Raw genomic sequence first — 57,671 nt, forward strand, 5'->3', positions numbered from 1 at the left:
TTCCCTTATCTGATGGGAAGAAACGGCGGGTTTCCATTCCTTGTCGCCTATCTGGCCTTTATTGTAATCCTGGGACTGCCGGTCATGATGACGGAGATGTCTCTGGGAAGAAAAACGCGCCATGATCCGGTGCAGGCCTATGCTGATATTGATCCCCATGCAAGAATTGTGGGAATATTCGGCACACTGGCGGCTTTTATCATCTTAAGCTATTATAGTGTCATCGGCGGCTGGATTATCAAATATATAATCAGCTACGGCACAACACTCGCGGCTCCGGCCGATTTTACCGCGTTTATCAGCACCGAAGAGCCTGTTATCTGGCACTTTGTCTTTATGGCGATTACGACGGCGATCTGTTTCTTCGGTATCAGCGGTATTGAAAAGGCCAGCAAATTTATGATGCCTCTTCTTTTTGTTCTTCTGCTCATCATTATCGTGAGAAGCGTGACGCTTCCGGGAGCCTCGGAAGGCCTTAAGTTTATTTTTTCTCCGGAGGGATCCGGATTTAGTTTAAGTTCGGTCAGCGCCGCCCTGGGACAGGTTTTCTATTCTCTCAGCCTCTGTATGGGTATTACCATTACATACGGCAGTTACCTGAGTGAGAAAGAGAATATACCGAGAAGCTGTCTTTCCGTTGCCGGCCTTGATACGGCGATTGCCATTCTGGCAGGCGTTGCCATCTTCCCGGCTGTATTTTCCTTCCATCTGGAGCCAACCCAGGGACCGGGACTGATCTTCGGCACGCTGCCGATGGTATTTGCCGAGATAAAGGGCGGTCCACTGTTTGCTTTCCTGTTCTTTGCCCTTGTGTTCTTTGCGGCGGTGACGAGCGCAATTGCCCTCCTGGAGGTGCCTGTATCCTTTGCAATCGACACACTGAAGTGGTCACGGCGCAAGGCAACCCTTGTGATAGGAAGCGCTATATTCCTTCTGGGAATTCCCAGCGCTCTCTCCTTTGGAATGCTTGGGGATGTCACAATTCTGAAATACAGTGTTTTTGATTTTATCGGTGTGATTACGGATAATATCCTGCTTCCGCTGGGCGGGCTGACGATGTGTTACTATGTGGGCTGGAAGTGGCATCCCGAGTATCTGATTGGTGAGATAGAGAGAGACGGCGTTCCATTCAAACTGAAAAAGCTCTGGATTATCGCAATTCGCTTCATTACTCCAATTTTGGTTGGTATTGTTACTTTAACAGGTTTTTGGCAGATTTATTTAGTCATATTTAAATAAAAACCAGGACCGAAGACACATAAAATGACAAAAAAATCCAGGACTTACAAGGCTTTTCCAGGACAAGCCTGTCGAATGCAGACCTCCCTGAGGTTGACAAAATGCGAAAATGGGCTTATAATTCCCTCAATCGACAACAACAGATTAAAGCATCAGAGCAGTTGGGTTTTATCAGAGTTGATTTGAGGAGGAAAAGCAGATGGCAGCAACAAAGAAAACTGAGACAAAGGCAGCAGTTGTAAAAGAAACTGCAAAACCTGTGGCTGAAGTGAAAGCAGCAGCGCCGGTAGTACCTGAGATGAAGGAAGAAGCTAAGAAAGAAGTTGAGATAGCCCCGGAAACGAAGGCAGAGGCACCGAAGAAAGAGGCTGCACCAAAGAAGGTAGCTGCACCGAAAAAGGAAGCCGCTCCAAAGAAAGAAGCTGCACCGAAAAAAGAAGCCACGGCTAAGAAGGCTCCGGCCAAGAAAGCCCCGGTAAAGAAGGAAGTAAAAACCGCTGTATACATACAGTACGCCGGAAAAGAGGCAGAAGCGGAGAAGCTCGTCGCAGCAGCTAAGAAAGCATACATAACCGCAGGACATAAAGAGGCAGATATCAAGACGGTTGAAATTTATGTAAAACCGGAAGAGAATGCAGCGTACTATGTAATCAACGGCGAAGGCTCCGACGAATACAAAATTGTTTACTAATATGATACCGATATAATACCGACATAGATGGACTTGAAAAATGATAAGCGCCGTTTTGCATGATGCAGACGGCGCTGTTATTTTTCCTAGAGAAAGGCGGTAGGTGTCCGGCAGACGTTTCCAATGCTCTGAGGGCGATGCTCTGTGCCCGGCAGCGGCGGGAGTTCTCAGTCCAGCAGTTCTACATAGGCTTTAAGGTAGTCAATGCGTTTTATCCCTACCGTTTCACTCAGGAGAAAATTGGCCAGAAGAATTCCAGTGTTATGTTTCTGCTGAAGGATTGCGAGCTTTTCGGAAATGTTATTTCTATAGTTTTCAGAGGCAATTTCCTCTATGAGGAAGACGGCAAAACGGCCGTCTTTTTCTTTTTGCCAAACCAGATCATCACCCTCCTCTGCGGCAGGGACAATAATTCCCCTGATATCATTCTTATCATGATCCGGGTCATGGGAATCCATGCAGCGTACATAGAGCGAGGGATTGCGGGTATACCGTATCAATTTATTGCGGTCACTGTACTCAAATCGGACAACCGTGTCAAAGGGTACGCTCTCATACGTGTAATCCACTGATTTTAAATCGTGTATACTTTTAATATGTTCACTTTTCAGGCAGGCGGATTCATACATCGCCGTATACATTCGGATCTTCTCCTCCAGGGTTTCCCTGACGGAGGAGAGGATCTTGTCATAATCTTCGAGGCCAAACTGATTAAACCGTCCCATCTGCCGTACCGGCATTCCGAGATTCCGGTAAAATGCGATCTCTGCGATATTCGTCAAATCCTTGACCGTGTACTGCCTGTAATTGTTGTCGGCTTTCTCAACGCTGAAAATCCCCTTGTCCTGCCAGAAGCGCAGGGTGGATTCAGGAATGTCCAGGAGACGCGAGACTTCGCCGATGGAGAGAAGTTTTTCCATAAAGGGGTCCTTTCTGTGGGTGGGTGAAAAATGAGGACGCCGCCGGGACGGCCGGGGTTCGGGATGGTGGGGGAGGTTGTGAGTCTTCAGTCCCGGTTTACAGGTTGTTGCGGGTGGGGAATCCGGGCAGAAAAAGTTCCTGCGGGAAACGCTTGCGCTCTTTGGAGGCTCTTCCGCAGCTATGGACAGCCGTGGTATAATGGTGGTAGAAAGAAGGGATCTTTTATGATGAAATATAAGGAACTGGAAAACTGCCCCCTAAAGTTTGACGAAAACCACTTTATCTATGAGTGGCACGACGATGGCTCCACCCTGCACCTCTACCTAAAATCCAGGTCCCACCCTTGTGCCTGCCCCGATTGCGGCGCCCTGTCGTCTACCCTAAATTCGGCTTATACCCGGACCCTTCAGGATACGCCCATCCGAGGCAAGCACACACTCCTTCATGTCAAATCTTATAAATATAAGTGTACTAATCCGGACTGTCAACGGAAGGTCTTTGTAGAACCCCTTCCCTTCGCAAGACATTCCCAAACCAGGACGGACGCCCTGAACGCAATGATCCTGGACGCCTTTCTTGCCGGAAATGCCGAAGGCAGCAGCCGCAGGCTGGCCCAAATCGGGGTAAAGGTCAGCGGGGATTCCATCTTGCGGCTTGGCAGCCGGTTTCAGCTGCCGGATGATCCGGAGGTGACTTCCATCGGAGTGGATGAGGTCGCGATCCGAAAAGGGCAGACCTATGCGACGGTTATTTATAACGCGCAGACCCATCTGCCGCTCGCTCTTTTTCCAGGGCGTGACGGAGCCTCTTTGAGGGAATGGCTTCTGGCCCATAAAAAAGTAAACAAGGTGGCCCGGGACCGGGCGAGCGCTTACTCGGAAGCAATCCGCCTGGCCCGCCCGAACTGTATCCAGATAGCCGACCGTTTTCATCTCTTGCAGAACCTGAGTACCGCTCTTTCGAAACTTGCTAAAGACGAAATACCGGACCATCTTTATCTAAAGGACGGAGAGATTCTGAAAAAACGGCCTGAAAAGATCTGGGTTGAACGGACCATCGATCCGGCTAAAATGGCCTCTCTGCACTATGATAACGCCTGCCCCTTAAAAACGGACGGGACGGAGCTTGTTTTCGACAGCCAATTCCATCGTCTGAGCGACGCGGTTCGGAAAAAACAGGATGAAGCCATTAAAAAAAAGCGAACGAATCCGTGCCGTACAGGAGAGGTGGGCCCAGATGGAAGAAAAGAAGATCCGCCCTCTGATGGACGAGTTCCACATGAAATATGAGACAGCAAACCGATATATCCATATGACAGAGGAAGAAATCATGCGCCTGGGCCGGAGAGAAATCCGGAAGGAAGGTTCGAAGGTAGCCGCCTATTCCAACCTGATTTACAAGATGATCCAAAACGGTGAAAGTGATCTCACGATTTATCAATACATCAGGTATCAAGGATACAGTGGGAGCCTGAACACGATATGGGATTACATTCACTGCCTAAAGGAAAATAACTTTCCCGGCTGGAAACAGAGCAACGCGATCTGTGCGTATCGCTCTTCTGAGGCAGAAGGGGTGATCCGTCTCAGCCGGGGACAGGTGGTAAGGTACTTGTTGACGGTCAATGCGAAAACCAAACGGGATAAAACAGTGCAGAAAAACAGTTCCGCCATCCAACAGGCCTATCCCATTACATCAGAAATCCATACCATGTACCAAGAATTCCATAAAATCCTGATGGGATCCAATGAGAAAGAATTAGCCCCGTTCATCCGGAAGTATGAGAAGAGCCGGATCCAGCCCTTTTGTGAAAGCATAAAAAAAGACATAGACTCAGTGAAAAATGCAATCAGGAATCCGGAAAGTTCCGGATTTGTGGAAGGGGGAAACAATCAATTCAAACTCACGAAACGGAATGAATATGGAAGAATGAAACTGGAAAGCCTGTTTAAAAAGTTTTGCCTGTCCTTTCTAGAAAAACGGCCCGGTTTCGATCTCAACCAGCTACTGCTGACTCGTTTTGGTTTTAAAGCTTAATGTCCATAGCTGCGGAAGAACCTCTTTGGAGTACATAGTGGTACTAACCTCGGAAAGACCTCGGTAAGTACCAATGAACTCCCAGGTTCCCTCCGGAATCTTTTTCTCCCTTCTTCCCCACAGGAAGGTTATGACCGGGACTGAAGACGCAAAGGTTTTCGCCCATCCCAAACCCCGGCCGTCCCGGCGGCTGACTGTCCTGATTTTTTGAGAAAGGGGTATTGTCTCAGCCGCCAAGTAGTGGCAGCGGCCCTACCGGTGTCCCTGAAAGGAATCAGGAAAGTATAGAGTCTGCGAACCGGGTTGGGGTGGGCAGTAAATTACGCGTCTTCAGTCCCGGACATAGTCTGCCTGTGGGGGAGGAGGGAGAAAACTTTCCGAAGGGGACATTGGAATCCGCCGGTGCTTGCTGAGGTATTTTCGAAGCTAGCATCCGTTGTGCATTCCACAAGCGGGCGGGTCCCCGGAGGAATTTTTTCTCCCGGATCCCCCACCTGACCAACAACCTCCGCCCGGGACTGAAGACTCATCAACCTTCCCTCCCACCCCAACCTCCCAGATTCGTCTGATTTTCCAATTATGCACCTATTGACATTCAAATGGCGGCTTTATAATTACAAATACAGAAATGTCGATTTTTGTAATTTTAGGAGGGATTAGTATGAGTGAAACAACAGAAAAGAAGAAGTGGTTTGAACGGGTGAAGATGCCCCACACGTATGTTATACTGATAACGATACTTGTGATTATGACAATTCTCACCCACATCATTCCGGCCGGGCAGTATCAGAGGGTGGAGGATCCGGTCAGCGGGAAGATGATTGTAGTGCCGGACAGTTTTGAGTTTGTGGATATCAAGGCTCCTGGATTCTTTGATATCTTCCTGTCCCTGCAGCGCGGTTATGTGGATGCTGCCAATATTATGTTCTTAATTATCTTTGCGTATGGCTTTGTATATATGCTGGTTAAGAACGGAACAATGGATGCGGCCCTGGGCACGCTGGTGCGTCTGGTGGGCAAGAAGGTCCAGCTTATGATTCCGATTACGATGATTGTGCTTGGCGCCTTAAGCTCGACGCTTGGTATCTTTGAGGAGGTATACGGACTGTTCCCGGTGTTTGTGGGAATCTCGGTGGCGCTGGGATATGATATTGTCGTCGGCGGTGCGATCGTGTGTCTGGGCGTTATCATCGGATATGCATCCGGTACGTTTAACCCATATACAATCGGTATTGCCCAGGATGTTGCCGGTGTGGAGATGTTCTCGGGACTGGGACTGCGTGTCGTAATCCTGGTTGTGTTTGAGCTGGCGGCGATTCTGTACATTATGAATTATGCCCGTAAGGTGAAAGCGGATCCGACCAAGTCTATCATGTACGGCGTGGAGAGTGAATTTGTCCAGAGAAAGAGCCTGGATGAACTGACAGGGGCAAAGATGAACACGAGGCAGAAAATCTGTCTGCTCATTTTCTTTGCGACACTAGGCAGCCTTCTTTACGGTACGACACAGCTCGGCTGGTACATCGATGAGATTGCGGCCATGTTCCTGATGATGATGATCTTTGCGGGAATTGCGAGTGGATATTCGGCAACCGATATCTGCAAAACATTTATCGAGTCCACGAAGGCTATGGTTTCTTCCATGCTGATCGTCGGATTTACCAGAGGTATCCTGCTTGTCATGAAGGACGGTATGATTTCCGATACAATCGTTTATTACCTGGTATCCTTACTTTCCGGCGCGAGCAAGTATGTATCCGCCTACGGTATGCTTTTCCTTCAGAATATCATCAAGTTCTTTATCACTGGTTCATCCAGCCAGGCTACTATCACGATGCCGATTATGGCTCCTACGGCCGAGCTGATTGGCCTGAGCAAACAGATTGCAGTTCTGGCTTACCAGTTTGGCAATGGTTTTGCCGATATGTTCTGGCCGACATCCTGTGCCCTTTACTGCGGTCTTATGGGTGTTCCGCTCAATAAATGGTATAAGTTCATCACACCGTTCTTTGGAATCGTGCTGATACTGGAAGTTATTTTTATGACGATTGCAGTTGCTATTGGTTATTGTTAATCACGGTGCAAGGCGCGCCGGAAGGTCTTATAGTGAAGAATACATGAATCAGAAAGTGCGGGGTACGATATGATTATTAAAAACGGACAGGTTCTCCTATTTGAAGAGGGCGGATTTGTGAAGAGAGATATCCTTATGAAAGAAGGAAAGATTGTTAAAATAGCGGAATCGATCGCGGAAGCGGAGGACGCGGAAGCCGGCGGGGAAGTGATTGAAGCCGGAGGTAAGTTCATCACCCCCGGAATGATTGATGCCCACAGCCATATCTGCATCAGCGAGGAGGGGATGGGAGCCATCGCCGATGACTGTAACGATTACAGTGATGCCGTAATGCCTTATCTGGAGACCATTGACGGTATTAACCCCTTTGATCTGGCGGTGGATACGGCGGTGAGGGCCGGTGTGACCTGCGCCTGTGTCTGCCCGGGAAGTGACAGCGTGGTGGGCGGCATATGCAGCGCCATTCAGCTAAAGGGAAATGTAGCGGAAGACATGGTACTGCAGCGAAAAGCTGCCGTCAAGTGCAGCTTCGGCGAAAATCCGAAGAGAGCCGGATACGGCTTTAAGACCAGGATGGGTAATGCCTACCTGCTGAGAAAATGCATTGAGGATGCCATTGACTATAAACACAGAAAAGAAGAGGCGGAAAAAGCCGGAAATTATTTCAGGACCGACATCGGAATGGAAAATATGCTTTTGCTTCTGGATAAAAAAATCCCCCTCCATGCCCATGTACACAGGGCCGATGATGTATGTACGGCAATCCGGATTGCAAAGGAATATGATTTAAAACTGGTTATCGTCCACTGCACGGACGGAATTTCCATCGTGGATTACCTGGCAAAACATGATTATCCGGTTATTCTCGGACCGACGATGTATCCGCGTTCCAAACTGGAGAGCATGAGCCGCAGCTTCGAGACGGCGGGAGTGTTAAACAAGGCAGGAATCAAAATCTGCATCACGGCGGATCATGACGTGACGCCGATTTATTACCTTTCCGTGTATGCCGCACAGTCGGTACGCGCAGGACTCGATGAACTGGAAGGATTAAAGGCCGTTACAAAAAATCCTGCACAGGTTCTGGGAATCGACGACAGAAAGGGAGAACTGGCCGTGGGGCGTGACGCCGATATTGTGATTTGGTCGAAACATCCGTTTGATTATGATACGAAAGTGGAGAAAGTCTACATGGAAGGCCAGAATATGACGAAGCAGTAAAGGGCTGTAATACGCCTGTGGCAGTCCGCACAGTGTCTGAGTGCAGGCTGGGACAATATTATATTGAATTTATTGTAACTATTCAGAATGCAGTATTCCGGGAATCGGTAACTGTGAGGGTGCTGGAGCGTTGCAATCGATTGACATAACCCGGGGATTTTTCCCCGGGATTTCTGGCATAAAGTAATGGGGGATGAAAAATGGGAAAAATAAAAAATAAAGTACAGAATATCAAGATGCCGCACACCTACGTAATTCTTACGGTTATTCTTCTGGCTGTGGTGGCTCTGACTTACATGGTCCCTGCGGGGGAGTATGACAGGATTCTCGATCCTGTGAGCAATAAAATGATTGTCATTCCGGAGTCCTTTCATTTTACCGAGGGGGTAAGGCCGGGATTTTTCGATGTATTCCTGGCTCTTCAAAGAGGATATGTCAGTGCCGCGAATATTCTTTTTCTGATTATCTTTGCCTACGGTTATGTTTATGTGCTGATTGACAACGGGACGCTTAACAGCCTGATTAACTGTATGCTTTCCTCCATGGGCAGAAGGACCTATCTGATTATCCCGGTGAGTATGTTTGCTTTCGGCGCGCTTGGATCCACCATGGGGATTTTTGAGGAACTGTACGGAATGGTTCCCGTTTTTGTCGGAATTGCGGTGGCTCTTGGATATGATGTGATCGTGGGTGGAGCCATCGTATTTGTCGGTGTGGCTACCGGGTTTGCGGCCGCGACAACGAATCCGTTTTCCATCGGCATCGCCCAGAGTATTGCAGGCGTGCCGATGTTCTCCGGGCTGGCCTACCACGCCGTTATATTTCTGGTTTTTCAGACGGTGGCAATTATCTATGTCATGTGGTACGCAAAGAGGGTAAAGGCAAATCCGGAAAAATCGGTGCTGTTTGGTGAAAAACTGGAAATGCTTCCGGTCCATAAGGTGACGGAGGAAAAGATGACCTTAAGGCAGAAACTCTGCCTTGGGCTTTTTGTGTTTACGATAGGATTTCTGCTCTATGGGACTATGAAGCTGGGATGGTATATTGATGAGATAGCGGCAATGTTTCTGATGATGATGATTATCACCGGCGTGGTGGGCGGGTACGGCGCGACAAAGATCTGTAAGACTTTTATTACATCTACGCAGAGTATGGTGTCATCCATGCTGGTCGTGGGCTTTACCCGCGGCATTCTTCTGACCATGCAGGACGCGATGATATCCGACACGGTGGTCTACTACCTGTCCCAGATGCTGAACGGCTGCAGCCAGTATATTTCCGCAGTCGGCATGCTGATCATTCAAAACGTAATCAATTTCTTTATTACAGGCTCTTCCAGCCAGGCTACCATTACGATGCCGATTATGGCTCCGGTTGCCGATATCGTGGGACTGAGCCGTCAGACAGCCGTGCTGGCCTACTGCTTCGGAGACGGATTCTCAGACATGTTCTGGCCTACGGCCTGTGCGCTGGAATGCGGGCTTATGGGTGTTCCGCTCAATAAATGGTATAAGTTTATGACGCCTCTGTTCTGCATCATGATGGCACTGCAGGTGATATTTATGCTGATATCCGTGGCGCTTTCCGCGTAGGCGGACAGTGTCACGGATATCCGGCACTATAAAAGTTTTTCCGCTTTCAGCGCCAGTGAGACGCGTTCTATAAATACATAAGGTTCTTCCAGAAGCCCGAGAATTGTCCGGGCTTTTGTTATGCGGAAACGCACCGTGTTTTCATGGGTGTTTAGCCGTTCGGCCGTCTTTTTGATGTGGCCGTTTGTCTCAAGAAATGTGGAGACGGTCTTTACGAGCTCAACGCCGTGCCTTGTTTCATAATCTCTGAGAGGCCCCAGGGTTTCATGGCAGAAAATGCGGAGGGAGTCGTGGTTTTTCATGGGCAGTAAAAGGTTATAAACGGAAACGTCGTCGTTCCAGGTGACCCGGTTTTCCGTGATTCGGCTGATTTCATGGGCGGAACATGCCTCTTTCAGCGCGCGGACAAAGCCTCCCGCGTTCTCAAAACGGCCGCTGATTCCGGCAAAGAAGCTGCCGCCGTATCGGGAAAAGAGCCTTAGGAGAGAGTCTGCGGAAGGTGCACTGCCGGCAGCGTCTTCCGTTTTCATGATTACAAAACCGCCTTTTTGATAGCGCAGGAAAGGAAGGCCGTATTGGGTGTCCAGGTCACTTTTCAGCAGACGGAACCGCATAGGGGCCAGCGAAGGAAAGGTGACGTAAAGGCACCGGTATCCGGGCGGCAGTTCCGGGACCAGATACTGGATTATTTCGCTGCATTCCGCGGCCGAGAGGTTGTCGTAAAGAAGGCGGTTGAGTTTGTTCTCAGAATGGAGGTCAAGCTGTTCGGTCAGGATCAGTTCGGAGATATCCTTAATCAGCCTGCCGTAGGGAATATCGTTTTCAATCATGATGATGGGATAGCGGTTTTGATTGGCGAGGCGGATTACCCGCTCCGGCAGCTCCCGGACGCGGTAACGCACGCCGATGCAGCAGGAACTTCCGGTCTGGATATAAAATCGGATGATATTATAAATCTGTTCTTCATAATTTCCATCCGCATAAAAGCTGTGGATATACAAATCCCCCTGGGATACGAGGCCGTAACCGGGGTCATCCGGATCCAGCGGGGAGTCGGTGAAATTGACGCGCATGACCTCCCGGTTAAGGCCCGCCGCGCCGCATACCAGTTCTGCACTCTTTAAAATCTCAAGTTTCAAGATATCATTTACCGTTATTCCCATAAAAGCTTCCTTTCGAATGTTATATCGGTGGTTGGATTCCTGTAAGCAGAAAAAATCAGATGTCCTGTAGTTATTATGGGACAGGGGGAAATCCATGTCAAGAAGGCGCTTGTAATTATTACAAAATAAGCTCTTGTTTTTTGTACTTTATCATGATGAACCATCAGAGCACAGACAGTACAATAGAACTATGAAAACAGTGCAGCGGCACATTAGAGTATCGGCAAAGAGACTGGAGAGGAGAAAGAAAATGAGAAAACTGGGGTTACAGGAACTGAAGGACATTATGACGGGATGCGCGATTATGGGAACGGGCGGAGGTGGCTCCATGGCGGAAGGCATAGGCGCGGTGGAGCGTGAATGGAACAGGGGACATGAGTTTAAACTGCTGGATTTCGGCGAGATTGAGGATGAATCCTATTATGCAAGTCCGTATTACTGCGGCTGTATGGTACCGGAGGAACAGGAGGCGGAGGAGGACCTGTTTGACGGAAGTGATATCGCCCTTTCCGTGGAAGCGCTCGAAAACTACATGGAAACGAGTTTCCACGGCCTTGTATCCATCGAATACGGTGCCGGAAATACGGGCGAGGTCATGGCGATGGCCGCGAAGACGGGCAAGTTCATTGTAGATGCCGATGCGGCGGGCAGAGCGGTGCCGGAGCTGCAGTTTTCGACCTACTATGTGACGGGACAGCCTATCACGCCTCTGGCGGTGGGGACAATTTACGGCGACGTAGCCATCATTCCCGTTGTGCGGGAGGATGCCAGGGCTGAAGCCCTCACCCGCTTTATGGCGGTGGCGACAAACGGGGCGGTCGGTATGACGGATCATCCGATAAAGGGAAGAGAGCTTCGAAAATCGGTAATCCCGGGAGCCTTGTCAAAAGCCTGCCGGGTTGGCCAGGCGAGGAGATTGGCAGAGGAGAGAGGGGAGAATCCGATAGAAGCCGTCCTGAAGGCAGCCGGCGGTAAACTCTTGTTTACTGGCCGCGCCTCCGCCCAGACGGACTGGGAGAACCGGGACGGTTTCACTTACGGTGATATCTGGCTTGACGGAACCGGGGACGATGCGGGAAGAAACGCCAGAGTCTGGTATAAGAATGAAAACATGATGATGTGGGTGGACGGGAAACTGCGCCTGACCTGCCCGGATCTCATCTGCGTGCTGGAGCAGAAGACGGGGATGCCCGTCACAAATCCCAACTGCAAGGAGGGAATGGATCTATGCGTCCTGGGATTTCCCTGCCATGAGCTCTGGAAAACGGAGAGAGCGCTGGAAATCCTGAATCCGAGGTTCTTTGGATTTGACGAGGACTGTGTATTCCTGGAGCGGTAAAATGTAAAAATGAAGGAGAAGAGTGATATAATGGGAGGAAGAAAGAATCGAGAAGACGAAGGGGAACGAGTTCTTGCCTGTTTCAGGGAGATAGCGGAAATTCCGCGGCCGTCCTATGAAGAAGAGAAGATTGCCGATTACCTGGAAGCGCAGGGGAAAAGGCTTGGTCTTGACGTATTCCGGGACGGACATAATAATGTGATACTGAGACAGGGGAAAAAAGAAACCGGCTGTCCTTCCGTCATTTTGCAGGCGCATACGGATATGGTATGGGAAACGGAAGAACCGCAGGAGGCGGGAGAAAAAAACCCGCACGGGATTCACGAGGAGGGCGGCTATATAAAGGCATCGGGAACGACGCTGGGAGCCGACAACGGAATCGGGGTGGCGCTGATCCTTGCACTGTTAAATAAGGGAGGGGATTATCCTGCCCTGGAAGCTGTTTTTACATCCAACGAGGAGGAGACGATGGGAGGCGCCGAGGCTCTGAACGGTGAGGTTCTGAGCGGAGAATGGCTGATTAACCTGGACAGTGAGAAGGAGGGCGTTTTTACAATCGGAGCGGCGGGAGGAATCTCCGTCCTGCTCGAATTTCCCGTAACGGAAGAAAAGGGGGGGAAAAGAGAATCTGTAACGGTCGCCGTCCGGGGCGGTAAGGGCGGCCATTCCGGCCTGGAAATTGGAAAGAGGAGGGAAAACGCCATCTGCCTGCTCGTCCGGTTTCTCCGATCCCTGGATGAAGCCGTATGGGAACTTTCCGCCCTGGAAGGCGGCAGCCGTTCCAATGCAATCCCTTCGGAGGCTTCAGCGGTGATTCTGGCTGAAAATGCAGCTTTCATAGAAAAGCAGGCGGCCCTTTTTGTGGAGCAGCGCCGTAATGAATGGAGCGATGAGGAAAAAGAACTCATTCTGACCGTGGAAAAGAATGGGGATGTGAAAGAGGGAAACGTATATGATCCTTTGTGCAGGGAACATCTTCTTTTTCTGATGGAAAATCTGCCCCATGGGGTGAAAAGCAGGACGGAGGAGTTCGTCTGTTCCTCCGTAAACCTGGCCTCCGTAAGGGAGAGCTGCGGACAAAAGAGGATGCTGACGGTAGAACTCAGCCTCCGCTCCTCCTATGAGTCCTGGTACAGGGACGAGGCAGAACGCATCTGCCGGCTGGGAAACCGCTTTGGTGCAGGGACCGTAATCAAAGACGAATATCCCGCCTGGTCTTATAAAAAGGAGTCAAAGCTTACGGAAATTCTCCGTGAGGCATACAGGGAAAATTTTGGCTGTGAACCGGTTCTGGAAAATGTCCATGCGGGTGTGGAGTGCGGTATAATCATGAAAAACTGCCCATCCGTGAAAGAAGCGGTTTCTATCGGCCCTACGATTATAGGGGCGCACACGGTAAACGAGGCGGTGGATACGGCTTCTGTGGGAAAGGTATTCAGACTTCTGGATACTGCCCTGACAAAAATAAAATCATGTGGAACCAGACAGGGGGGAAGACGAAAATGAACGGTAAATTCAGAAAATATCTGCTTATTATTACATTGGGACTGGCGGGCGGTTCTATCTATTTCCTGCCCTATATCAAATACGTTTTTTATGATGCCCATATAGCCTGCATGAACATTACCAACACGCAGTCGGGATATCTTATGACCATGTACACAATCGGAAACGTGATCCTGTATCTGCCAGGCGGAATACTGGCCGACCGGATTTCACCGAGAAAAGCGTTGTCCTGGTCCTGCCTCGGGACTTCGGCGTTCGTATTTCTGTACCTCTTCACGATGAAAAATTTTGTCATTTCCATGATCATCTGGATGGGACTTGCGTTCAGCACGGGTTTTGTCGTATGGGCGGCGCTTCTTAAGACAGTGAGAATCATCGGCACCGAGGAAGAGCAGGGATTTCTTTACGGCCTTTACTATGCATGCAACGGTATGGCTGCGGCCGCCGTGAATGCGGCAGCCGTCCTTGTTTACAAGACGGGAGCCGATATGGAGAGCGGTTTCTTCCGCGCCTGCGTATTCGGCGGAATTGTTCCCATTATTGTAGCGGTGCTTCTGCTGATCCTTCTCAGGGAAGAGGACGGAAAAGCGGGGGCTGACGACGGTGAACCGAAATTCCAGATGGCAGATGTGGGAAAACTGCTCAAAAATCCGGTGGTCTGGGTTATCTCAGCGATCATGTTTTGTGGCTACGGCTTCTATATGAGCACATCGTATTTCAATCCGTATCTGACGGAGGTGGTAGGGATTTCCATGGTGGATTCCGGTCTTCTCTCGGCGGTGAGAACCTACCTTCTTCTGCTTCTTGCCCCGGTCGGCGGCCTGATTGCGGATAAGTGTTTTAAGTCTACAAGTAAATGGCTTTGCACCGCATTTATGCTTACGGCAGTTTTGTTTGGAATCGTACTTGTTCTTCCAAAAGGGATGAGTGCGGGACTTGCCAGTTTTTATACGCTGATACCGGGAGCAGTTGTCATGATGACCTACGGCGTAATCTCCTCGGTCGTTGCAGAGGTGGGAATCCCGAAGACGATGACCGGCACGGTGATTGGCATTATATCGATTATCGGATATCTGCCCGACGCTGTATATTCGGTACTGTTCGGGGCCTGGCTGGATCGTTATCAGGGAGGAGGTTATCCGCTGATATTTGGTTTTCTCGCAGCAACAGGACTTCTTGCCGCGGCCATGGCTTTCTATGTATTCCGGCACGGAGTGAAGTGTAACACCCAAATTCCGTCAAAAGCGGGCAAAAGCGCGGCAGGCACTATTGGCCGGAAGATTGTAAATGATCTGGGCAAATAGCCCGGCGGAAGCTTTGGCAAACGCCCGGGAGGAAATATCGGTTCCCGGCTCTGCCGCGGCATATCGGATACTCTATTTGGAAAACAGCCGAAGATAGGCGCGGATCAGAAGACAGCAGGCCAGCACAAACCAGATTTCCATCGCCGTGTTGATAATTCCCGATAAAATCAGGGATGAGATACAGAATACGGCGGTGGAAATCAGAAGAAAAAGGCAGGGACGCCCTTTTTCCGGTTCCCGGAAGTAGAGCTTAAGCGCCAGAATCAGAAGGCAGAAAAAGAGTACAACCGTGGAACTAATTGCGGTAATTACATGGATAAAGGATAAAAAAGGAAACCGTGCGGGCAGGTACGGCGTGATGACAAAGAGAAGCATCATGCCGGCGGAGAGAAAGAGCAGCAGGGTTTCTTTTTTTGTTGAAAAATACTGTCCTGCCTTCAAAAGAATCAGCCGCAGCGAAAAAAAGAAGTAAGTTCCGGTTATAATACTCCACAGAAGAAATTCACCCTGTCTCGACAGTGCGGTGCGGATAGAAGAAAAATTGGTTGTAAAATAACCGGTCCCGCGGGCCAGGAAAAAAGTTAAAAAAGGGATAAGAATATAAGAAAAAACGGCTGAAACCATGATGCCACCTCCGACTGCAGATTACAATTGGAATAGTATCTCCATTGCAGTGCGGCATATGTATGGGGAAATCCAGAGAAAAAATTCCTGCGGGGGCTCACTTCATTTCTGGAATGCGCAGCGGCCGCCACGTTCCGCGGGCAGTTTCCCAGCATCTGTAGTGTGTAGTGACCGCGACAATACCATCCCCACTTGAACGAATAGAACAATTCAGCGGCCGCCGGCCGTGCCGGAATGGTATGCGTCAACCTCGGCGTCTTCAGTCCCGGCCATAACCTTCCAGTGGGGAAGAAGGGAGAAAAAGATTCCGGAGGGAACCTGGGAGTTCATCGGCACTTACCGAGGTTTTTTCGAGGTTAGTGTCCGTTATGTACTCCAAAGAGCGCGAGCGTTTCCCGAAGGAACTTTTTCTGCCCGGATTCCCCACCCGCGACAAAACTCAATCCGGGACTAGAACTCACAACCTTTCTCACCATTCCGCCCCCGGCCGTCCGGCGGCGTTCTCATTCCTCAACAAATCCCAACAAAAGTTGTAAGAACGAAAAGATTATGGTAGAATAATTCAATTGAAAAAATCAGTACAGGAATGGAATCAGGCGGGCTGCGCCTGCGAAATGACAAGTTACGGACCCGAAGGCCGGAACGTGATAACGATAACGAACAGAGCAGCCTCAGGCTGGAGATAAAGGAGAGAGATAGTATGGAGCTGCCGTCGGCATTTAAAGAGCGGATGAAAGATATGCTGAAAGATGAGTACAATGATTTTATAGAGAGCTATGACAGGGAGCGTTCCCAGGGGCTCAGGCTGAATCTGCTCAAAACGGGACGTGAGGAATTTATGGAAAAATCTCCGTATACCCTGGAGCCGGTTCCGTGGGCCAGGGACGGTTTTTACTATGAAAGCGCCGACCGGCCGGGCCGCCATCCGTTTCACGAGGCAGGGGTGTATTATATCCAGGAGCCCAGCGCGATGGCGGTGGTCACATTTTTAGATCCCAGGCCCGGGGACAGGGTGCTTGATCTCTGTGCCGCGCCGGGAGGGAAGACGACTCAGATAGCATCCGCGCTGAAGGGGCGGGGATTTCTGCTGACGAATGAGATTCATCCGGCCAGGGCAAAGATCCTCTCGCAGAACGTGGAGCGGATGGGTGTCAGGAATGCCGTTGTGACAAATGAGGAGTCTGGCCGGCTGGCCGGATATTTTTCGGAGTTTTTTGACCGGATTGTGGTTGACGCGCCCTGTTCCGGGGAGGGGATGTTCCGCAAGGACGAGGAAGCGGTCAGGGAGTGGAGTCCCGGGAACGTGGAACGCTGCGCTGTGCGCCAGCAGGAAATTCTGGACAATGCGGCCCGCATGCTGAAGCCAGGAGGAAGGCTTGTTTACTCCACCTGCACCTTTGCACCGATGGAAAACGAGATGACGATCGAAGCGTTTATAGAAAGCCATCCTGAATTCTCGGTAGAGAAAACAGAAGATTATGAAGGCCTTTCCAAAGGAGTGAAGGAGTGGGGAAACAAAAACGTCGAAGGGATTGAAAATACGGTCCGGATCTGGCCGCAGAGAACGAAAGGGGAAGGCCATTATATCGCCGTTCTCAGGAAAGACGGGACAGAGCGGGAGATTAAGAGAAAATGGCCCTCCTATATTAAGGACAGGAAGGCGCTCAAAGACTATTTTGATTTTTGCGGCAGCAGTTTAACGGAGCCGGATCAATGGAAGGACAAAAAGAATTTGATTCTCTTTGGGGAGCAGCTTTACCTGATACCGGAAGAAATGCCCGATTTTGACAAGCTGAAGGTGGTAAGGCCGGGACTTCATCTGGGAAGCTTTAAGAAAAACAGGTTTGAGCCGTCCCATGCTCTGGCTCTGGCACTTAAAAAAGAGGAAGTGAGCCTGTGCCGGGACTACTCTGCCGATTCGCCGGAAACGGCCGCCTACTTAAAGGGGGAGGCAATCGCCGATGAGCCTGGGCAGCCGGGGGATAAGGGCTGGACTTTAATGAATGTGGAAGGATATTCTCTCGGCTGGGCTAAACTTGCCGGCGGAATACTTAAAAACCACTATCCCAAAGGACTCAGAAAGTAAAAATCCTCGGGCAGGGGAGCAGAGAATTCCATAGACGCACCCGTGACGGGGTGAGTGAATGAGAGGCGGCAGGAGTGAAGCGACTGCCGCTTTATAAAACGGTAATCGGGATTGTAGAGAAAATCGCCCAGCAGCGGATGGCCGATATATTTCATATGGACCCGGATCTGGTGCGTCCGTCCCGTATCCAGGGTAAGGAGAAGCAGGGAACAGTCCTTTTCCTCATCATAGGCGAGGCGGCGGTAGTGGGTGCATGCGTACTCTCCCCGTTCCGGATCAACGCAGCGCTCAATCGTGGAACCATCCACCCTGGCGATAGGCCGGCAGACCGTTCCTTCTTCTTCGGTAAGGCCGGATACAACCGCCATATATTCACGGTGTATTGTTTTCTGGGAAACCATGGAGGAGAGGACGGCTCCGCTCAGCATATTCTTTGCGATCAGCAGCAGGCCCGTCGTGTCGCGATCCAGGCGGTTGACGGCGCGGAAAACAAAGGCCTCATTTTTTTCCCTGAAGTACCAGGCCAGGCCGTTGGCCAGGGTATTGTCGTAATGGCCCTGGGAGGGATGGACCGGAATCCCGGCCGCCTTATTAATCACCATCATATCTTCATCTTCATATACAATATCAATTTCCATGGGAACCGGTACGATATTTTCCGATGAAACGTCTTCTGAAAGCAGGATGGACAGCACATCGCCTGCACTTATAATTCTGGTCGTGTAGGCCAGGGAACCGTTCAGCGTAATACCCAGTTCCGTCTTTCTGAGGTGTATGATCACTTTACGTGAAAATCCATGTTCTTTTAAAAAGGTTTCAATTGATTTTCCACAGTCTTGTTCTGTAATTTGATAACAAATTTTCTTTTCCATGCAGGTAATTGTAGCAAAAAAGAGTGCCGTTTACAAGCGGAGAGAAAAGATAAAATTCATTGCAAATTATACTCATATTTGCTACAATTAAGAGTGAGAAATAACAGAAAGTGTTTGAATATGATAGTCAGAAAGGCAGATAATAAATGGATATAAAAGAGGTATATACGAAACTCGGGGAAGAAACGGAATTTGTAATTGCCAGATTTGGAGGAAACATATCTCTTCTGGAGCGTTTTGTCAAAAAGTTTGTGGAAGATCCGACCTATGGCCGCCTTATGAAGAGCCTGAAGGATAAGGATTATCATGAGATTGAGATTGGTGCCCATACTTTGAAAGGGGTGGCGGCGAATCTGGGGTTTAACAAACTCAGCGAAACAGCGGCTTCAGTTGTGCAGGCAGTCAGGGAAAAGAAAACTGATAGAATTCCGGAGCTCTCTGAAGCAATGTCTGCAGAATACAAGAACGTGATAGAATGTATAGCCGGACTGGACACCAGTAGATAAAGATACTTTGAAGTAAGTGGGGGAAACCGGATGGAGGATCTGCGGAAAGTCATCTTAATTGTAGATGACATCGAGCTGAACAGAGCCATTTTAAATGAACTGTTTTATCGGAGCTATCGTGTGCAAGAGGCCGCGAATGGAATTGAGGCTTTGAAAGCAATTGAAAAATTTGGAGATCAAATCGCTATTATCCTGCTTGATGTTGTAATGCCGGAACTGGACGGATTCGGTTTTCTGAAGGAACTGAAATCTCGTTATAAGAATAAGCAATATCCCGTTTTTTTTATCACGGCGGAAGATTCGGACGAGATTATTAACAGGGGTTATGACATGGGAGTTGACGACGTAATTAATAAGCCGTTTAATCCCAGCATTATCAGGCGCCGTGTTAAGAATACGATCGAGCTTTATGAGCGGCGTTTCCGGATGGAAAGCATCATAGAGGGGCAGACGAGAAAGATTAAGGAACAGGCAGAGAAACTCCGCGAGACCAGCCTTGCGATGGTCGATACGCTCAGCACGGTGATCGAGTTCCGTGACTGTGAATCGGGTGAACATGTAAAGAGGATCAGAACAACGTCCAAGGTGCTGATGGAGGCCCTGGGTGATGCGGATCCGGCCTACCGTTTTCCTGCGGCCACGGTTGAAGAGATATCGGTTGCATCGGCAATGCATGATGTGGGTAAGATAGCAATTCCGGATCATATCCTGAACAAGCCGGGCAAACTTACCGTGGAAGAGTTCGAAATCATGAAGGAGCATACGGTAAAAGGCTGTGAGATTCTTCAGAGTGTGGATATTCTCAGAAATTCAGATTCATTTGTATACTATTACGATATCTGCCGCTGGCACCATGAAAAATGGGATGGCAGAGGATATCCGGATGGTCTCAAGGGAGACGAAATTCCAATCTGGGCCCAGGTAGTGGCTCTGGCGGACTGTTATGACGCCCTTGTAAGCGAACGCGTTTACAAACCGGCCTACAGTCACGAGAAGGCGCTGGAGATGATACAGGGAGGCGAGTGCGGCCAGTTTAACCCGGCTCTTTTAAATGCATTTGCCAAGGTATCCGACATCCTGAAGCAGCAGGGCGGCGACAAGATCAGGTCGGAGACAGTTCAATAAAAGATATTATTTTAGAGAGAATGGAAGCAGGCTGTGGTCTGCTTCTTTTTTTGAGCAGCAATGAATAATTCGCGAAGCGTGCTTTTTGTTGTTGATAAAATGTTCTGAAAAAGACTTAATAAAAAAGAAAAGAAACGTAAAGAAAAATACGAAAATTGAAAGATTCTGACACTGGACAAAATTGCCAATATTTCTTATCATATAAGTAACAGTATTTTACAAAAATCGACAAACAGAGAGGGGTAAATGTATGGAGAAATTTGGTACACTCATTATTATTGCAGTGGTTGCGGTCCTCGTGCTCGGCATCTTTGCAGGCGGCTATGTGAAAGCTCCGCCGGACAAGGCGTTCCTGATTTCCGGCCTGAAGAAGGAGCCCAGAATCCTGATCGGAAAAGCAGGCATCCGGATTCCGTTCCTGGAGAGACTGGACAGACTGTATCTGGGGCAGATGACGGTGGACATTAAGACGGACACCTACATTCCGACCAATGACTTTATTAATGTTATGGTTGATGCCGTGGCTAAAATACGCATCTCTGAAGATCCGGTTAAGATGAAACTGGCTGCCAGAAACTTCTTAAACAAAAACCAGGATCAGATTGCGGCGGATTTGACGGATTCCCTGCAGGGTAATATGCGTGAAATCATAGGAACACTTTCGCTGCGTGCCATCAATACGGATCGGGATTCTTTCTCCGACCAGGTAATGGAAAAAGCATCAAAGGATATGGAGAAGCTGGGAATTGAAATTCTTTCCTGTAATATTCAGAACGTGGAAGACGAACATGGGCTGATTCAGGACATGGGTATGGATAATACCAGTAAAATCAGAAAAGAGGCTTCCATTGCGAAAGCCGAGGCGGAGCGCGATATCGCTATCGCCCAGGCGGCGGCCGACAAAGCGGCTAATGATGCGAGGGTACTGGCTGAGACCGAGATTGCAAAGAAAAATACGGAGCTTGATATTAAGAAAGCCGAACTGAAAACCAATGCCGATACAAAGAAGGCGGAGGCCGATGCCGCATACGAGATTCAGAGCCAGGAGCAGCAGAAGACCATCCAGATTGCCACTGTAAATGCTCAGATTGCCAAAGCGGAGAGAGAAGCGGAGCTGCGCCGCCAGGAAGTAGAAGTACAGCAGCAGGCCCTGGAAGCGGAGATTAACAAAACGGCGGATGCCGAGCGCTACCGAGTGGAGCAGGAGGCGGCAGCCCAACTGACGAAACGCCAGAGAGAGGCCGAAGCAAAGAAATACGAGCAGGAGAAAGAAGCCGAGGCGAAGAAAGCACTCGCAGATGCGGCAAGATACAGCGCAGAACAGGAGGCGGAGGGGATCCGCGCCAAAGGTGAAGCGGAGGCATCGGCCATTGAGGCCAAAGCCAAAGCGGAGGCGGAAGGTATGCAGAAGAAGGCAGAGGCATTCAAACTTTATAACAATGCCGCCATCATCCAGATGCTGGTTGAAATTCTGCCGGATATGGCAGCTCAGGTATCCAAATCCGTGGAGCAGATTGATAAGATTACGATCTTTGGAGGTGGTTCAGGGAGCGATGGCGTGCAGAGTATCTCCGACTATGTGCCGATAGGAATGGCTAAAACATTTGAGACAATCAAGGAGGCCACCGGCGTCGATCTGGCGGAGGTTATCCGCGGCGAGACATATGATGCCAAGGTCAACAGGAACATCAGCATCTCTGATATTCCGGAACTGAAGGCCACGCTGGAAGTGCAGAGGGAGACGGAGAAGAAAGAAACGTCGAAGAAAGAAACTGTTGAAGCGGAACCGGTAACCGTGCCTGAAGAGGGGATGGCCGGCGCAGAGACGTAAAATAGAAAGCTGTATAAAATAAAAATTGTATTATGTAAAAGATCGCGATAAGAGTAAGCGCCTGCTGGTACCGGCAGGCGCTGTTTAAACAGGAAAGACCTGCAGTCCGAAACAAAGATATGTTATATTAAAATGGCCGGAGGATAGTTTAAGTCATATAAGAAACTATCACCAGATCAAAATAAAAGTCCGTTTTTACAATATTCTGACAGAGGAAATTCTATAAGAAAATGGCTCTGCGTCTACGGTTCAGCCTGCTGTCGGGCAAAAATTCAGTATAATGAAAACAATTCATCATAATTTAAAACATAAATTCTGTATCGTAAAAGCAGAGGAAAAAGTCAGGAAACGATTGTCCGGAGTCAAAAAAATATAATCGCTCTGTATGGAATCCGTACTGTATGCGTTTGCGCTAAAATTTCTATTGACTTGCCCCCAAAAACCTAGTATTATTACTAATAAGTAATAGTGCTTTAATTAAATGTACTTATAAGTGTGGCTAATATATTTATTATCAAACAGTAATGAATTATTCTGCACATTCCGCAGAATAACTGCAAATGAAAATCCAGAAGATAAACAAGCAGAAAAGGAGAACAAACAATGGCTAAAGTAGGAATTGTAATGGGAAGTGACTCTGATATGCCTGTAATGGCTCAGGCGGCAGATTTCCTGGAGAAGATGGGAATTGACTTTGAGATGACGGTAATTTCAGCCCACAGGGAGCCGGATGTATTTTTTAAATATGCCAAGTCCGCTGAGGAGAGAGGCTATAAAGTAATCATTGCCGGCGCAGGTAAAGCAGCCCATCTGCCGGGAATGTGTGCCGCCCTGTTCCAGATGCCGGTTATCGGCATTCCGATGAAGACCTCTGATTTAGGAGGAGTTGATTCTCTTTATTCTATCGTACAGATGCCGTCCGGTATCCCAGTTGCAACGGTTGCTATTAACGGTGGAAAGAATGCGGGAATCCTGGCTGCCAAGATCCTGGCTACATCCGATCCGGAACTGCTTCAGAAGTTAAAAGATTACTCCGAAGAGATGAAGAATGAAGTTGTTGCGAAAGCGGAGAAGTTAGATCAGATTGGTTACAAAGAGTATGTAGCCCAGATGAAGAAATAACGTTACGGAGTGAAACGTAACGAAATAATCATACCTGTTTGGAAAACCATATAGAGCGATAGACAAAGAAATTGAAAATAGAACAGTGAATTCAAAGATACTGGAGGAAAATGATGGATTACAAGAACGCCGGAGTTGATATTGAAGCTGGATACAAATCAGTTGAGCTGATGAAAGAACATGTAAAAGGAACCATGAGACCGGAAGTAATGGGAGGCCTGGGAGGATTTTCAGGAGCTTTCTCCGCCGCTGCTTTTAAAGAGATGGATGAGCCGGTGCTGCTGTCGGGAACCGATGGTGTGGGAACAAAGTTAAAACTTGCTTTCCTGATGGATAAACATGATACGGTCGGCATCGACTGTGTTGCCATGTGCGTCAACGACGTGGCATGTGCAGGCGGCGAGCCCCTGTTTTTCCTGGATTACATTGCCTGCGGCAAGAATGTGCCTGAGAAAATCGCAACCATCGTAAGCGGCGTGGCGGAAGGCTGCAAGCAGTCGGGCGCTGCCCTTGTAGGCGGCGAGACAGCTGAAATGCCTGGATTTTATCCGGAGGATGAGTACGATCTGGCAGGTTTTGCGGTCGGCGCGGTAGATAAAAAGGATCTGATTACAGGTGAAAACCTGGCGGCCGGGGACATCCTGATCGGAATGGCCTCCTCAGGCGTGCACAGCAACGGTTTTTCCCTTGTCCGTAAGGTATTTGAGAATGAACTGACGGCAGAAGGGCTGAATACGTATTATGAGGAGCTGAACACCACACTGGGTGAGGCTCTGATTGCCCCGACCAAAATTTATGTAAAAGCGCTTAAATCGGTCAAAGAAGCCGGCGTTACAATAAAAGCGTGCAGCCATATTACAGGCGGTGGTTTCTATGAGAATATTCCGCGTATGTTAAAGGAAGGAACACGTGCCGTAGTCAAGAAAGACAGTTACGATGTTCCGGCCATTTTCGGGCTTCTGGCTAAGAAGGGCAATATTAAAGAAGAGATGATGTACAATACCTATAATATGGGCCTTGGAATGATTATGGCAGTCGCTCCCGCTGATGTGGACAAGACGATGGAAGCGGTAAAGGCAGCCGGAGAGACCCCTTATATTGTAGGTTCCATTGAAGCGGGCGAAAAGGGAGTAACCTTATGCTGAGAGTAGGCGTGCTGGTTTCCGGCGGGGGAACCAACTTACAGGCCATATTGGATGCTATCGACGGCGGAATCATTGTGGGCGCCGAGGTGGTTGCCGTAATCAGCAATAATGAGAATGCCTATGCCATAGAGAGGGCCAGGAAACACAATATTCCGGCTTTTATCGTGACACCGAAAGCATACGGCAGCAGGGAAGAGTTTAACAATGCCCTGCTTGAGACAATGAATGTCTGCAAAGTGGATCTGATTGTCCTGGCCGGTTTCCTTGTAAAGATACCGGAGGCGATGATTGCTGCATATAAAAACAGAATTATCAATATACATCCGTCTTTAATCCCGTCTTTCTGCGGTGTCGGTTTCTACGGACTGAAGGTTCATGAGGCGGCGCTTAAACGCGGGGTCAAGGTGACGGGCGCTACGGTCCATTATGTGGATGAGGGAACTGATACCGGCCCCATCCTTCTTCAGAAAGCAGTGGAGGTCAGGGCGGGAGATACGCCGGAGATACTCCAGAGACGCGTTATGGAGGAGGCGGAATGGGTAATTCTTCCTCAGGCAATCAACATGATAGCGAATAATATACAGGCCATATAAGGTAAGGAGACAGGAGATAAATGAAGATTCTAATCGTTGGAGGCGGCGGCCGTGAGCATGCCATCGCCTGGAAGGTAGCCCAGAGCAAGAGAGCAGATAAGATTTACTGTGCACCAGGCAATGCAGGAATTGCCGAATATGCAGAGTGCGTAGAGATCGGAGCCATGGAATTTGACAAGCTTGCGGCATTTGCTAAAGAAAATGCCATCGACCTGACTATTATCGGTATGGATGATCCTCTGGTCGGCGGTATCGTGGATGTATTTGAGGCAGAAGGCTTAAAAGTATTCGGCCCGAGAAAAAATGCGGCTATCCTGGAGGGTTCCAAAGCATTTTCCAAGGATTTGATGAAGAAATACAATATTCCGACAGCCGGTTACGAAACCTTTGACGATCCGGAGAAAGCGCTTTCATACCTGAAGACAGCCGAGATGCCTATTGTACTGAAGGCGGATGGCCTGGCTCTTGGGAAAGGCGTACTGATCTGCAACACCCACGAGGAGGCAGAGGCCGGGGTGAGAGAGATCATGATGGATAAGAAATTCGGTTCCGCAGGAAACCAGATGGTGATTGAGGAATTTATGACCGGCCGCGAAGTTTCCGTTCTCTCCTTTGTAGACGGGAATACAATCAGGATCATGACATCCGCCCAGGATCACAAACGTGCCCAGGACGGCGACCAGGGACTGAACACCGGCGGAATGGGAACCTTTTCCCCAAGCCCGTTCTACACGGAAGAAGTAGATGAATTCTGCCGTAAATATGTGTACCAGGCAACGGTGGATGCAATGAAGGCAGAGGGCAGAACCTTTAAGGGAATTATTTTCTTCGGCCTGATGCTGACTGAAAAGGGCCCGAAGGTACTGGAATACAATGCCCGTTTCGGTGATCCCGAAACCCAGGTGGTGCTTCCACGTATGAAGAACGATATCGTGGATGTATTTGAGGCCTGCGTAGACGGCACGCTGGATCAGATTGAACTGGAATTTGAAGATAATGCGGCGGTTTGTGTCGTGCTCGCTTCCGACGGATATCCGGTAAAATACGAAAAAGGATTTAAGATCAAAGGCCTTGATACGTTCAAGGAAAAAGAAGGATACTATGTGTTCCATGCCGGTTCCAAGTTTGATGCCGACGGTGATATCGTGACAAACGGAGGCCGTGTGCTGGGCGTAACGGCAACCGGAAAAGACTTGAAGGATGCCAGAGCCAACGCTTATAAGGCGACGGAATGGATTGAGTTTGATAATAAGTATATGAGACATGATATTGGTAAGGCGATTGATGAGGCGTAAAAAATGCGGTTAAAACCGAGATAGTAATTTGAGAAATTTTATTGCTAAGCTCAAGAAGAGCTCCCTGTTTTGGGAGCTCTTCTTGAGCTTAAGCATCTTCGCTATAAAAAAGATTAATTCATCACCATCTGGAATAACGGAATTCCGATCGCAATAATCAGGGCGGCAATCATTGCATATTTGGCTAATTTCCAGAATTTACTATTTCGGAAGGCCTTAATACAGGATAAACCGCAAAAACTCACTACGACCGCGACAGATGTTCCAACCAGGCCGTTTAATAGATCGCCGGTACGGTAAAAAGTAAGAGTGGCAAAAAAACCACAAATCCCAAAAGCCAGTATAGAAATCCCGAAAACGGTCCAGAAGAGACGCAGGGCTTTCGGGATCACGGTATTAGTCTTAGCCTTTTCTGCCTTACGCGGCATCTTCAGCTCAGAACGTTTTGCCACATTTTTAGGCTGTGGTGCAGCGTCTGTATCATGAAAAACAAATTCTTCGTAAACATATTTCTGATAAACAGCTCCCTGTTGTTCCGCCTCCTTCTGCGCCTTATCCTGCTGGACATCATCCGGAGCATCCTTATCGGCCACCTGAAGAACATATCCACATCCTTTACAGGCGCTGCCTAATTCATCGATTCGACCGCAATATGGGCATATTTTTTTCATGTTATTCCCCTTATATATGTAATATGATAATAGTATACCAGCAGTTTCATAAAAGGACAACAAATGATTTAAAACAGGACGAAATATTATACCGCTTTTATCGCCTAATGGATTTATTAAAGGTGAATGCTTGCTTTTTTATTCTAATGCAGATAAACTTGGCAATAAGAGTAGACATAACGGACGTATTTACAGATGTAGAAAGGAATTGTATTATGAGAGCCAGAGTATATGATAAAAGTGAAAATACCTTCTATGTTTCGGAAATTTATGGCATTGTCAATTCCGGAGGGGATAAATATATTGTGGGTAGACAGAAATCTGGAACGCGGCAATTCTGCCTGGTGGACTATTTGGATTTTTCATCGTCACAGGCGCCTCATCCCGTTCAGGTCGAGTGCATTGACCGCAACGATCTAAACGGCGGGTCGGAGTGGCTCTGCAAGACAAAAGAGGAGCTGGAAGAATTCAACCAGATCCTGGAGCAGCAGTTCTCACTGCCGCGGATATTGCGCTACAGCGGATATCGCTTTATATGGGAAGACAGGGAAACGCTGATTCAGCTCCTTCTCAATAAAACAGTCCGCGATGACACCGGCATGGCGGCCGGAATACAGACAAAACTCACGGGATGGAATTACATCGAGAGTGAGCCTGACATCGACATGCTGATGGAGGTGTTTGCCGGTTTTCACGATTCCGTCATCAAAGAGATTCATTATCTGAGCGGCGACTATGTGGACGGGGAAGGGATGCACCTGACCTTCTCCTGTGATAAAAAGATACAGTTCCTGTTTGACAGCGACTGGTCGGACAGTATAGAGGTGGTATTTGAAGCGGTCCGGCTGATGCAGCTTGTACCACCGGCAGAAAACTATCTGGCGGATTTGTATGACGCTTCTGTTTTTGTGAAAAATCACGAAGTATATTTTTATGACAGCAATCTGGCCGAAATTCCCGAAACTTACAGCGGGACCTGGGTAAAGGCGCTGGGAATGCGCTGGAGGTCTCTGAAATAGAATGACCATATCGTTAATGTGGCATTATAAGTAATATGGCCATATAAATGATAAGACCGTATAAATAATACAGCAGTACAAAATATGCCTGCATTAAAATATAACAGGAGAGGAAAACCGAAAAATGAAGGATTTAACAAATACAAGCAAGTATCTCAGCCTGATTCTGCGCCATAAACCGGAGGCTATCGGGATTAGGCTCGATGAGCATGGCTGGGCGGATGTGCAGAATCTAATTGAAGGAATCGGTAAGACACGTCCCTTTGACCGGGAAACGCTGGAGGAAATTGTGCGGACGGACAATAAGAAACGCTACTCCTTTAATGACGATAAAACCCTGATCCGGGCGAACCAGGGGCATTCCATTCCTGTGGATGTGGAGCTGCCGGTGGAAGAGCCGCCGGAGTATCTATGGCACGGAACGGGACAGAAGTTTGAAGTATCCATAGACAAGATGGGGCTGATTCCCAAAAGCAGGCTGTACGTTCATCTTTCCGCGGACAGGGAAACGGCCGTAAAGGTTGGAAGCCGCCATGGAGACCCGATTGTTTACCGGGTGGACACAGGAAGAATGGCAGGGGACGGATACATATTTTACCGCTCTGTCAATGGAGTCTGGCTGACAAAAGAGGTGCCTGCGGGATACCTTGAAAAAAATCATTGATTCTGCCGGTAAATTTCCCGGAACTTTTCCACCATGTGATTGTACTGCCCGGCCGTAAATACCCAGCTGACATCCTCGATCCAGAAGATATTGACGTCTTTCTGCATATAAGGAAGCGTGTAATTCCGCCTTCTCCGAAGCAATTCCTCCTGCCAGTTCTCACTGATCCAGTTGAAGAATTCCCGGCTGCCGAATTCTTCCCATGCGATATTGTCGCCATACATTTCCCAGTCTTCTTCCGAATAGGAATCTAAGTTGGCAATACCCGCTCTCTGTTCGAGATCAAAATCTTCATTTTCGTGGAGAAGCAGTCCGAGCTTGTCCCAGAAGATGAAATCCTCCGTTTTTCTTATTCTGGCAAGTATGACAATACAACTTAAATCACAGTCATCCTCACAGACCAGAAGGGGGGACATTCAATGTCTCAGGGCTGTCGATCATTTCCCAGATAAAGCGGTTTTCGGCAGCCCATTCAAGTTTTCCGGACCACGCGGGCAGGAGTCCGAGGAGGGAACCGAACCGCTCCAGTGCAGGACATTTCCCGTCATGGATGTATTTGTCCAGATATTGCACAATGGGTTTGCCGTCGATAAGCCAGTAAAACTCACTGTAGCCGTATACTGTGGCTACCGGCAAAACGTCAATCGTATTATTCATCGAATCCCTCCTTCCCGAGCGGCTCATCTTATATTCATATCATATCACCCGTAAACTTCCGGTACAATGATAATTTGTTCCGGGTTATTCAGTGTTACGGCCATCCGGCCCGTTACGGTTCACTCCGCATTACGCTGTGAACAGTAACTCCGCCCCTTTCAATGAACCTGATTTTCTTTACCAATCTTGTATTTCCGGAGAAAACTGTGTATAATGGTCAATAAATATTGACCATTCATTACGAATCAGTAAATGACGGAGGATGCAGGAGGGCGATCGCATGGAAAAAGATTCCTTTGAGGCGCGCAGACAGAGTTTCGCAGAGAAATTTGAACAGTGTCAGCCCGCGCTTTCCGCAGTGGGAGATGAGACGAGGCAGCTCATCATCAGAACGCTGATCGAGAACTGCGGGATTGGGGGAATCCGCGTCGGAGAGATACAGAAAAGCACGAACATTTCCAGAACCGCGGTTTCCCATCACCTGAAAATACTGAAAGAGGCAGGAATCATCACGGTACGCCAGTGCGGCACAAAGAACTTTTATTATCTGGATCCCGAAAGCAGCAGTATGAGGCGTATTGCAGAGTTCTGGAACGAGGCGGTGGAAATGATGGGGTTATGCCCTTATGTGAGAGAGGAGAAAAAGAATGAAACTTAATACAATGTATTTCAGCCCCACGGGCGGGACAAAAAAGGTGGCCGAGATTATCAGCCGCGGACTGGAAAGCAAAGAGGACGGTACGAAAGCGGTACATAAAGAGATTGATTTATCACTTCCTGAGGAGGATTATACACAGTACTGTTTTGGCGGGGAGGATGTCTGTATTGTTGCGGTGCCGTCATTCGGCGGCCGTGTGCCTTCCGTTGCGCTGGAACGCCTCAGGATGATGGAAGGGGGAGGCGCCAGAGCCGTGCTGGTGGCAGTATACGGGAACAGAGCGTTTGAGGATACGCTTCTGGAGCTTGAAGATACGCTCCTTGCGGCCGGATTTGCTCCGGCGGCAGCCATTGCAGCGGTCGCAGAACACTCCATTATGCATCAGTTTGCCGGAGGAAGGCCGGACGCGGAGGATGAGAGAGAGCTGACCGATTTTGCAGTAAGGATTGAAGATATGTTATCGGAAGAAGGAGACAGGATGGCAGGCAGCATGGAGCATGCCGGAATTGCCGGCCTTCCCGGCAACCGCCCTTACCGGGAATATAACGGCGTCCCATTTAAACCGGAAGGAGACAAATCATGTACTAAGTGCGGTTTGTGCGCGAAGAAATGTCCCGTCGGCGCAATCCCGGCCGACAATCCGTCCTCAGTTGACAAGGAAAAATGTATCTCCTGTATGCGCTGCGTCTCAGTCTGTCCGCAGCATGCGCGGGATTTAAACAAAGTTCTGCTTTTTGGCGTCTCACAGAAGATGAAAAAGGTATGTTCAGGCAGGAAAGAGAACGAATTATTTGTCTAAAGGAGACGGAGTATATGCTGAAGGCGGTCTTTATCGACTATACCGGAACGATCATTGAGGAAGGCGGGGTGGATGCCTCGCAAATGCTGATGCGCTGCTATAGGAACAGTGACATCGAAAGCATCGGAGCCATGCTGGACTATTGGTGGAAACAGATTAAAAGGTTTGAGGCAGAAAGCTTCGGTGAGAATTTCCTGACCCAGGATGAGATAGTGGAGCGGACACTGGAGCGCTGCGGGACGGAGATCCATCTGAAGGAGAACTTCGACGAACTTCATGAACTGTGCCGGAGATTCTGGATGTATGCGCCGGCCTTTCCTGACGCAGCGGAATTCTTTGAGAGGTGCAGGCTTCCTATATATATCATAACGAATAACGGACTTCCCTATGTCGAAGAGGCAATGAGGGATAAAGGACTTGCCCCGGCCGGCATTGTCTGCGGCGAGAGCGTCAGAGCATATAAACCGCACCGGGAACTGTTTGAGCGGGCGCTTGAGGTAAGCGGATGCAGGGCGGATGAGGTAATACATATCGGAGATTCCGTGGAATCCGACGTGAAAGGGGCAGTATCTGCCGGAATCCGGCCGGTACTTCTGGACCGGGAAGGAAAGAAGCAGTGCGGGGAGGCGGTGATAATCCGCACTCTTTTAGACGCTCTGCCGTTCATTGACCGGGAATCGGTTCAGGATGCAAAATTATAATAACTAGGGAAATACAGATAATTTGCGAATAAATGATAATTCGTGAAAAGATGATAATTTGTGAAAAGCAGAGGGCGGCCGCCGTGACAAGGCGGAACTTCTCTGCTTTTCGTTGTTTGGGCTGTCATCTGTGGTCCGGAAGCGGTGGGAGAGCGGTTGTGAAATGAGAACACAGCAAATTTTCAAAAAATCCTTGACAAACAAAACTGTATCTGATAAAGTTACAGATAACAACTGTAATAAATAAAGATACACATTGTGTATCAGATGGCAGGGAGATAAGATAATGGAACAGAAACCGATAGCAATATCAGAAAAATACGATGCAGTCATAATCGGCTTTGGAAAAGGCGGAAAGACACTGGCGAAAGCGCTGGGAGATGCGGGACAGAAGACGGTGATGATTGAGAGATCCTCTAAAATGTATGGGGGAACCTGCCCCAATGTCGGATGTATACCGACCAAGTTGTATGTCTACAGGGCGGGACTCGCGGCAGCCGCGGGCGGCAGCTTTGAAGAGAGGGCGGCAGCATACAGGGAGGCTGTGGAACATAAAGATGAACTGACGGGCAGGCTGCGTGCAAAGAATCACCTGAAACTGTCGAGCCATCCAAATATTACGGTAATGGACGGTACGGCCCGGTTCGTTTCATCTCACGAGGTTGAGGTGGAGCATGAAGGTACGGTCACAAGGCTTGCGGGAAGCCGGATTTTTATAAACACTGGCGCTTCCGCTTTTATCCCTCCGATTGAGGGGATAAAAGGCAATCCTTTTGTATATACAAGCGAGACTCTTCTGGATCTGAAAGAACTTCCGAAGAAACTGGTGATCATAGGAGGAGGCTACATTGGAGTTGAATTTTCCTCCATTTATGCAAACTTTGGCTCAGAGGTGACAATTCTCCAGGATGAAGATGTATTTCTTCCAAGGGAGGATGCCGATATCGCAGATGCGGTGAGGAAATCACTGGCATCCAGAGGCGTTGAGGTGCTGACCGGCGTAAAAGTAAGGTCGGTGCGGCAGGTGCAGGAGCATGCGGCGGTCACATTTGAAGACAGTGAAGGGGAAAAGACCCTGAATGCCGATGCGGTCCTTGTTGCAACGGGACGCAGGCCGGAGACGGGCGGCCTTAACCTGGAAGCAGCCGGTATTGAAGTGAATTCAAGAGGCGGAATCATCACCGATGACTCCATGATGACAACGGCCCCTGAAGTTTATGCGATGGGAGATGTGACGGGCGGTCTTCAGTTTACCTACATTTCACTGGACGACAGCAGAATCATTAAATCCAGGATTCTCGGTGACGGGAACTATACCCGGAAGAAGAGAGGGGCCGTACCCTACAGCGTTTTTCTGTCTCCTGCGTTTTCCAGAGTGGGGCTCAGTGAGAAAGATGCCATAGCGGCGGGATATCAGGTGAAGATTGCCAGGCTTGCCGCGGCGGATATTGTCAAGTCAAAGGTGCTGGAGCAGACAGACGGCCTCTTAAAAGCTGTCATCGATGAGAAGACAGGACTGATACTGGGAGCCCACCTCTTCTGCGAGGAATCTTATGAACTGATTAATATCATCAAAATGGCCATGGATACAAAAGCCCCGTACACCATGCTCAGAGACATGATTTTTACCCATCCCACGATGGCGGAAGCGTTTAACGACTTATTTGCCGTATAAACCGGCCGTAACAAGACGAAACTAGAATTTTACAAGACATAAAGGAGTGTACTATATGGGATTTTCATTAGATATCAGTGTACCGGTTCTGACAGTGTTTTTTCAGGGCCTGATCAGCTTTTTTTCACCCTGTGTACTGCCGCTGATACCGTTATACATCGGGTATCTGTCCGGAGGCACCGGAAGTCGGGGAGAGGACGGCAGAATCTATTATAAGAGAAGCAAGGTAATGACGCATACGCTTTTCTTCGTAATCGGAGTCAGCTTTGCATTTTTCCTTCTGGGACTGGGATTTTCAGCCATGGGCAACTTCTTTAATAAAAACCAGCTTATGTTTGCGAGGGTCGGCGGCATCATCGTCATACTTTTCGGTCTGTACCAGCTCGGCGCTTTCGGGACCAGCACCATGCTCGGCAAAGAGAGAAGACTTCCTTTCAAACTCGATACCGTTGCCATGTCACCGATTACTGCCCTGATTATGGGCTTTACGTTCAGCTTTGCATGGACGCCCTGCGTAGGACCGGCTCTGGCCAGTGTTCTTCTGATGGCGGCCTCGGCCAGCACAAAGGCGATGGCCTTTATGCTGATAGGCGTTTACACGGCAGGTTTTGTGCTTCCGTTCCTGGCGGTCGGCCTGTTTACCACCTCCCTGCTGGAATTCTTTAAGAGCCATATGAATGTTGTAAAGTATACGGTAAGAGTCGGCGGAATCCTGATGGTATTCATGGGAATTCTGATGTTTACCGGAAAGATGAATGCTGTGACCGGATATCTTTCCAGACTTTCACCGCCTTCCGGAACTGAGTATAATACAGGCGCCGGCAGTACGGAGGAATCCACAGAGGAGACTTCCAAAGAAGAAAATGCGTCCGAAGATACAACGGAAAATGCATCCCAGCCGGAAAGCGGAGAGACAGCCGCCGGAGAGAATGCAGGAAATAACGGTTCCGCGGCCGGAGAAACCGCTTCGGGTGAGAGCGCAGCGGAGGAACCTGTACTGATGCCGGCAATCGATTTTACCCTGACGGATCAGTTTGGCAATACCCATACACTGTCGGACTATAAAGGAAAGACCGTTTTCCTGAACTTCTGGGCAACATGGTGTCCGCCGTGCCGTGCCGAGATGCCGGATATCCAGAAGCTTTACGACACTTATGATACGGAAGGCGACGATGCCCTGATTGTGCTTGGAATTGCCGCACCGAATATGGGAAGTGAGAAGTCGGAAGAAGGAATCAAAGAATTCCTGAGTGAAAATGGATATACGTATCCTGTCGTGATGGATACGACGGGTGAGATGTTTACAGCTTACGGAATTTATTCTTTCCCAACCACGTTTATGATTGACCGTGACGGCAATGTATTTGGATATGCCAGCGGCCAGCTCAGTGAGGATATGATGAAGAGCATCATCGATCAGACGATGGCAGGAAAGAGAAATTAAGCGGAATACCGCAAGGGGGATGAGAATATGACCAGCGAATTTACAATTGCAGTGCACGCCCTTGTATTTTTATCACACAAAGGGACAGTTTACTCCAGCGAAGGGCTCGCGGAGAATGTGTGCACAAATGCCGCCAGAATCAGGAAGGTTATGGCAAAACTGAAAAAAGCGAATCTGATTAAGACGAAGGAAGGCGCCGAGGGCGGATACCTTTTCCACAGGGATGCCTCGGAGGTGAATCTTTTAATGATTGCGGATGCGCTTCAGACTTCTTTTGTAACCACAGCATGGAAAAGCGGAGATCCAGAGAAAGACTGCCTTGTCTCATCGGGTATGGCCGGAGTTATGACGGAGATTTATGAAGGGCTGGACCAGAGATGCCGCGAACGGTTAAAAGAGATTACGATATCGGATATAGAAGACCGGATATTTGCGTCGCATCCTGATAAGCGGTAAAAAGAATCAAGGGACCAGAATAAAACGGAATCGAGATACGAATAGAACTCCAAAAAAGATATGAAAAAAGATACGGTTCAAACAAACGGCGCAGGCCTCCGGTTTGTCACAATGGAAAGTTGTGGCAAGCGGAGACCTGCGCCGTCATGATTGAGTGGCAATAAAAAGTTCGCGAAGCGTGCTTTTTCCGTTTTGTATGATTCCATATCACTCTGCGTTCAGGCGGGCGGCAGGGTACGTTTTAAATATCTGACACAGTGCCGGAAAGCGGGAATCAGGAAGGCGTCGGCAAAAATCCATGCGAGCGGTGAGGCGAAGCAGACGTGCCGGAGACGGTCATGACCGCGGCAAATATCAGGGACAGCCAGCCGGCGTTGGCGGCAAACCGCCTCATATCTTTATAATCGCGCGCCCCGAACCGCTGTGATACGGGGATGGCAAAACCCGAACAGAGGCCGATGACAAAACCGTTAATCATAAAATTAACAGCATCCGTGGAACCGACGGCGGCCAGGGCATCCACACCGAGAAATTTGCCGACAATCACGGTGTCCACCATACTGTAAAACTGCTGGAACAGCATGCCGAGCAGCATGGGAACAGCAAAACCCAGAATCAGTTTTGCCGGGCTGCCGGAAGTCATGTCTTTGATGAGAGAGCGGGAAGTCTTTGTTTTTGTGTCCATAGATTGTCTGTATCCTCAAAATAAGCGGTAAATTCAAAAACTTTTTTAGATTCTACAGGAAAACCGGTTATTTTACAATCAGCAGATTTCACAAAATAAAGCGGAAATATGCGGGAAGGACAAACAGATGGACGGCCGCGGTTGATCCGAGTCTTTAGGAAATCAGTCTTTTACAAGAATTTTCAGTATTTCTGCCATGTACATGGTGTGGTAGTCCTTATTGGGATACCACTTTACATCATTTTCTTTGGCGATGAAGTTCTCATACGGCATCTCATCCTGGTAAATTTTTTTGCAGACAAAAATGAGGTCCGCCTCTTCAAAAGCTGCGGTGCCGTCGGTAAAATACGGTGTGAGGCCGGTTTCAGCAGCCTTATCATGATCCCTGCCGGAAACAGACCCGCAGATACTCAGGGCTTTCTTATACTCGGGACCGTAGAAAGAGAGAGTAAAGGTATCGTTTGCATCGACAAATTCTTTTGTATAGCGCTGAGGACGGATGTAGCAGGTTACCACATTTTTTCCCCAGAATACACCTGTTCCGCCCCAACTGGCGGTCATTGTGTTGAATTTCTTTTCATCACCGGCCGTGATTAACATCCAGTCGGAACCGATTCTGGTAAATGGGTTAAACGTAAGTTCTTCCGCTTTTATTTCTCTAAAATTCATGGTATCGTCTCCTTTACATAATGAAATATTATTGGTGCTATACAGTTATTTAGCACAAACTGTCGGAGAAATCAAGAATAACGGCAATGATTCATAATATGGAATGAGGAGACAGAACGGAAAAAATGTGGTAAAATCATAGTGAACAGACCGGCCGGGCCGGTTTTATGCAGAAAGAGGCGGCAGAGATGGATGAAGCGCCGCCGGATGCGGTATGGCCAGGTGCGGCTAAGACAGAGCCGGCACACTGAGAGCGCGGTAAAAGTAATGTCAGGAGGAAGCAGTGATGAGAGACAAAAGAGTAAATGAGAAGAAAAACAGAATAAAGCCGGTCAGGACATGGCTCCTTCTTTTGGCTGCGGCAGGAATGACACTTGCCGGTACGATTACGGCCATGGCGGAGGAGGATCGCACGCCTGTGGAGGATGTGGCGCTCGATGTGACGTCCTCGATTGAGGTGAAAGACAGCGGTTCCGATGTGGAGGTGACGACCGACTCAGAAGGATGTTATATAGCGAATGTGGATGTGACCAACGAGCCGAACGGAGAGTGGAAACACAAAGACAAGCCCAAGGTGGAGGTGACGTTGGAGGCGGAGTCTGATTACTATTTTAAATCGGGATTCGGCAAGAAAAAAGTCAGCCTGACCGGTTCGAAGGGAACCGTAAGTTCCGTGAGAAGAAAGAGCGCGGAAGAACTGATTGTGACGGTGACCTTAAACGCCCTGAAGGCGGACGACAACGACTATGAGCTGGACACGGACGAAGTGGAGTGGAATGAATACAGCGGAGTGGGAGAGTGGAGCGACAGTGAGGACGCCACCTATTATGAGCTGCGTCTTTACCGTGACGACAAGTTTGTAACATCCGTCCGTCCGGTCAAAGAGACCTTTTATAATTTCTCGAAATACATCACCAGCGCGGGCACATACCGCTTTGAAGTGCGCGCTTACTATAATTCATCTCGAAAAGGCGAGTGGCAGGAATCCGACACGTTCGAGGTATCCGCAGAGAAAGCGGCGGAACTTACGGCGGCGGCAGCCTACAAACCGAGCGGCAGCGGTCCTGCGGCGGGAACCTGGAAGAGCGATGCGGCGGGCTGGTGGTACAGCAATTCAGATGGAACGTATGTGACGAATAACTGGCAGCAGATTGACGGGAAATGGTATTTCTTCAATGAACAGGGATACCGGATGACCGGTTGGGTCAACTGGAAGGAAAAATGGTATTTCCTGAATGAGAATGGGGAGATGCTGACGAATTCGGCGACGCCGGACGGCAAATATGTCGGCGAAGACGGCGTTCTGGCCCAGCAGTGACAGCCTGGAGCCGGTGATTGAGAATAATAAATAGTAAACAGGACAAAAAAATTGGCGCAAAAGAGTTGGTGCACAAGTAAGAATTCAGTGCATGATGAAAACCCGGTCCGCAGAACTTTCTTCTGCAGGCCGGGTTTTCCGATCGCGGTAAACTGCATTATATACCCGTGGCATACCTCCTGCCTCCTGCTGGAATGCTTCGGGATAAAGGTCCGCCCGCCGGCAGGTGACAAAAGGATTTATAAAGGCATATCATATAGGAGGTGGACATACTGAAAATTCACCAAAGACTCAGTTGATACGGAAAGGATGCTGGGAATGAGAGATGAGACAGATTTTTAAATATAAATGGCTCCGGCCGGAACTTGCCGGAATACACCTGGTGGATAAATGCCTGATTGTATTTATGGCGGTTCTGCTTCTGCAGTCCGCATACAGCCTTCTGGTGCATCCGGGCGGCTGGGCGCAGGGGAGTGAAATTGATGTGATTGTCAGAACCTCTGCTGCTGCCATTTTCGGATATTTTTTGAGCGCTAATTTTATACACCACAGTTCCCCTGCGGCGGAAACGCAGGATGAAAGGATGGAGGAACAGAGCGTGGACGGCCGGAGCGGTGATAGTCAGGAACCGGCCGTTAAGGATAAGGGGGGAACGTATATCGAGGCAAGCCGCCTGCAGATTCTGATAGCGGCGGGCGTTGGACTGTTCTGCCTCATAACGCTGATTCTGCTTCGGAATGCCGGGGCATTGGGCGCAGCTATAGAGACAACACCCTCGGTGACGGCCACGGTCGCCCAGTTCCGCGATTTTGTATCCGGCTGCGTCGGCTTCCTGATTGGATGTCCGACGAACCGGCAGGGATGACGGCGGATGGGCGGACAGTATGATGAGAAGTACAAAATATTGTAAGAATACGTAATAGAATCTCTATCAAAAACAGGCTTATCCTGTGCTACAATAAAACAAAAGAACCCGTTTTACTGCAGCACAGGAGGAGATATTGTGAAAAAAAGAATAAGTTCGGGAAAACGCATTACAGGTATTATGCTCATGGCTGCGCTGGCTTTGTCTTTAACGGCGTGTTCGGCGGGACGAAAGAGCGGAGAAACGGATTTGCCGGGAAAAAGCTCCGAGAGCAAAGAAGGAGAAATTCCGGGCAGCGGCGTTCCGGCCGGGAGAGATGCCGCCGTGGAACAGAGCCAGGCAGTCTTTGAGACGGATGAAGAGAAACAGATGCGTGAAACGCAGGATGAGGCAGGAACGAAAGTGACGATATACCGCGGCAACGATACGGTGGAGATGATGGTGATGGAAGAGGCGCTGCTTCCTGAATTAACTGCCGAAAACCTGGCGGACGCGCTGATTGGGGCAGGCGTCCTGGAGGAGGGCGTGAAAGTAAATTCATTGGAAGTGTCGGAAAAAGAGGGGATGACCTATCTGGCTCTCGACTTCAATGAAGCATTCCTGACCAGACTGAACAGCCTGGGGACCTCAGGCGAGTATTTCTATATGGGAGGCATTGTCAATACGTTCCTGAAGGCATTCGATGCATATGCGGTTAAGATCACCGTCGATGGAAAACCGGCTGAGAGCGGCCATAACATTTACAGTGAATATCTCCGCTTTTTCAGGCCGAATCCGGGAAATATGACGGGAAAATATAAATTTGTGGCCTCGGAGGAGGTTATAAAACCTTTTGTGGAGCTTGATGAAAACGGCCGTTTTGTATTTGAATATTCAGTCCTGATGAGTTCCCTTCCCATGGGAGATTATGAGGTGGAGAACGACAGGCTGGTGATGAGAAGACAGGGAACCGACGCAGTTTACGTGTTTGACATCCAGGGAGAAAACCTGGTGTATGATAAGGAGGAATCCTCTGATACCGGACTGGAGGATAAATCCGTGTTTGAGCCGAGTTACTGATAACCAGGCAGAGCATAGAGCAATATAGTTTATAGATTCAGAAAAGCGGTTCTGCATCCAAATCCGCGGATGCAGAACCGTTCTATGTCCGGATTTCGGACGCCTGAAACTGCTATACCCCAGATATGGTAATTTATGGGAAAAATCGATGAAGGCGGTGTACCAGAAAATAGGGGGATTTTTTTCCAATAATGCCTCCCATTCCTTTTAAATCAGGCATTTTCCAGCATCGGGGCCGAACAGATATTATTGTAAGAACCAGCAAGGAAACACAAGATATGGTAGTGTGAAAAGAAAAACGAACTAATATATGGTATTTTGATGTTGACAGTATTTGTATCCTGGCTTATACTAATAAAGCACAAGCGATACCGGAACGCACCGCGTGAAGGCTACCGCCGCCAACAACGAAAAGCACGTTTTTCCGGCTTTTTATTGTCAAACAACCAATGGATGCCGGACCGGCGGTCCGGCTCACAATACTACCATATATAGAATGAGTTACAGGAGGAAGTTTTGGGTATGAAGATTATCAAACGAAACGGATCTGAAGCAGTCTTTGACATATCAAAGATCATGATGGCGGTCAGCAAAGCCAATGAGGTCGTTCAGGCGAACCAACAGCTGAGCAAGGAGCAGATTGACGCCATCGCAGACCAGGTAGAACAGGTATGCAGCACAAGACCGCACACGATGAGTGTGGAGGAGATCCAGGATCTTGTTGAGAACCAGATCATGGAGCAGCAGGCCTTTGAGGTGGCGAGAAAGTACATCACATACCGCTACATCAGAACTCTTAAACGTACCAGCAACACGACGGACGACAAGATTCTGAGCCTGATCGAGTGTAACAACGAGGATGTAAAGCAGGAGAATTCCAACAAGAACCCGACCGTGAACAGCGTGCAGCGTGACTATATGGCAGGCGAGGTCAGCAAGGATTTGACCACGCGCCTTCTGCTTCCGCAGGAAGTGGTGGAAGCCCACGAGCAGGGAATTATCCATTTCCACGATTCCGACTACTTCGCACAGCATATGCACAACTGCGACCTTGTCAATTTAGAGGACATGCTGCAGAACGGCACTGTTATCAGCGGTACGGGAATCGATAAGCCGCACAGCTTTTCCACGGCCTGCAATATCGCTACTCAGATTATTGCCCAGGTGGCCAGCAGCCAGTACGGCGGACAGAGCATCAGCCTGACCCATTTGGCTCCCTTCGTAGACGTGAGCCGCAGGAAAATCCGCCAGAGCGTCCAGGAAGAGATGGCAAGCTTAGGGATCAGCGCTACCGAAGCCCAGATGGAAGAGATGGTGAACAAGCGCCTGAAAGAGGAGATCAGCCGCGGCGTGCAGACGATCCAGTATCAGGTTGTGACCCTGATGACGACCAATGGCCAGGCGCCGTTTGTTACCGTATTCATGTATCTCAACGAAGCGCGCAATCAGCAGGAGAAGGAAGATCTGGCTCTGATTATTGAAGAAACGCTGCTTCAGCGTTACCAGGGCGTGAAGAATGAGGAAGGAGTCTGGGTAACACCGGCATTTCCAAAGCTGATTTACGTGCTGGAGGAAGATAACCTGAAGGAGGGAACGCCTTATTTTTATCTGACAAAGCTGGCGGCCAAATGTACGGCTAAAAGAATGGTTCCCGACTATATCAGTGAGAAAATCATGCTGCAGAACAAGGTCGATAAGAATGGTGAAGGCCACTGCTATACCTGTATGGGCTGCAGGAGTTTCCTGACCCCATATGTCGATCCTGAGACGGGAAAAGCAAAATACTATGGCAGATTTAACCAGGGCGTTGTAACGATCAACCTGGTGGACCTGGCTCTCTCAAGTGAAGGCGACTTCGATAAATTCTGGGAGCTTTTTGACGAACGGCTGGAGCTCTGCCATGAGGCGCTGATGTGCAGACACAACCGCCTTAAGGGAACCTTGTCCGATGCGGCTCCGATTCTGTGGCAGCACGGCGCCCTGGCCCGGCTTGAGAAGGGGGAGGTAATTGATAAACTTCTCTACGGAGGATATTCCACCATCAGTCTCGGATATGCAGGCCTTTATGAGTGCTGTAAATATATGACAGGCAAATCCCACACCGCTCCGGATGTGACTCCGTTTGCCATGAAGGTGATGCAGCATATGAATGATATGTGTGCAAAGTGGAAAGCAGAACACAATATCGATTTCAGCTTATACGGAACTCCGCTTGAGTCCACCACATACAAATTCTCCAAATGCCTGCAGAAGCGTTTCGGCCTCGTAGAGGGAATTACCGATAAGGGATATATCACAAACAGCTACCATGTCCATGTATCCGAAGAGATCGACGCCTTTACTAAACTGCAGTTTGAGAGCCAGTTCCAGAAGCTTTCACCGGGCGGAGCCATCAGCTACGTGGAAGTGCCGGATATGCAGGACAACCTGGAGGCCGTCATCAGCGTACTGCAGTTTATTTACGACAACATTATGTATGCAGAGCTGAACACGAAATCCGATTACTGCCAGGAATGCGGCTATGACGGGGAGATACGTATCGTGGAGGACGACGGAAAGCTTGTCTGGGAATGCCCGAGCTGTAAGAACCGCGATCAGTCCAAGATGAACGTAGCCAGACGTACCTGCGGATATATCGGAACACAGTACTGGAATCAGGGACGTACCGAAGAAATCCGTGACAGGGTTCTGCATCTGTAGGAGATAACCATGAACTATGCCAATATCAAATACTGTGATATCGCCAACGGAACCGGTGTGAGGACCAGCCTTTTTGTATCAGGCTGCACTCACCGCTGTCCCGGATGCTTTAACAGTGAGGCCTGGGATTTCAGTTTTGGCGAATCATTTACAGAAGAGACACAGCAGAAGATTATAGACAGCCTGAAACCGGCCTATGTTGCGGGACTGAGCCTTCTCGGTGGCGAACCGATGGAGCCGGCCAACCAGCGGGCGCTTCTTCCCTTCATCAGGAAAGTGAAGTCCTCCTGCCCTGGAAAGGATATCTGGTGCTATACCGGGTATACGCTGGAGAAGGATTTGACGGCAGGCGGGAGAGCGCACTGCGAGGCCACGGACGAACTGCTGGGATACCTGGATATTCTGGTAGACGGCAGGTTTGTAGAGGCGGAGTATGATATCACCCTCCGTTTCAGAGGGTCAAAAAATCAGAGGCTCATCGATCTGCCTGCCTCACTCAGGGAAGGCAGAGTCATCCTCTGGCAGGATGATCCTATGTTTGCAGGACACGAAAAGAGATAAACAGAAGGTAAGATAGAAAATAAATTTAGAAGGAGCACCGCTCCTGATGAGAAATCATGGTGATTTCATATCAGGAGCGATGCTCCGCTTTTTCATTTTACAGGAATTTTTATGCTTCGCTTACTTCTTCACGAATCTCTTTTGTCCGGATTTCCTTACAAATCTGCTCAATGAAATCACCGAGCGGTTTTACGCCCTCGTCCCCTGCAAAACGGCTCCTGACGGAGACCGTCTTATCAGCCTCTTCCTGCTGTCCGACTACCAGCATATAAGGAACTTTGTCAAGTCTTGTCTCGCGGATTTTATAACCAATCTTTTCGGAGCGGCTATCCAGAGTGCAGGAGATACCGTTTTTCTTTAACTCCTTCTCCACCTCTTTTGCGTATGACTCGTATTTGTCTGAGATTGGAAGAACCCTTACCTGCTCAGGGCAGAGCCAGGTCGGGAACTTGCCGGCATACTTTTCGATAAGCCATGCCAGCGTTCTCTCATAGCATCCCATAGATGTCCTGTGGATGACATAGGGGCGTACCTTCTCACCGTTCTGGTCGATGAAATACATATCAAAATTCTCGGCAATAGCACAATCTAACTGGATAGTGATCATCGTATCCTCTTTGCCGTACACGTTCTTTGCCTGGATGTCGATCTTTGGGCCGTAGAATGCAGCTTCGCCGTCGGCCTCTGTAAACGGAACCTGTTTCTCTACCAGCAGGTCACGGATTTTACCCTGTGTCTTCTCCCAGTATTCCTCGTCCCCGAGATATTTTTCACGGTTGTTGGGATCCCATTTGGACAGACGGTAAGTTACGTCATCCTGAAGTCCCAGAGTGGTCAGGCAGTGGACGGCCAGATCCAGGCAGCCGGCCAGTTCTTCCTCAACCTGGTCGGGTCGGATAATCAGATGTCCCTCGGAGATGGTAAACTGACGGACGCGTGTCAGGCCGTGCATCTCGCCGGAGTCCTCATTCCTGAACAGGGTGGACGTTTCGCTGTAGCGCAGCGGCAGCTCGCGGTAGGAGTGCTGGTCGTTCTTATATACGTAATACTGGAATGGGCAGGTCATCGGACGGAGCGCGAAAACTTCCTTGTCTTTTTCCTCATCTCCCAGGACAAACATGCCGTCCTTATAGTGCTCCCAATGGCCGGAAATCTTATATAAATCGGATTTGGCCATCAGAGGAGTTTTGGTACGGATATAGCCCCACTCATTGTCCTCCAGGTCCTCGACCCAGCGCTGCAGGGACTGGACGATTTTGACGCCCTTCGGCATCAGCAGGGGAAGGCCCTGGCCGATGACGTCGACCGTGGTGAAAAGACGCATCTCGCGGCCCAGCTTGTTGTGGTCGCGTTTTTTAATATCCTCCAGATGTTCCAGGTAGGCGTTTAACTCTTCCTTTGTGGCAAATGCGGTTCCGTAGATTCTCTGGAGCTGGGCCTTGCTGGAATCGCCTCTCCAATAGGCCATGGAGGAGGAGATAAGCTTGAAAGCCTTGATTGGTTTCGTGCTCATCAGGTGAGGCCCGGCACAGAGATCGGTAAAATCGTCGCCCTGTCTGTAGAATGAGATTTCCTCTCCCTCGGGGAGCGCCTCGATGAGTTCCACCTTGTACGGTTCCTCCCTCTCCTCCATAAGGCGGATGGCGGCAGCTTTTTCAAGCGTGAATTTCTCGAGCTTCTGTCCCTGTTTGATGATTTTTTTCATCTCTTTTTCCAGATTATCAAGATCTTCTCTGGTAAACGGTTCCGTGTCAAAATCATAATAAAAACCATTTTCAATGGACGGGCCGATGGTCAGTTTGGCCTGGGGACGCATCCGTTTAACGGCTTCAGCCAGGACATGGGAACAGGTGTGGCGGACGGCGGAAAGTCCTTCTGGATCTTTTGCGGTCAGGATATTTAAGGTACAGTCACTGTCCACGATGGTTCTGAGATCCGCAGTTTTGCCGTCAATCTCTCCGGCACAGGCAGCGCGTGCAAGGCCTTCACTGATGTCGAAAGCAATGTCAATGATGGATTTCGGTTCGGAATATTCTCTCCGGGAACCGTCTTTTAATGTGATGATCATAATTTGTCTCCTTTATTGTAAGAATGTGTTTAACTATTCTGAAGGTAATGACCCGCCGGACGTTTTCAGGCCCGGCCTCCTTTTCAGGCCCGGGAGCAGCGTTCCCGATCAAAAAAAGCCCTCCTGCAGCACAACTGCTGCAAGGGGCGGGCAAATCTGCTCGCGGTTCCACCCTTTTATATGGTTGGCGGTGAGAAACGCATACTGCGATTTCCGTCACCGTGCCGGAAATCCGGCTGGCTAACCTCTCATTTATCATGATGAAAACAGCTGAAATACTTTTCATCATTTCGGATGATAACGGAATCACCGGGCCGTATTAAGGCCGCTCAGGGCTGGTAACAGCGGCTTCCCAATAAGGCGCTTCCACCCGATGCGTCTCTCTCTGGATTGTTGTGCGTGCTGCAGTTCCCGTCATAGCGTTTAGAATGTTCAATTTTCCTTTTTATTATAGCATGGAAGGGGGATTTGTCAAAGGGTTAAATTTTAGCATGCGGAGCTCCTGTTTTTCAATTAAATCCCCGCGTTTACCTTTACCTGGGTCTTTAATTCTGTTATAATCTTATATTGGATAAAAATGAGCGAACAGGTGCATCCGGCGGGCAGACTGCCTGTGTAAAGATGCCGACTAGGATGGCGGGCCGTGCGTAAACGGGCAGCATTCCAGGAGAAGGGGAATCAAATGAAAGAAGAGATCCTGAAAGAAATAAGGGATTTAACGAAAGAAATACTTCATAAATATTTTTGTGAATCTGATATGGAATTTCTGATATCTAAATTTGCGCCGGATATCGTGTGGATCGGGGCGGGCGAAAAGATGAAGGCAGAGGGACGTGAGGCAGTGGCAGAAGCTTTCCGCGCCGGAAAAGGCGATATGATTCCATGTGAGATGTACGATGAGACGTTTATTGTGCGGGAATTGGCGGAGAACTGTTATTTTTGTGAAAGCACAGGGTGGGCGGAGTCGGTGGAGGGCACCAGCATGTATATGAAGCTTCACCAGAGAGCGACTTTCATCTACCGAAGAGAGAATGGAAAACTCTGGCTTGTGCATCTTCACCATTCCGCTTCCTACGGTGATGTGAAGGACGATGAACTGTTTCCGGTGGCGGCCGCGAGGGAGTCCTATGAGCAGCTGCAGGAGATTTTAAACCAGAGGGATCGCCAGATTGAGCTGATGCTTGCACAGCTTCCGGGAGGAATGTTAGTCTGCCTGAATGACGATAGATTTTCGACCAGGTGGGTAAGCCCCAGCCTCTGCCAGATGCTGGGTTACGGCAGCCAGACGGAATACGGTGATGCGACGGACAACTGCTGCAGATACTTTATTCTCCCTGAAGATTTTGCTGAAGTAAAGCTGAAGATTGGAGAAGAACTGAACCGGGGAGATTCTTATTATACGGAATACCGGATAGTCAGAAAAGACAGGAGCGTCATCTGGGTTGCCGATCTCGGCAAAAAGGTGTTTGACCAGGGCACAGAAGTCCTTTACAGTTTTATTACCGATATTACGGAAAAGAAACACAATGAGCTGAAAATCGAGAAAGCTGCCAAGGAAGTTGAGCGGACGGCGAAATTCCTCACCCAGCTTTATAACACGGTGCCCTGCGGGATTCTTCAGTTTGCGACGGATTCCACGCACCGCCTGGTCAGCGTTAACCGGACCGCCTGGGAATTTTACGGCTATGCTTCAGAGGAAGAGTATAGAAACCATATCGAAACACCGTTCCAGATGGTTCTGGACAAGGATATGGACTGGGTTATGAAGACGGCGGATTCCCTGACACTGTGGGGGGACGTGGCAGCTTATACAAGAGAGAGCAGAAAACAGGATGGGACTCAGGTCTGGGTCAATGTCACGATGGGCAGGATTGTCAATGCGGACGGCGATGAAGTAATCCAGGCGGTATTTACCGATATCACCGAGATTAAACGGATAGAACTGGAAGCGGAAAAGCAGAGGCTGATTGAGAACCGGTCTCTCCGCGCCGCGATCTGTACGGCATATCCCCTGATTATGAGGGTGAATCTGACCAGGGATTATTATGACTGTTTTGTGGAGGAACAGGAAACATATACGCTCAACCGATGCGGCAGTTACGAGGAGATGATTCAGGAAAGCAGCGGTCGGACTTATCCCGCATACAGGGAAGTCTTTCTAAAGACATTTTCCAGAGAAAATATGATTCGGAAATTTTCGGACGGCGAGAAGGAGGTTTACCTGGAGTACCGCCAGATGGGTTCCGACGGACAGTATCACTGGATTTCTTCGCATCTGATTTTCGTGGAGAACTCCTTGAGCGGGGATATGATCGCCATCAGGATGATTAAACTGCTGGATGCCCAGAGGGCAGAGACGGCGAAACAGGAGCAGCTTTTAAGGGACGCCTTGGCGGCGGCAAAAGCTGCCAACAATGCAAAGTCCGATTTCCTCTCCAGGATGAGCCACGATATCAGGACACCGATGAACGCAATTATCGGAATGAGCACCATTGGCAAGCTGAAGATCGATGATCAGGTCCGCGTGAAGGACTGCTTTGACAAAATTGATACCTCATCCAGATACCTTTTATCATTGCTCAATGATATTTTGGATATGTCCAAGATCGAGACGGGTAAGATGACGCTGTCAAGTGAAACCTTCGACTTCATAGAAATGATAGCTGAAATCAATTCCATCATATTCCCCCAGTCCCTGGAACGTGGAATTGACTATGAGATTCACCACAAAGATCCGTTGGAGCGCTACTATATCGGCGATTCCCTGAGGCTTAAACAAATTCTGATGAACCTGCTGTCCAATGCTGTGAAATTTACGATGGCCGGCGGGAAAATACGAATAGAGATAGAAGAAGAAAAACGTATTAACGGTTTTGCTATATTAAAAATTTCCGTCAGCGATACCGGAATTGGCATGTCCCCGGAGTTTCTGGAGAAGCTCTATCAGCCATTTGAACAGGAGACGGCTGACCGTGCGAGAAATAAGATTGGCAGCGGTCTGGGCCTGTCGATTGTGTATAACCTGGCAAACCTGATGGGAGGAGACATTAAGGCGGAGAGCAGGAAGAATGAGGGGAGCCGTTTTACGGTGAGACTTCCGTTTGGCCTTCTTCACGACGATGAGGAAAGGGAGAAAGAGCGCAAAACAAGGGAACTGTTGAAGGACATGAAAGTCCTGATCGCGGACGATGACGAATACATAGGCGAGCAGGCTTCTGCGATTCTGGACGGAATCGGGGCGGGGACCGTGTTTGTAAATTCCGGCATCAAAGCGGTAGAGGAAGTAGAAAAAGCCCTGATAGCGGGATGGATGTTTGATGTGGCAATGATCGACTGGAGGATGCCGGAGATGGATGGTATCGAGACGGTCCGCCGTATCAGGGAGCTTACGGGGCCGAACACGATGATCATTATCATTTCCGCCTATGACTGGAGCAGTATTGAGGCGGAAGCCAGGGCGGCGGGAGCGGATTACTTTATCTCTAAACCTTTATTCCGGACATCAGTATATGAAACATTTACAAAATTCCGGGCGGAGCGGACCGCCAGTCTGAGCAAACAGGACGTGGAGAGTGAATTCTTTGGAAAAAAGATTCTCCTGGTGGAAGACAATGAACTGAACCTGGAAATTGCAAAATCACTTCTGGAAATGCACGGACTCTGTATTGTGACGGCAGAAGACGGGCAAAGCGCAGTAGAGACGTTTGCGGCATCGCCGGAAAACAGCTTTTTTGCGGTTTTGATGGATATCAGAATGCCTGTGATGAATGGGCTTGAAGCTACGAGAGCCATCCGTTCCATGGAGAGAAAAGACGCGGTAAAGGTTCCGATCCTGGCTATGACGGCTAATGCGTTCGAGGAAGATAAATGTCAGGCAATGGAAGCCGGGATGAACGGATATCTTGTGAAGCCGCTCGATCTCACGGTGCTCCTTGCAGCGCTTAAATCGCTGGATAACCAGGTATTTTAACGAAAGACAGCGGAGGCGGAAAATGAAACTGATGAATGAAATACCGGACCGGTTTTGGGGCTTATTCCGCTCCGTTAACCGGCCCATCTACATCGAGGCTTTGCTGAAAATCAATGAAGAATACGAATACAGCAACTATTTTCTGAGCAGGGAGGCCTGCATACGGATTCTGGGCGAACACTTTGCCCGCAAAAAGTATGTAATTTGGCAGGATGAGATGGAGGACGATCTGGATACGCTGGAACCGCCGGCGACCAGAGTCCTCAACTGGCTGCTCCGTGCAGGCTGGCTCAGGAAAGTGGACGATTATGCGTCCATGACGGCCAATATTGTAATTCCCGATTACGCGGCCGTTATGCTGGATGCATTCGGAAAGCTTTTAAATGACGAGGAAGACGAAACTCAGATCTATATTCAGAATATCTATGCAATTCTGTTTTCCCTTAAGAATGACAAGAGAGCAGGTTTAAGCCTGTTGAATACTGCGCTTATCAACACGAAAAGACTGAATAAGACACTTCAGGACATGCTGCATAACATGGACAAATTTTTTGCAGGACTCCTGGAGCAGAAGACCTATGGAAATCTTTTAAAAGATCACCTGGAAGGCTACGTGGAAGAGATTGTCAGGAAGAAATACCACATTCTTAAGACATCGGACAACTTTTATCTTTATAAAAACGATATTAAGTTCTGGATTGCAGAGATGAGGGATGACGGCCTTTGGCTTCAAAATCTCGTGAGAAAGGGCGGAGGAACGGTATCGGATGACGGCGCCGTGGATGAGGGAAAGCTTATTGAGATCCAGGAAATATTAAGCCAGATTGAGAGAGGTTTTGATGATATTGAACGCAGGATTTCCAATATGGATAAGGAGCATTCCAGATATGTGAGGGCCACTGTGACGAGATTAAACTACCTTCTGAACCAGGAGGACAATACAAAAGGCCTGATTATCCGTCTGCTTAATCATCTGTCGGACGACGGCGGGCAGGATGAAAAACTGGTTAAAACCGGCAGCAGGATGAACCTGTCCCAGATGAATATCCTGTCGGAAGGCTCGCTCTATAAGCGGAGAAGGCAGAAGGCGGATTTTGCAAAGAATCTGGAGCCGGACGAGGAAGAAAAAGAGCTGACAACCGAGGAAATACTTAACTTGAACCGTGTAAAGAGCCGCTACAGCCGCGCCGAGATAGAGAACTTCATCACACAGCGCGCCGTCTCGGGGAAAATGGAAGTAGGAGAGAAAACGGTTACAAATGATGAAGAATTTGAGAAACTGATCCTGGCCTATGACTACTCCACCAGACAGAAAAGCCTGTACCATGTGGAGGAGGAAGAGGCCGAACTGATAGACAACGGCAGATACCGCTATCCGAAGCTGGTATTTGTAAGGAGGGACAAATGACAGAAATTCCGTATTTTGACAGTCTGATGGGGGAAGAGCAGAAGGAGGTCACGGACTCCATCCGTCTTCTGCTCCGCCAGACTTTTATTCTGGAACGCAAATACGACAGGCGGACGGGACGGTTCCAGTATAACCGTGAATTCAGGCTCTGCAACAAGCATTTGGAATTCATCCGGCTCTATTTTTCGATCAGCGGCATCTCTGTCTGTGAAAACAGCCAGCTAGGCGTGATCTATATCCAGGGAGAAACGCTGGTGGGGGATAAGCTGCCGAGGCTTGCCACCCTGTACCTGCTGATTCTGAAACTGATTTACGACGAACAGATGGAGAGCGTGTCCACCAGTGTAAATGTCTACACGACGCTGGGAGAGATGCATGAGAAGCTGGGGAGCTACCGCCTTTTCAAAAAGCAGCCTTCCCCAACCGATATAAAAAGAACCGTGACTCTGCTTAAAAAGTACCAGATTATAGAGCCTCTCGAGCTTCTGGAGGATTTAAAGGGAAGCAGCAGGCTGATCGTTTACCCATGCATCAACGTGGTGCTGATGGGGGACGATGTCAGGGAACTTCTGGAATCATTTATGGACGAGGAACCGGGCACAGAACCAGAATTGGAAACAGAGGCGGAACCGGTATCGTGGACGGAGGAGTCCGGTTCGGAACCGGGATGGACAGACAGTACGCAAGAGGAGGAGCAGGATGATACAGCAGACGAGGAATGATGCGGACCGTTTTGTGGCGATTTCCCGCATTTGCCTGAATAACTGGCACTATATCAGCAGGAAAACCCTCTCCTTCAGCGAAGAGATTAATTTTTTTACCGGCCATTCCGGGAGCGGCAAATCCACCGTGATCGATGCGATGCAGATTGTGCTGTACGCTAATACGGACGGAAGGGGATTTTTCAACAAGGCCGCAGCGGATGATTCGGACCGCAGCCTGATTGAATACCTCAGAGGCATGGTGAATATCGGAGAAAATAATGAGTTTGCCTATTTAAGAAACCGGAATTTCTCTACGACCATAGTCCTGGAATTGATGAGGACGGACACACAGGACTGCCAGTGCGTCGGCATCGTATTCGACGTGGAGACCTCCACGAATGAGATTTCAAGAAAATTTTTCTGGCATAAGGGGCCGCTGTGGGAAGACGGTTACAGAACGGGCGAACGGGCCATGACTATCGCCGAGGTGGAAGAGAGGCTTAACAGTTCCTACGGTAAAGAAGAGTGTTTTTACACCTCCCATAATGAGAGGTTCCGCCGGATACTCTACGATGTGTATCTGGGAGGCCTCGACCAGGAAAAATTCCCCCTGCTATTCAAACGGGCGATCCCCTTCAGGATGAATATCAAGCTGGAGGATTTTGTAAAGGAATATATCTGCATGGAGCAGGATATCCACATTGAGGATATGCAGGAGAGCGTCATGCAGTACGGCAGAATGAGAAAAAAGATAGAGGATACCTGCCGGGAAATTGAGGAGCTGAAGGCCCTTTCTGAGAAATACAGGGCGGTGGAGACACAGGAAGAACTGATCCGGAAAAACACCTATTACATGGACAAGATGGAGATTTTGGATTTGCGCATCCAGGTGGCCGGACTGTCGGACAGGATAGAACAGACTGCATTTGATCTGCGCAAGCAGGAGGAGACGGGGCAGCAGGTAAAAAGCCAGATTGCGGGGCTTAAGGCAAAGAGCGATGAACTGCTCCGTCAGATTTCTTCCACCGGTTATGATGAACTGAAAGAGAAGCTTAAGGGGATGAACGAACTCCTGGAGCGCCTTATGAAAAGTGAGGACAGGTGGCAGAGGACGGCCGCCGGGTTAAAGGCCTGGGTGGACGAGGATGTCACATCCAACCAGACCATCTGGGATATAGAGGAATTTGAGGCCCGCTCCATCGACAAAGCCGTTCTCGAACGGCTGAAGAGTTCTGTGGAAGAGACGAGGGAGGACGTGGCCAGGCAGAAGCAGGAGGCCGGAGCCGCTATCCGTGAACTGGTAAAGAGGGAAAAACAGGCCGGGGAAGAGCTGGAGAAGCTCCGGGCCGGAGGAAAAGCATACCCCAAATACCTGGAAAATGCCCGTTCCTACATTAAAAAACGGTTGTTTGAGGAACGGAAAAAACCGGTGGAGGTTTACGTCCTTTCCGATCTCCTGGACATTAAAAGTGATGAGTGGAGGAATGCTGTAGAGGGCTATCTGGCCGGTAACAAGCTCTCCCTTGTCGTGCCGCCCGCCTATGCGAAAACGGCAATGGAACTATATGGGGAACTGGATCGAAAAGAATACTGGAATGTAGCGGTCCTAGATACGGAGAAGGCTGCGGAAATCACACCTCAGGTCTTTGAAAACGCCCTTTCGGAGGAGGTTCTCGTCAGGGAGGATTATTTAAGGCCATACATCGATATGCTGCTTGGAAAGGTTGTTAAATGCCGCACTATAGAGGAACTCCGTAAAAACAGGACGGGAATCACGCCCGACTGTATGCTGTACCATAATTTACGCCTGCAGTTTGTAAATCCCGACCACTATACAAAATTCGCCTACATTGGAAAAGCCAGCGTAAGAAAAAGAATCAGGCTGCTGGAGGAGGAGATCACCCGCTGCCGCACGGAGAGAACGCCGCAGGAGGAACTGCAGAAGGAATGCGGCCGCATCCTGGAGCTTGAAAAGATGGAAAGCAGTACGGACACTTACATGGAATGGCTTGAAGATATCAGGCAGTTAAAGATAAAGACAAGAGAGCAAAACCAGCTTAAAGAAAAGCTCCGGAAGATGAAGGAACAGAACATTGACGAGTGGGAGAAGGAAAGGGAGGCTGTTGAGGCCCTGAGATCCGGTAAGGAAGAAGAACTGCGCGAGAACGACCGGCAGACGAGCCGGAGCCAGGAGGAACTGGAACGGCTAAAGAAAGACGCTGTCTGGAAACAGGGAGAACTCTCCGACAGGGAGCGCGATTTCAAAGAAGAAAAGATGCTGGAAGAGCAGCTTCGCGAGTTCCTCTCCAAACGCGACAACCCGAATTATGACAAGCTGAGGGATTATTTCAAGGGACAGGCCGGTTCGGCAGCGGAAGCCAGGGATCAGGCGTTTGATATTCTTCTGTCTGAGCGGCTCTCTTACCTGAAACGGTATCCAAACAGGAATTTTTCACCCAGCGTGAGAAATAATGAAGCATATGAAAAGCTGCTGGCCACACTCGGCTGCGACAATCTGGAGCATTACAGGGAGGCGGCCGCGGAACAGGCCAAGACGGCGGTGGAGCGTTTCAAAGACGATTTCATGTACAAGATCCGCAGCGCCATCGGCGAGGCTATTGGCCGCAAGGACGAACTCAACCGGATTATCAGCAGCCTGAACTTCGGAAAGGACAAATATCAGTTTGTCATTGGGAAAAATAAGGGGGCGGACGGCCGTTTCTACGATATGTTTATGGATGAGGCCCTGGAGATCAACCCCTCGAAGCTCAGCCAGTCCTTTGAAAACCAGCTCAACTTTTTTACAATGGAGCATGAAAACCAGTATGGAGAACAGATTAACGAACTGATAAGCATCTTCATCCCTCCGGAAAATGCATCGGCCGAGGAGATGGAGGAAGCCAGAAGGAATATGGATAAGTATGCGGATTACCGCACCTACCTCTCCTTTGATATGCAGCAGATCATCAGGAACGACGACGGCGTCATGAAGCTGCAGCTCAGCAAGATGATCCGGAAAAATTCGGGAGGAGAGGGGCAGAACCCGCTGTATGTGGCGCTCCTGGCAAGCTTTGCCCAGGCCTACCGCATCGGTCTTTCACCGAAACTAAGGCGAAACCCGACAATCCGTCTCGTGGTTCTGGATGAAGCGTTTTCAAAAATGGATGCGGAAAAAGTGGCTAGCTGCATCCAGTTAATCCGTGACCTGGGCTTCCAGGCTATCATAAGCGCCACCAATGATAAGATACAGAATTATGTAGAGAATGTGAATAAGACATTTGTGTTTGCCAACCCGAATAAGAAGGCGATTTCTATCCAGGAGTTTGAGAGGGAGGAGATGCCGAAACTGATTGGGATGGTGGAAACCCCCTCCTTTTATTAAATTTCTCTGAAAAAAACCACATATCCGTTGCGGTAACCCTGAAAAAAAGTTATACTAATGTCCGATGCATGAATTATACACCTGTATTACCGGCGTTTTTACATGGCCGGAATGCGGACAATACCGCATCAATACACGAACGGAGGACAATATGCATAACGACTTGCTTACAATCGGCGGCGTCACGATACACGGATACGGCCTCATGATAGGACTGGGTTTTGTGGCTGCTTATTTTATGACGGAACACAGAGCGCAGAAACAGGGACTTGACAGTGAGAAGATTATTTCCCTGGCTCTGTGGGTAATTGTGTCCGGTCTTATCAGTGCGAAGCTTTTGTATTACATCACGATATTTGATGATATCGTTAAAAACCCGAAGCTGCTTCTGGATTTTGGAGATGGTTTTGTGGTTTACGGAGGAATTATCGGAGGAATTTTTGGAGGATTCCTGTTTTCACGCGTTTACAAAATTTCGTTTTTCCGGTATTTTGACCTGGTAATGCCGGCGGTCGCACTGGCGCAGGGACTGGGAAGAGTTGGATGTTATCTCGCCGGATGCTGCTACGGAATCCAGGTGGACAGCCCGATTTCCATCGTGTTTACGAATTCGGCCTTTGCGCCCAACGGGGTGCCGCTTCTGCCGACCCAGTTGATTTCCAGCGGACTTAATTTTGTACACTGTATTATCCTGCTTCTGTTTGCAAAGAGGGCGAAAGCGCCGGGGCAGGTATCGGCCCTGTACCTGATTTGCTACAGTGCGGGACGTTTTGTTCTCGAATATTTCAGGGGAGACTTAATCCGCGGTTCGGTGGGCACGTTCTCTACCTCCCAGTTTATTTCTATTTTCATCTTTGCGGCAGGCGTGATTCTGTTTATTGCCAGCCCGAAGTTCAAAAAAGGGAGCACAGCCGGAGCTGCGGCAGGAAACAGCAAAGAGCAGCAGTAAGCGGACGGGAAGTTTTTAACCGGGCGGAAGTTCCGGCATAGCGTCGTCACGGCAGAGTTCCTCTGCGGTGACGGAGCAGAAGGCAATGAATTCACGCGCCACTTCCGGCAGATATTTGTTTTTGTGGTAAAGAATTGAAAAGATGCGTTCCAGATTGATGTTTTTGAGGCCCACCTCTTTGAGGGAGCCGTTTAATAAATCTTTCTGGACGACGAGCCTGGGGAGGATTGTGATCCCCAGGCTTTTTTTGAGGGCTTCAATGATAGCTTCGTTGCTGGCGCTCTCCCAGGCAGGCGTAATCTTCAGGCCGTGGAGAGAGCAGAGGCTTTTCACGATTTCGCTGGTTGCGCTGCCCGTCTCACGCATCAGGAAATCAAAGGGCAGAAGTTCATCCGGAAGAACGCAGTCCTTTTTTGCGAGTGGGTGTGACGGTCCGCATAGGAGACAGAGGCGGTCTTTCATAAATGGGATGTCGACGAACTGCGGGGCGGAAGGGGAACCCTCCACCAGCGCAAAGTCGATCTGGTTGGAAAGCAGCGCCTCCTCGACGGCCGAATAATTTTTTATCAGAGCCTTCACCCTGAAATCGGGATGCTGTTTCCTGAAACGTACCAGAAGCTCCGGAAGCAGCCGGGAGCCGATGGTAATACCTGCGCCGACTCTCAGGGTACCGGTGGAACCCGATTTCTTCATCCCCTTTTCCATCTCGTCGAAAAGGGAGGAAATGTGAAGGGCATAGCTGTAGAACTGGCGGCCGGCCTCCGTTATATAGATACGCCTTGCCATACGGTCAAAAAGGCGGAGTCCGTAATATTCCTCCAGCTCACTGATAGCGAGGCTCACGGAGGGCTGAGCCAGATGCAGTTTGGCGGCGGCCTTTGTGATACTTTCGCATTGATATACGGTGACAAAGATTCGGATGTGGCGGAGCGTCATATTGTCTTCCTTTCTGGCGGAGTGGCAGCATATCCATATATGGCAATGTCAGGTAGATGGGAACGTGTCACCGCACCGGTTAACCGATGTATGTTTTTTGGCGCAAACCTTGTAAATTGCTGTTTGATTTAGAAAATACATAATGAATTAATTATCTATATTATATAATAATAGTATTTTACAAATAAATCAAGAACGGGTATAATTCGAATAAATAAGCCGGTTACTCACAAAAAACACGTGAAAACACCTCGTGGAATACATACCGAGTGAACAGTAACATAAGCCGCACAGGCATAGCTGCCGGGCACAGCGTGAATGGTAACCGGACGTAAAACAAGGGAGGAAAGGGAAATGGAAAAGAAGAAAGTAATCTGGAAACTGTTTATTTCCACGCTCTATCTGAGCGCTTTTACTTTCGGAGGAGGGTATGTCATCATCACACTGATGAAGAAGAAATTCGTAGATGAATATCACTGGATCGATGAGGAGGAGATGCTTGATCTGGTAGCCATCGCCCAGTCGGCTCCGGGCCCGATTGCAGTCAATGGGGCGATAGTCGTAGGCTATAAGCTGGCCGGTGTACCCGGACTTTTAATGTCCATACTGGGAACCGTGACCCCGCCTTTTGTCATCCTGTCGGTGGTATCGATGTTTTACACGGCGTTTCGCGATAACCTCTATATCGCCCTGATGCTCCAGGGTATGCAGGCCGGAGTGGGAGCGGTAATCGCTTCTGTTGTTTACGATATGGGCGAGGGTATTGTGAGGGGGAAAAGTTATATTTCCATCCTGATTATGGTTCTGTCTTTCATTGCCGTGTATTTTCTTAATATCAGCGCGGTTTATATTATATTGGCCTGCGGTATTTTCGGCGCCGTGAGGACGGTAGTTTCACAGAAAGGAGGAAAGGCATCATGATTTATTTGCAGCTTTTTCTCAGTTTCCTTCAGATTGGAGCGTTCAGTTTCGGCGGCGGATATGCGGCAATGCCCCTGATCCAGGCACAGGTTGTAGATTTACACCGGTGGCTCAGCCTGGGGGAGTTTACCGATTTAGTCACAATATCTCAGATGACGCCCGGCCCTATCGCAATCAACTCGGCAACTTTTGTCGGCCTTAAGATAGCCGGCTTTCCGGGCGCCCTCTGCGCCACCTTCGGCTGTATCCTGCCCTCCTGCATTATCGTGTCGGCCATTGCATGGATTTATATGAAATACAGGAAAATGACGCTTCTTCAGGGAATCCTGAATTCCCTGCGCCCCGCAGTGGTATCCCTGATCGGGGCGGCCGGACTCTCTATCATGATTACCGCTTTCTTTGGGGAGCAGGGAGTGATTGTGCTTTCAAACCTGAAGGTCCAGGCG

49 protein-coding genes (2 of these 49 cut by a window edge) are annotated in these 57,671 nt (G+C 49.1%); 38 read left to right on the top strand and 11 right to left on the bottom strand.

Features of this window, described 5'->3' with window-relative positions:
• Window positions 1–1,239 carry the 3' portion of a sodium-dependent transporter gene (locus EJL91_RS13805; protein ID WP_125142540.1) on the top strand. It extends 87 nt beyond the left edge of the window, so only the last 1,239 of its 1,326 coding nucleotides appear in the window; the start codon falls outside the window, past its left edge; the stop codon is at window positions 1,237–1,239.
• Between the two features lie 199 nt (window positions 1,240–1,438).
• Entirely contained in the window at window positions 1,439–1,930 is a 492-nt protein-coding gene (locus EJL91_RS13810) for a DUF6465 family protein (protein WP_125142541.1), read from the top strand.
• 167 nt (window positions 1,931–2,097) lie between these two features.
• Here the strand turns inward: EJL91_RS13810 and EJL91_RS13815 are convergent, their stop codons facing one another.
• Entirely contained in the window at window positions 2,098–2,850 is a 753-nt protein-coding gene (locus tag EJL91_RS13815) for a MerR family transcriptional regulator (protein WP_125142542.1), read from the bottom strand.
• A 225-nt stretch (window positions 2,851–3,075) separates the two neighbouring features.
• On the opposite strand from EJL91_RS13815, the gene EJL91_RS13820 reads away from it, so the two are divergent.
• The 5 genes from EJL91_RS13820 to EJL91_RS13840 all read left to right on the top strand — a co-directional run bounded on the left by EJL91_RS13820 (window position 3,076) and on the right by EJL91_RS13840 (window position 9,775).
• Window positions 3,076–4,140: an ISL3 family transposase gene (locus EJL91_RS13820; RefSeq protein ID WP_243125265.1), complete on the top strand. Its 1,065-nt coding sequence runs from the start codon at window positions 3,076–3,078 to the stop codon at window positions 4,138–4,140.
• On the top strand, window positions 4,088–4,888 hold the full coding sequence (locus EJL91_RS13825; RefSeq protein ID WP_164516771.1) for a transposase: 801 nt from the start codon (window positions 4,088–4,090) through the stop codon (window positions 4,886–4,888). Before EJL91_RS13820 ends, EJL91_RS13825 begins: the two co-directional genes overlap by 53 nt.
• Before the next feature lie 661 nt (window positions 4,889–5,549).
• Complete coding sequence (locus EJL91_RS13830) at window positions 5,550–6,962, top strand: YfcC family protein (protein WP_125142543.1); 1,413 nt, start codon at window positions 5,550–5,552, stop codon at window positions 6,960–6,962.
• Window positions 6,963–7,079: 117 nt separating this feature from the next.
• Window positions 7,080–8,183: an amidohydrolase family protein gene (locus tag EJL91_RS13835; protein WP_243125344.1), complete on the top strand. Its 1,104-nt coding sequence runs from the start codon at window positions 7,080–7,082 to the stop codon at window positions 8,181–8,183.
• Window positions 8,184–8,383: 200 nt separating this feature from the next.
• Window positions 8,384–9,775, top strand: a complete 1,392-nt coding sequence (locus EJL91_RS13840) for a YfcC family protein (RefSeq protein WP_125142545.1) — start codon at window positions 8,384–8,386, stop codon at window positions 9,773–9,775.
• Between the two features lie 26 nt (window positions 9,776–9,801).
• On the opposite strand, the gene EJL91_RS13845 is transcribed toward EJL91_RS13840, so the two are convergent.
• A complete protein-coding gene (locus tag EJL91_RS13845; RefSeq protein WP_164516845.1) occupies window positions 9,802–10,938 on the bottom strand; it encodes a PucR family transcriptional regulator in 1,137 nt (378 codons plus the stop codon).
• 250 nt (window positions 10,939–11,188) lie between these two features.
• Here EJL91_RS13845 and EJL91_RS13850 point away from each other — a divergent pair, with 250 nt between their 5' ends.
• From EJL91_RS13850 to EJL91_RS13860, 3 genes are read left to right on the top strand one after another with little or no spacing between them, the layout of a single operon-like run.
• Window positions 11,189–12,277 (top strand): DUF917 domain-containing protein, encoded by a 1,089-nt coding sequence (locus EJL91_RS13850; RefSeq protein ID WP_125142547.1) that lies wholly within the window; start codon window positions 11,189–11,191, stop codon window positions 12,275–12,277.
• A 30-nt stretch (window positions 12,278–12,307) separates the two neighbouring features.
• Entirely contained in the window at window positions 12,308–13,783 is a 1,476-nt protein-coding gene (gene pepD, locus EJL91_RS13855; RefSeq protein ID WP_164516846.1) for a beta-Ala-His dipeptidase, read from the top strand.
• Entirely contained in the window at window positions 13,780–15,087 is a 1,308-nt protein-coding gene (locus EJL91_RS13860; RefSeq protein WP_125142549.1) for an MFS transporter, read from the top strand. The genes pepD and EJL91_RS13860 overlap by 4 nt, the downstream gene beginning before the upstream one ends.
• 72 nt (window positions 15,088–15,159) lie before the next feature.
• On the opposite strand, the gene EJL91_RS13865 is transcribed toward EJL91_RS13860, so the two are convergent.
• Window positions 15,160–15,711: a hypothetical protein gene (locus EJL91_RS13865; protein WP_125142550.1), complete on the bottom strand. Its 552-nt coding sequence runs from the start codon at window positions 15,709–15,711 to the stop codon at window positions 15,160–15,162.
• Between the two features lie 700 nt (window positions 15,712–16,411).
• Between EJL91_RS13865 and EJL91_RS13870 the strand changes: the two genes are divergently transcribed.
• A complete protein-coding gene (locus tag EJL91_RS13870; protein ID WP_125142551.1) occupies window positions 16,412–17,797 on the top strand; it encodes an RsmB/NOP family class I SAM-dependent RNA methyltransferase in 1,386 nt (461 codons plus the stop codon).
• Here the strand turns inward: EJL91_RS13870 and EJL91_RS13875 are convergent.
• The gene (locus EJL91_RS13875) at window positions 17,773–18,579 is read right to left on the bottom strand and encodes an RluA family pseudouridine synthase (protein ID WP_341467008.1); all 807 of its coding nucleotides are present in this window, start codon (window positions 18,577–18,579) and stop codon (window positions 17,773–17,775) included. The genes EJL91_RS13870 and EJL91_RS13875 overlap by 25 nt on opposite strands.
• A gap of 236 nt (window positions 18,580–18,815) precedes the next feature.
• Here EJL91_RS13875 and EJL91_RS13880 point away from each other — a divergent pair, with 236 nt between their 5' ends.
• The 7 genes from EJL91_RS13880 (at window position 18,816) to purD (ending at window position 26,286) form a co-directional block, all read left to right on the top strand.
• Complete coding sequence (locus EJL91_RS13880) at window positions 18,816–19,175, top strand: Hpt domain-containing protein (RefSeq protein ID WP_125142553.1); 360 nt, start codon at window positions 18,816–18,818, stop codon at window positions 19,173–19,175.
• Window positions 19,176–19,205: 30 nt separating this feature from the next.
• Window positions 19,206–20,300: an HD-GYP domain-containing protein gene (locus EJL91_RS13885; protein ID WP_125142554.1), complete on the top strand. Its 1,095-nt coding sequence runs from the start codon at window positions 19,206–19,208 to the stop codon at window positions 20,298–20,300.
• Between the two features lie 250 nt (window positions 20,301–20,550).
• Complete coding sequence (locus EJL91_RS13890; RefSeq protein WP_125142555.1) at window positions 20,551–22,131, top strand: flotillin family protein; 1,581 nt, start codon at window positions 20,551–20,553, stop codon at window positions 22,129–22,131.
• Between the two features lie 603 nt (window positions 22,132–22,734).
• Window positions 22,735–23,253, top strand: coding sequence for a 5-(carboxyamino)imidazole ribonucleotide mutase (gene purE / locus EJL91_RS13895; RefSeq protein ID WP_125142556.1), 519 nt, complete (start codon window positions 22,735–22,737; stop codon window positions 23,251–23,253).
• Window positions 23,254–23,366: 113 nt separating this feature from the next.
• Window positions 23,367–24,398: a phosphoribosylformylglycinamidine cyclo-ligase gene (gene purM / locus EJL91_RS13900; RefSeq protein ID WP_125142557.1), complete on the top strand. Its 1,032-nt coding sequence runs from the start codon at window positions 23,367–23,369 to the stop codon at window positions 24,396–24,398.
• On the top strand, window positions 24,392–24,991 hold the full coding sequence (purN, locus tag EJL91_RS13905) for a phosphoribosylglycinamide formyltransferase (protein ID WP_125142558.1): 600 nt from the start codon (window positions 24,392–24,394) through the stop codon (window positions 24,989–24,991). Before purM ends, purN begins: the two co-directional genes overlap by 7 nt.
• A 20-nt stretch (window positions 24,992–25,011) precedes the next feature.
• Window positions 25,012–26,286, top strand: coding sequence for a phosphoribosylamine--glycine ligase (gene purD, locus EJL91_RS13910; protein ID WP_125142559.1), 1,275 nt, complete (start codon window positions 25,012–25,014; stop codon window positions 26,284–26,286).
• A gap of 113 nt (window positions 26,287–26,399) precedes the next feature.
• Here purD and EJL91_RS13915 read toward each other — a convergent pair whose 3' ends face one another.
• A complete protein-coding gene (locus EJL91_RS13915; protein ID WP_125142560.1) occupies window positions 26,400–26,957 on the bottom strand; it encodes a hypothetical protein in 558 nt (185 codons plus the stop codon).
• 215 nt (window positions 26,958–27,172) lie between these two features.
• Here EJL91_RS13915 and EJL91_RS13920 point away from each other — a divergent pair, with 215 nt between their 5' ends.
• Together EJL91_RS13920 and EJL91_RS13925 are read left to right on the top strand one after the other, a co-directional pair.
• Complete coding sequence (locus tag EJL91_RS13920; RefSeq protein ID WP_125142561.1) at window positions 27,173–27,976, top strand: hypothetical protein; 804 nt, start codon at window positions 27,173–27,175, stop codon at window positions 27,974–27,976.
• Window positions 27,977–28,100: 124 nt separating this feature from the next.
• Complete coding sequence (locus tag EJL91_RS13925; RefSeq protein ID WP_125142562.1) at window positions 28,101–28,640, top strand: RNA 2'-phosphotransferase; 540 nt, start codon at window positions 28,101–28,103, stop codon at window positions 28,638–28,640.
• Here EJL91_RS13925 and EJL91_RS24950 read toward each other — a convergent pair.
• Together EJL91_RS24950 and EJL91_RS24955 are read right to left on the bottom strand one after the other, a co-directional pair.
• Window positions 28,634–29,056 carry a hypothetical protein gene (locus EJL91_RS24950; protein ID WP_243125345.1) on the bottom strand — a complete coding sequence of 141 codons (423 nt, stop codon included), beginning with the start codon at window positions 29,054–29,056 and terminating at the stop codon, window positions 28,634–28,636. The genes EJL91_RS13925 and EJL91_RS24950 overlap by 7 nt on opposite strands.
• Window positions 29,034–29,297 carry a hypothetical protein gene (locus EJL91_RS24955; protein WP_243125346.1) on the bottom strand — a complete coding sequence of 88 codons (264 nt, stop codon included), beginning with the start codon at window positions 29,295–29,297 and terminating at the stop codon, window positions 29,034–29,036. The genes EJL91_RS24950 and EJL91_RS24955 overlap by 23 nt, the downstream gene beginning before the upstream one ends.
• Before the next feature lie 280 nt (window positions 29,298–29,577).
• Between EJL91_RS24955 and EJL91_RS13935 the strand changes: the two genes are divergently transcribed.
• The 6 genes from EJL91_RS13935 (at window position 29,578) to EJL91_RS13960 (ending at window position 35,030) form a co-directional block, all read left to right on the top strand.
• On the top strand, window positions 29,578–29,955 hold the full coding sequence (locus EJL91_RS13935) for an ArsR/SmtB family transcription factor (protein WP_125142563.1): 378 nt from the start codon (window positions 29,578–29,580) through the stop codon (window positions 29,953–29,955).
• Window positions 29,945–30,754 (top strand): 4Fe-4S binding protein, encoded by an 810-nt coding sequence (locus EJL91_RS13940; RefSeq protein ID WP_125142564.1) that lies wholly within the window; start codon window positions 29,945–29,947, stop codon window positions 30,752–30,754. The genes EJL91_RS13935 and EJL91_RS13940 overlap by 11 nt, the downstream gene beginning before the upstream one ends.
• 14 nt (window positions 30,755–30,768) lie before the next feature.
• Complete coding sequence (locus EJL91_RS13945) at window positions 30,769–31,455, top strand: HAD family hydrolase (RefSeq protein WP_125142565.1); 687 nt, start codon at window positions 30,769–30,771, stop codon at window positions 31,453–31,455.
• A gap of 286 nt (window positions 31,456–31,741) precedes the next feature.
• Window positions 31,742–33,130 carry an FAD-dependent oxidoreductase gene (locus tag EJL91_RS13950; protein ID WP_125142566.1) on the top strand — a complete coding sequence of 463 codons (1,389 nt, stop codon included), beginning with the start codon at window positions 31,742–31,744 and terminating at the stop codon, window positions 33,128–33,130.
• Between the two features lie 55 nt (window positions 33,131–33,185).
• A complete protein-coding gene (locus EJL91_RS13955) occupies window positions 33,186–34,574 on the top strand; it encodes a redoxin family protein (RefSeq protein ID WP_125142567.1) in 1,389 nt (462 codons plus the stop codon).
• A 27-nt stretch (window positions 34,575–34,601) separates the two neighbouring features.
• Window positions 34,602–35,030 carry an RrF2 family transcriptional regulator gene (locus EJL91_RS13960; protein WP_125142568.1) on the top strand — a complete coding sequence of 143 codons (429 nt, stop codon included), beginning with the start codon at window positions 34,602–34,604 and terminating at the stop codon, window positions 35,028–35,030.
• Between the two features lie 274 nt (window positions 35,031–35,304).
• Here the strand turns inward: EJL91_RS13960 and EJL91_RS13965 are convergent, their stop codons facing one another.
• Both EJL91_RS13965 and EJL91_RS13970 read right to left on the bottom strand, forming a co-directional pair.
• A complete protein-coding gene (locus EJL91_RS13965) occupies window positions 35,305–35,715 on the bottom strand; it encodes an MATE family efflux transporter (protein WP_125142569.1) in 411 nt (136 codons plus the stop codon).
• Window positions 35,716–35,877: 162 nt separating this feature from the next.
• A complete protein-coding gene (locus EJL91_RS13970; protein ID WP_125142570.1) occupies window positions 35,878–36,384 on the bottom strand; it encodes a flavin reductase in 507 nt (168 codons plus the stop codon).
• Window positions 36,385–36,670: 286 nt separating this feature from the next.
• Between EJL91_RS13970 and EJL91_RS13975 the strand changes: the two genes are divergently transcribed.
• The 5 genes from EJL91_RS13975 to nrdG all read left to right on the top strand — a co-directional run bounded on the left by EJL91_RS13975 (window position 36,671) and on the right by nrdG (window position 42,887).
• Entirely contained in the window at window positions 36,671–37,702 is a 1,032-nt protein-coding gene (locus tag EJL91_RS13975) for an N-acetylmuramoyl-L-alanine amidase family protein (RefSeq protein WP_243125347.1), read from the top strand.
• A 325-nt stretch (window positions 37,703–38,027) separates the two neighbouring features.
• Complete coding sequence (locus tag EJL91_RS13980; protein ID WP_125142571.1) at window positions 38,028–38,567, top strand: hypothetical protein; 540 nt, start codon at window positions 38,028–38,030, stop codon at window positions 38,565–38,567.
• 138 nt (window positions 38,568–38,705) lie between these two features.
• A complete protein-coding gene (locus EJL91_RS13985) occupies window positions 38,706–39,626 on the top strand; it encodes a GerMN domain-containing protein (protein WP_243125348.1) in 921 nt (306 codons plus the stop codon).
• Between the two features lie 522 nt (window positions 39,627–40,148).
• Window positions 40,149–42,326: an anaerobic ribonucleoside-triphosphate reductase gene (nrdD, locus tag EJL91_RS13990; protein ID WP_125142572.1), complete on the top strand. Its 2,178-nt coding sequence runs from the start codon at window positions 40,149–40,151 to the stop codon at window positions 42,324–42,326.
• A gap of 9 nt (window positions 42,327–42,335) precedes the next feature.
• Window positions 42,336–42,887, top strand: coding sequence for an anaerobic ribonucleoside-triphosphate reductase activating protein (gene nrdG, locus EJL91_RS13995; RefSeq protein ID WP_125142573.1), 552 nt, complete (start codon window positions 42,336–42,338; stop codon window positions 42,885–42,887).
• Window positions 42,888–42,996: 109 nt separating this feature from the next.
• On the opposite strand, the gene thrS is transcribed toward nrdG, so the two are convergent.
• Window positions 42,997–44,955: a threonine--tRNA ligase gene (gene thrS, locus EJL91_RS14000; protein WP_125142574.1), complete on the bottom strand. Its 1,959-nt coding sequence runs from the start codon at window positions 44,953–44,955 to the stop codon at window positions 42,997–42,999.
• A gap of 682 nt (window positions 44,956–45,637) precedes the next feature.
• Here thrS and EJL91_RS14005 point away from each other — a divergent pair.
• The 5 genes from EJL91_RS14005 to EJL91_RS14025 all read left to right on the top strand — a co-directional run bounded on the left by EJL91_RS14005 (window position 45,638) and on the right by EJL91_RS14025 (window position 55,368).
• Window positions 45,638–48,925, top strand: coding sequence for a response regulator (locus tag EJL91_RS14005; protein WP_125142575.1), 3,288 nt, complete (start codon window positions 45,638–45,640; stop codon window positions 48,923–48,925).
• A gap of 22 nt (window positions 48,926–48,947) precedes the next feature.
• Window positions 48,948–50,333 (top strand): Wadjet anti-phage system protein JetA family protein, encoded by a 1,386-nt coding sequence (locus EJL91_RS14010; RefSeq protein WP_125142576.1) that lies wholly within the window; start codon window positions 48,948–48,950, stop codon window positions 50,331–50,333.
• Window positions 50,330–51,055 carry a DUF4194 domain-containing protein gene (locus EJL91_RS14015; protein WP_125142577.1) on the top strand — a complete coding sequence of 242 codons (726 nt, stop codon included), beginning with the start codon at window positions 50,330–50,332 and terminating at the stop codon, window positions 51,053–51,055. The genes EJL91_RS14010 and EJL91_RS14015 overlap by 4 nt, the downstream gene beginning before the upstream one ends.
• Entirely contained in the window at window positions 51,033–54,419 is a 3,387-nt protein-coding gene (locus EJL91_RS14020; RefSeq protein WP_125142578.1) for an ATP-binding protein, read from the top strand. Before EJL91_RS14015 ends, EJL91_RS14020 begins: the two co-directional genes overlap by 23 nt.
• A gap of 151 nt (window positions 54,420–54,570) precedes the next feature.
• Window positions 54,571–55,368, top strand: a complete 798-nt coding sequence (locus tag EJL91_RS14025; RefSeq protein WP_125142579.1) for a prolipoprotein diacylglyceryl transferase — start codon at window positions 54,571–54,573, stop codon at window positions 55,366–55,368.
• A gap of 15 nt (window positions 55,369–55,383) precedes the next feature.
• Here the strand turns inward: EJL91_RS14025 and EJL91_RS14030 are convergent, their stop codons facing one another.
• Window positions 55,384–56,304, bottom strand: a complete 921-nt coding sequence (locus tag EJL91_RS14030; RefSeq protein WP_125142580.1) for a LysR family transcriptional regulator — start codon at window positions 56,302–56,304, stop codon at window positions 55,384–55,386.
• 354 nt (window positions 56,305–56,658) lie between these two features.
• Between EJL91_RS14030 and EJL91_RS14035 the strand changes: the two genes are divergently transcribed.
• Window positions 56,659–57,225: a chromate transporter gene (locus tag EJL91_RS14035; RefSeq protein WP_125142581.1), complete on the top strand. Its 567-nt coding sequence runs from the start codon at window positions 56,659–56,661 to the stop codon at window positions 57,223–57,225.
• Window positions 57,222–57,671, top strand: the 5' portion of a protein-coding gene (locus tag EJL91_RS14040) for a chromate transporter (RefSeq protein ID WP_125142582.1). It continues 126 nt past the right edge of the window; 450 of the gene's 576 nt are visible here — the first part of the coding sequence; its start codon is at window positions 57,222–57,224; the stop codon falls past the right edge of the window. Before EJL91_RS14035 ends, EJL91_RS14040 begins: the two co-directional genes overlap by 4 nt.

Origin of the sequence: Clostridium transplantifaecale, from assembly GCF_900626075.1 — a bacterium.
GTDB lineage: Bacteria > Bacillota > Clostridia > Lachnospirales > Lachnospiraceae > Otoolea > Otoolea transplantifaecalis.

Excerpts from the sequence above, each read along its gene's own strand:
- EJL91_RS13965 (WP_125142569.1), bottom strand. The coding sequence starts at position 35,715 with ATGGACACAAAAACAAAGACTTCCCGCTCTCTCATCAAAGACATGACT.
- EJL91_RS14010 (WP_125142576.1), top strand. The coding sequence starts at position 48,948 with ATGAAACTGATGAATGAAATACCGGACCGGTTTTGGGGCTTATTCCGC.
- purM (WP_125142557.1), top strand. The coding sequence starts at position 23,367 with ATGGATTACAAGAACGCCGGAGTTGATATTGAAGCTGGATACAAATCA.
- purN (WP_125142558.1), top strand. The coding sequence starts at position 24,392 with ATGCTGAGAGTAGGCGTGCTGGTTTCCGGCGGGGGAACCAACTTACAG.
- EJL91_RS13820 (WP_243125265.1), top strand. The coding sequence starts at position 3,076 with ATGATGAAATATAAGGAACTGGAAAACTGCCCCCTAAAGTTTGACGAA.
- EJL91_RS13880 (WP_125142553.1), top strand. The coding sequence starts at position 18,816 with ATGGATATAAAAGAGGTATATACGAAACTCGGGGAAGAAACGGAATTT.
- EJL91_RS14005 (WP_125142575.1), top strand. The coding sequence starts at position 45,638 with ATGAAAGAAGAGATCCTGAAAGAAATAAGGGATTTAACGAAAGAAATA.
- EJL91_RS13840 (WP_125142545.1), top strand. The coding sequence starts at position 8,384 with ATGGGAAAAATAAAAAATAAAGTACAGAATATCAAGATGCCGCACACC.
- EJL91_RS14035 (WP_125142581.1), top strand. The coding sequence starts at position 56,659 with ATGGAAAAGAAGAAAGTAATCTGGAAACTGTTTATTTCCACGCTCTAT.
- EJL91_RS24955 (WP_243125346.1), bottom strand. The coding sequence starts at position 29,297 with ATGAATAATACGATTGACGTTTTGCCGGTAGCCACAGTATACGGCTAC.
- EJL91_RS13890 (WP_125142555.1), top strand. The coding sequence starts at position 20,551 with ATGGAGAAATTTGGTACACTCATTATTATTGCAGTGGTTGCGGTCCTC.
- thrS (WP_125142574.1), bottom strand. The coding sequence starts at position 44,955 with ATGATCATCACATTAAAAGACGGTTCCCGGAGAGAATATTCCGAACCG.
- EJL91_RS13925 (WP_125142562.1), top strand. The coding sequence starts at position 28,101 with ATGAAGGATTTAACAAATACAAGCAAGTATCTCAGCCTGATTCTGCGC.
- EJL91_RS14015 (WP_125142577.1), top strand. The coding sequence starts at position 50,330 with ATGACAGAAATTCCGTATTTTGACAGTCTGATGGGGGAAGAGCAGAAG.
- EJL91_RS13830 (WP_125142543.1), top strand. The coding sequence starts at position 5,550 with ATGAGTGAAACAACAGAAAAGAAGAAGTGGTTTGAACGGGTGAAGATG.
- EJL91_RS14020 (WP_125142578.1), top strand. The coding sequence starts at position 51,033 with ATGATACAGCAGACGAGGAATGATGCGGACCGTTTTGTGGCGATTTCC.
- EJL91_RS13920 (WP_125142561.1), top strand. The coding sequence starts at position 27,173 with ATGAGAGCCAGAGTATATGATAAAAGTGAAAATACCTTCTATGTTTCG.
- EJL91_RS14030 (WP_125142580.1), bottom strand. The coding sequence starts at position 56,304 with ATGACGCTCCGCCACATCCGAATCTTTGTCACCGTATATCAATGCGAA.
- EJL91_RS13955 (WP_125142567.1), top strand. The coding sequence starts at position 33,186 with ATGGGATTTTCATTAGATATCAGTGTACCGGTTCTGACAGTGTTTTTT.
- EJL91_RS24950 (WP_243125345.1), bottom strand. The coding sequence starts at position 29,056 with ATGTCCCCCCTTCTGGTCTGTGAGGATGACTGTGATTTAAGTTGTATT.
- EJL91_RS13870 (WP_125142551.1), top strand. The coding sequence starts at position 16,412 with ATGGAGCTGCCGTCGGCATTTAAAGAGCGGATGAAAGATATGCTGAAA.
- EJL91_RS13815 (WP_125142542.1), bottom strand. The coding sequence starts at position 2,850 with ATGGAAAAACTTCTCTCCATCGGCGAAGTCTCGCGTCTCCTGGACATT.
- EJL91_RS14025 (WP_125142579.1), top strand. The coding sequence starts at position 54,571 with ATGCATAACGACTTGCTTACAATCGGCGGCGTCACGATACACGGATAC.
- purE (WP_125142556.1), top strand. The coding sequence starts at position 22,735 with ATGGCTAAAGTAGGAATTGTAATGGGAAGTGACTCTGATATGCCTGTA.
- EJL91_RS13860 (WP_125142549.1), top strand. The coding sequence starts at position 13,780 with ATGAACGGTAAATTCAGAAAATATCTGCTTATTATTACATTGGGACTG.
- pepD (WP_164516846.1), top strand. The coding sequence starts at position 12,308 with ATGGGAGGAAGAAAGAATCGAGAAGACGAAGGGGAACGAGTTCTTGCC.
- EJL91_RS13950 (WP_125142566.1), top strand. The coding sequence starts at position 31,742 with ATGGAACAGAAACCGATAGCAATATCAGAAAAATACGATGCAGTCATA.
- EJL91_RS13845 (WP_164516845.1), bottom strand. The coding sequence starts at position 10,938 with ATGGGAATAACGGTAAATGATATCTTGAAACTTGAGATTTTAAAGAGT.
- nrdG (WP_125142573.1), top strand. The coding sequence starts at position 42,336 with ATGAACTATGCCAATATCAAATACTGTGATATCGCCAACGGAACCGGT.
- EJL91_RS13945 (WP_125142565.1), top strand. The coding sequence starts at position 30,769 with ATGCTGAAGGCGGTCTTTATCGACTATACCGGAACGATCATTGAGGAA.
- EJL91_RS13850 (WP_125142547.1), top strand. The coding sequence starts at position 11,189 with ATGAGAAAACTGGGGTTACAGGAACTGAAGGACATTATGACGGGATGC.
- EJL91_RS13865 (WP_125142550.1), bottom strand. The coding sequence starts at position 15,711 with ATGGTTTCAGCCGTTTTTTCTTATATTCTTATCCCTTTTTTAACTTTT.
- purD (WP_125142559.1), top strand. The coding sequence starts at position 25,012 with ATGAAGATTCTAATCGTTGGAGGCGGCGGCCGTGAGCATGCCATCGCC.
- EJL91_RS13940 (WP_125142564.1), top strand. The coding sequence starts at position 29,945 with ATGAAACTTAATACAATGTATTTCAGCCCCACGGGCGGGACAAAAAAG.
- EJL91_RS13975 (WP_243125347.1), top strand. The coding sequence starts at position 36,671 with ATGAGAGACAAAAGAGTAAATGAGAAGAAAAACAGAATAAAGCCGGTC.
- EJL91_RS13915 (WP_125142560.1), bottom strand. The coding sequence starts at position 26,957 with ATGAAAAAAATATGCCCATATTGCGGTCGAATCGATGAATTAGGCAGC.
- EJL91_RS13885 (WP_125142554.1), top strand. The coding sequence starts at position 19,206 with ATGGAGGATCTGCGGAAAGTCATCTTAATTGTAGATGACATCGAGCTG.
- EJL91_RS13970 (WP_125142570.1), bottom strand. The coding sequence starts at position 36,384 with ATGAATTTTAGAGAAATAAAAGCGGAAGAACTTACGTTTAACCCATTT.
- EJL91_RS13825 (WP_164516771.1), top strand. The coding sequence starts at position 4,088 with ATGGAAGAAAAGAAGATCCGCCCTCTGATGGACGAGTTCCACATGAAA.
- EJL91_RS13980 (WP_125142571.1), top strand. The coding sequence starts at position 38,028 with ATGAGACAGATTTTTAAATATAAATGGCTCCGGCCGGAACTTGCCGGA.
- EJL91_RS13935 (WP_125142563.1), top strand. The coding sequence starts at position 29,578 with ATGGAAAAAGATTCCTTTGAGGCGCGCAGACAGAGTTTCGCAGAGAAA.
- nrdD (WP_125142572.1), top strand. The coding sequence starts at position 40,149 with ATGAAGATTATCAAACGAAACGGATCTGAAGCAGTCTTTGACATATCA.
- EJL91_RS13810 (WP_125142541.1), top strand. The coding sequence starts at position 1,439 with ATGGCAGCAACAAAGAAAACTGAGACAAAGGCAGCAGTTGTAAAAGAA.
- EJL91_RS13960 (WP_125142568.1), top strand. The coding sequence starts at position 34,602 with ATGACCAGCGAATTTACAATTGCAGTGCACGCCCTTGTATTTTTATCA.